The organism is Amycolatopsis sp. NPDC004747 (assembly GCF_053601335.1).
The window spans coordinates 114,511-164,198 of the sequence record NZ_JBSGBQ010000020.1 but is presented as its reverse complement, the minus strand read 5'-3'; the positions used below and the strand labels follow the sequence as shown (position 1 = coordinate 164,198).

Sequence of the window (49,688 nt, the reverse complement as noted above, 5' to 3'; positions counted from 1 at the left end):
CCGGGCGGCGGAGACGCGGATGTGACGCGGGGCCTGGTCGTCGTGGGCGATCTCCCGCGCGACGACCGCGGCGGCTTCCCGGTGGCCGCGGTGCAAGTAAGGCGGGTGGGAACCCGCCTTACCACTCACGACGGGGTCAGAGGCGGCAGGAGCGGATGTCCGACGCCAGGATCGCCTTCGCGCCGACCTCGGCGAGCTCGTCCATGATCCGGTTGACTTCCTTGCGCGGCACCATCGCCCGCACCGCGACCCAGTCTTCGTGGGCGAGCGGCGCGACCGTCGGCGACTCCAGGCCCGGCGTGATCGCGATCGCGCGCTCCACCAGCGTCCGCGGGCAGTCGTAGTCCAGCATCATGTACTGCTGGGCGAACACGACGCCGCGCAGGCGCGCGGCCAGCTGCGACTTCGCCTTGCTTTCCCCGGTCCCGCGGCGCTGCAGCAGCACCGCTTCCGACACGCAGATCGGGTCGCCGAAGGCCACCAAGTTGTTCTGCCGCAGCGACCGGCCCGACTCGACGACGTCCGCGATCGCGTCCGCGACGCCGAGCTGGATCGAGATCTCGACCGCGCCGTCGAGGCGGATCACCTCGGCCTCGACGCCGTGGCGGGCGAGGTCGTCGCGGACCAGCCGCGGGTACGACGTCGCCAGCCGCTTGCCGTGCAGGTCCGCCGGCTTCCAGTCCCGGCCCGCCGGGGCGGCGTAGCGGAACGTCGAACCGCCGAAGCCGAGCGCCTGGACCTCCTCGACCGGGGCGCCGGAGTCGAGCGCGAGATCGCGGCCGGTGATGCCGAGGTCGAGCTCGCCGGAGCCGACGTAGATCGCGATGTCCTTGGGACGCAGGAAGAAGAACTCGACCTCGTTGACGTGGTCGAGCACGGTCAGGTCGCGCTGCTCATGCCGCTTGCGGTAGCCCGCCTCGCCGAGCATCTCCGTCGCCGCGGCGGCGAGGGCTCCCTTGTTCGGCACGGCAACACGCAGCATTTCGCTCTTCTCCTCGATCGCTCGCCCGGTCCAGCACCGGGCGAAATCCCGTCACAGGTAGCGGTAGACGTCCTCGGTCGACAGCCCGCGGCCGAGCATCAGCACCTGCACCCGGTACAACAGCTGCGAGATCTCCTCGGCGAGGCGCTCGTCGGACTCGTGCTCGGCGGCGATCCACACCTCGCCGGCTTCCTCGAGCACCTTCTTGCCCTGGGCGTGCACCCCGGCATCGAGGGCGGCGACGGTGCCGGAGGATTCGGGCCGGGTACGCGCGCGCTCGGCAAGCTCCGCGAACAGCTCATCGAAGGTCTTCACGGTGCGGAATCCTTCCATCCCGCACCGCGCGGCGCCGCCCCGGCCCGCCGGGGGTGCTGCCCATCTCACACTGCCGTGGACGCCTGCTCCCACAGGCTGGGAACCGAGCCGGCCGCGCGGGTGCCCGGCGGCCGGCTGGGGCCGGGCCTCAGAAGAGCGCGCCCTGTTCGAAGTCCAGCAGGTAGCGCTTGCGGTCGAGGCCGCCACCGTAGCCGGTGAGGGAGCCGTTCGAGCCGACCACCCGGTGGCACGGGACGATGATGCCGATCGGGTTCTTGCCGTTGGCGAGCCCGACCGCGCGGGATGCCGCCGGCTTGCCGAGCCGGTCGGCGAGCTGGCCGTAGGAGATCGTCGTGCCGTACGGGATCTTGCGCAGCTCGGCCCAGACCAGCTGCTGGAACGGCGTGCCCGCGAAGGCCAGCGGCACCTCGAACTCCTGCCGCTGCCCGGCGAAGTACTCCTTCAGCTCGGTTTCGGCGCGGTCGAAGACGGCCGCGCCGGGGTCGGGCACGCCGAAGGTCGGCTCGGCCGGGCGGTGGCGCTGGCCGACCATGTAGAGGCCGCAGAGCGCGTCGCCCTCGGCGACCAGCGTCAACGGGCCGAAGAGGCTGTCGACGACGGCGTGGGTGCGCATGCTTCGTTCTCCTGCCGGGATCATGCGGCGGGCATCCGGTTGATCGCGTGGTCACCGGTGGCCCACAGGTGCTGGGTGGCGTAGGCGCGCCAGGGGCGCCAGGCCGCGGACCGGGCGGCGACGGCGGCCTGCCCGCCGAGGCCGAGGGTTTCCGCCGCGTGCTTGATGCCGAGGTCGGTGGGGAGGAAGGCGTCCGGGTCGCCGAGCGCCCGCATCGCGATGCTTTCGACCGTCCACGGCCCGAAGCCGGGCAACGCGCTCAGGGCGGCCCGCGCCGCTTCCCAGTCGCTGCCCGCGCTGAGGTCCAGGCCGTCGGTCAACGCCGTGACCAGCCCGAGCAGCGTGCGACGGCGGGTGCGCGGCATCGCGAGGGTCTCCGGATCCAGCGAAGCCAGCGCCGACGGGGACGGGAACAGGTGCGTCAGGCCGCCTTCGGGGTCCTCGACCGGCTCGCCGTGCGCGACGACGAGCCGCGCCGCGTGGGTCCGCGCCGCCGCCGTCGAGACCTGCTGGCCCAGCACGGCCCGCACGGCGAACTCGGCGCCGTCGACCGTGCGAGGGACCCGGCGGCCGGGTGCGGCCGCGACCAGCGGCGCGAGCAGCGGGTCGGTGGCGAGCTGGTCGTCGACGGCGACCGGGTCGGCGTCGAGGTCCAGCAGGCGGCGGCACCGGCTGGTGGCGGCCGGCAGGTCCCGGAGGTCGGTCAGCGTGAGCCGGCAGGCGATATGACCGTCCTCCGGGCGCAGCGCGACGACGCCGTGGCCGTGCGGCAGCCGCAGCGTCCGGCGGTAGGCGCCGTCCCGCCACTCCTCCACGCCCGGCACCCCGGTCGCCACGAGGTGCCCGAAGAGGTTGTCCGGGCACAGCGGCTTGCGGTAGGGCAGCCGCAGGACGAGCGCCCCGGCCGCCGAAGGCTTGCCCTTCGCGCGCTGCCGCAGTTCGGTCGGCGAGAGGGCGAACACCTCGCGGACGGTGTCGTTGAACGTCCGGATGCTGCCGAACCCGGCGGCCAGGGCCAGCTCGGTCATCGGCAGGGTGGTCGTCTCGATGAGGGTGCGTGCGGTCTGCGCGCGCTGGGCCCGTGCGAGCGCGAGCGGACCGGCGCCGAGTTCGGCGAACACCTGCCGCTCGACCTGCCGGACGCTGTAGCCGAGCCGGGCCGCGAGCCCGCGGACGCCCTCGGTGTCGACGACGCCGTCGGCGATCAGCCGCATCGCCCGCGCCACCAGGTCGGCGCGTTCGTTCCACAGCGGCGAGCCGGGGCTGGCGTCGGGGCGGCAGCGCTTGCAGGCGCGGAACCCGGCCTGCTGGGCGGCCGCCGCGCTCGGGTAGAACGTCATGTTCCGCGGCTTGGGCGGGACCACCGGGCAACTGGGCCGGCAGTAGATCTTCGTCGTCACGACCGCGATGTAGAACCACCCGTCGAAGCGCGCGTCCTTCGCCTGGACGACGCGCAGGCACCGCTCGATGTCCTCATGCACCGGTCCAGCATCGCGGATCCGGAGCACCCGGGCTAGCGGAAAAGCGACATGGTCGTGGTCACCCCAGCAGGGCCGCCAGCGCCGGCACGTCGATGCCCACCAGGGAGTCGCGGAACACCCGCCGGTCCCCCGCCTCGACGTCGACGTCGTGCGGGATCACCAGGACCGTGCAGCCCGCCGCGACCGCGGAGGCGGTGCCCGGCGGCGAGTCTTCGACCGCGACGCACCGCTCGGGCGGGACGCCCAGCAGCTCCGCGGCCTTGAGGTACGGGCGCGGGTGCGGCTTGTTGAGGCCCTCGACCTCGTCGCCGCACACGGTGACGTCGAAGAAGTCCCGGCCGATCGTGTTCAGCGCCAGCTCGGTCAGGACGCGCTCGGTCGAGGTGACCAGCGCCGAGCGCAGGCCCGCTTCCCGCACCGCCGTCAGTGCTTCGCGCGCGCCGGGGCGCCACGGCAGCTCGTCGTCGAACAGCCCGGCCGTGCGGCGGCGGATCTCCTCCCCCGTCGACGCGATCGCCTCCGGCGTCACCGGAAGGCCGACAACTTCGAGCAGGTACGCCGACGTGTCGTCCATGTTGGACCCGACGAGCGTCATCCGCTGCTGCTCGGAAAGCTTGCCGCCCAGCCAGTCCGCCGTCTCGTAGAGGGCGACGTCCCACAGCTTCTCGGAATCGACGAGGGTGCCGTCCATGTCCCACAACACGGCGCCGAGACCGTCCACAGTGGAGTCCTCCAGATCAGGTGTTGAAGTACTTGGCTTCGGGGTGGTGGCAGACGATCGCGTCGGTCGACTGCTCGGGGTGCAGCTGGAACTCCTCGGACAGCTTGACGCCGATCCGGCCCGGTTCGAGGAGGGCGACGATCTTCGCCCGGTCTTCGAGGTCGGGACAGGCGCCATAGCCCAGGGAGAACCTCGCTCCACGGTAGCCGAGCTTGAAGAAGTCCTCGACGTCGTCGGGGTCCTCTGAGGCGACCGCCACACCGCCGGGGAAGGTCAGCTCCTGCCGGATGCGGCGGTGCCAGTACTCGGCCAGCGCTTCGGTGAGCTGGACGCCGAGGCCGTGCACCTCGAGGTAGTCGCGGTAGGCGTCGGCGGCGAACAGCTCGTTCGCGTAGTCGGCGATCGGCTGCCCCATCGTGACCACGGTGAACGGCACGACGTCGACGTCGCCGGACTCGCGGGGCCGGTAGAAGTCGGCCAGGCACAGCCGCCGGTCGCGGCGCTGCCGCGGGAAGGTGAAGCGCACCCGCTCGGGCGCGTCGGGCGAAGGCTCGGTGAGCACGACCAGGTCGTCGCCCTCGGCGACGCACGGGAAGTAGCCGTAGACGACGGCCGCGTGGGCCAGGACGCCGTCGGCGGTCAGCCGGTCGAGCCAGTAGCGCAGCCGCGGCCGGCCTTCGGATTCGACCAGCTCCTCGTACGTCGGCCCGGCGCCGCCGCGGGCGCCCTTGAGCCCCCACTGGCCCATGAAGGTGGCGCGCTCGTCGAGCATCGCGGCGTAGTCGGCGAGCGCGACGCCCTTGACCACGCGCGACCCCCAGAACGGCGGGGTCGGCAGCGGCACGTCGGTGGCGACGTCAGAGCGGGCGGGCAGGGGTCCTTCTTCCTCGACCTTGCGGGCTTTGCGCGCCTCGGCGATCCGCAGCGAGCGTTCGCGGCGTTCCTTGCGCTCCTGGCGCTTCTTTTCCGCGTCCGCGTCGAGCAGCGGGGACTCCCCGCGCTTGGCGGCCATGATCGCGTCCATCAGCCGCAGGCCCTCGAACGCGTCCCGCGCGTAGCGGACGTCGCCGAGGTACAGCTCGGTCAGGTCGTTCTCCACGTAGGACCGGGTGAGCGCGGCCCCGCCCAGGAGCACCGGCCATCGCGCGGAGACACCCCGGGAGTTCATCTCCTGGAGGTTCTCCTTCATGATCACCGTGGACTTGACCAGCAGGCCGGACATCCCGATCGCGTCGGCACCGTGTTCCTCGGCCGCGTCGAGGATGGTCGTGATGGGCTGCTTGATGCCGAGGTTGACCACCTCGTAGCCGTTGTTGGACAGGATGATGTCGACGAGGTTCTTGCCGATGTCGTGCACGTCGCCGCGGACGGTGGCCAGCACGATCCGGCCCTTGCCGGAGTCGTCGCCGGTTTCCATGTGCGGTTCGAGGTGGGCGACGGCGGCCTTCATCACCTCGGCCGACTGGAGCACGAACGGCAGCTGCATCTGCCCGGAGCCGAACAGCTCGCCGACGGTCTTCATGCCGGACAGCAGCGTGTCGTTGATGATCTGCAGGGCCGGGCGCTGCTCGAGGGCGGCGTCGAGGTCTTCGGTGAGGCCGGTGCGCTCGCCGTCGACGATCCGGCGTTCGAGGCGCTCGAACAGGGGCAGCGCGGCCAGCTCTTCGGCCCGCGAAGCCTTGGACGACGCCGCGCTGACGCCCTCGAACAGGGCCATCAGCTCCTGCAGCGGGTCGTAGCCCTCGCGACGGCGGTCGTAGACGAGGTCGAGGGCGACCGCCCGCTGGTCGTCCGGGATGCGGGCCATCGGCAGGATCTTGGACGCGTGCACGATCGCGGTGTCGAGCCCGGCCTGGACGCACTCGTGCAGGAACACCGAGTTCAGCACCTGCCGCGCGGCCGGGTTGAGGCCGAAGGAGATGTTCGACAGGCCCAGGGTGGTCTGCACCTCGGGGTGGCGGCGCTTGATCTCGCGGATGGCCTCGATCGTCTCGATGCCGTCGCGGCGGGACTCCTCCTGGCCGGTGGCGATGGTGAAGGTGAGCGCGTCGACGATGACGTCGGAGGTCCGCAGGCCCCAGTTCCCGGTGATGTCCTCGATGAGCCGGGTCGCGATGTCGGCCTTCTTCTGCGCGGTCCGCGCCTGGCCTTCTTCGTCGATGGTCAGGGCGACGACGGCGGCGCCGTACTCGCTGACCAGTTCCATGACCTGGGTGAACCGGGACTCCGGCCCGTCGCCGTCCTCGTAGTTGACGGAGTTGACCGCGCACCGGCCGCCGAGGCGTTCCAGCCCGGCGCGCAGCACGGCGACCTCGGTGGAGTCGAGCATGATCGGCAGGGTGGACGCCGTGGCCAGGCGCCCGGCCAGCTCGGCCATGTCGGCGGTGCCGTCGCGGCCGACGTAGTCGACGCACAGGTCCAGCAGGTGGGCGCCGTCGCGGGTCTGTTCGCGGGCGATCTCGACGCAGTCGTCCCAGCGGCCTTCGAGCATCGCGGTGCGGAAGGCCTTCGAGCCGTTGGCGTTGGTCCGCTCGCCGATCATCAGCACGCTGGCGTCCTGCTTGAACGGCACCGCCTGGTAGAGCGACGACACGCCCGGCTCGGGCCGCGGCCGCCGGGGCACCGGCGCGGTGCCCGCCACCGCGGCGGCGAGCTGCCGGATGTGCTCGTCGGTCGTCCCGCAGCAGCCGCCGACCAGGCCGACGCCGAACTCCCGGACGAACCCGGTGAGCGCCTCGACCAGGGCTTCCGGGCCGAGCGGGTACACGGCGCCGTCCGGACCGAGCTCCGGCAGGCCGGCGTTCGGCATCACCGACAGCGGCACCCGGGCGTGCTTGGCCAGCTGCCGCAGGTGCTCGCTCATCTCGGCCGGGCCGGTGGCGCAGTTGAGGCCGATGACGTCGATGCCGAGCGGCTCCAGCGCGGCCAGCGCGGCGCCCACCTCGGTGCCGAGCAGCATGGTGCCGGTGGTTTCGACGGTGATCGAAGCGAGGATCGGCACCTGCCTGCCCTCGGCGGCCATCGCCCGCTTCGCGCCGATGATCGACGCCTTCGTCTGCAGGATGTCCTGGGTGGTTTCGACGATCACCGCGTCGGCGCCGCCGGCCAGCAGGCCCCGGACCTCCTCGCGGTAGGCGTCACGCAGCGTGGTGAACGGCGCGTGGCCGAGCGTCGGGAGCTTCGTGCCCGGCCCGACCGAGCCGAGCACGAACCGCGGGCGGTCCGGGGTGGAGAACTCGTCCGCGGTCTCGCGGGCCAGCCGGGCGCCGGCTTCGGCCAGCTCGAAGATCCGCCCGGTGATGCCGTACTCGGCGAAGTTGGCGAAATTGGCCCCGAAAGTGTTGGTCTCGACGGCGTCCGCGCCCGCTTCGAGGTATCCGCGGTGCACCGAGCGGACCACGTCCGGCCTCGTGACGTTGAGTACCTCGTTGCAGCCTTCGAGGCCGCCGAAGTCGTCCAGGCTCAGGTCGTGGGCCTGCAGGGCCGTGCCCATCGCCCCGTCGGCCACCAGGACACGCGTGCGGAGGGCATCGAGGAACGGTGACGACAGGCGGTCGGACATGCTGAACAGGGTAAGGCCGGTGGTCGTAGGCTGGTCCGGTGAGTGAGCCCGTCGACGAGACCCCGCGGCCGCCCCGCGACCGCACCGAACCCACCCGCCCGCTGATGGTCGTCGCCTTCGAAGGCTGGAACGACGCCGGCGACGCGGCCAGCCGCGCGGTGGAGCACCTGCAGCTGAACTGGGACGCCACCCCGCTGGCGGAACTGGAGCCCGACGACTACTACGACTTCCAGGTCAGCCGCCCGACCGTCCGGATGGTGGACGGCGTCACTCGCCGGGTGGACTGGCCCACGACGCGGCTGTCGGTGTGCCGCCCCGACGGCTTCGACCGCGACGTCGTCCTCGTCCAGGGACCCGAGCCCAACATGCGCTGGCGCGCGTTCTGCGCGGAGCTGCTGGAGCACATCCAGCAGCTCGACGTCGCGACCGTGGTGACGCTGGGGGCGTTGCTGGCCGACACCGCGCACACCCGGCCGGTTCCGGTCACCGGAACGGCCTACGACAAGGACACGGCTTCGCTGTACGGCCTCGACCTGAACAACTACCAGGGCCCGACCGGCATCGTCGGCATCCTGCAGGACTACTGCGTGCAGGCGGGCATCCCGGCGGTGTCGATCTGGGCGGCGGTGCCGCACTACGTGTCGCACCCGCCGTCCCCGAAGGCCACGCTGGCGCTGCTGCACAAGCTGGAGGACATCCTCGACGTCGAGATCCCGCTGGGCGCGCTGCCGGAGCAGTCCGAGGAGTGGCAGCGCACGGTCAGCGAGATGGCCGACGAGGACGAAGAGATCAGCGAGTACGTCCGCAGCCTCGAAGAGCGCGGGGACGCCCAGAGCGAGGTCACCGAGCAGGACGTCAGCGGCGACAAGATCGCCGCCGAGTTCGAGCGCTACCTGCGCCGCCGCGGCCGCGGCGGCGGGCAGGAGGGCTTCGGCCTGCGCTGAGTCACCTGCGCCAGCTGGTGGCGAACGCCCGCGCGGGGTTCGCCACCAGCATGGCCGTGACGACGTCGCCGCCGAGCAGCTTGGTCAACCGCGGCGCGAGCGTGGTGAGCAGGTAGGCCGCGCCCGGCTGGTTCCGGGCCGCGGCGGTCGTGGTGTCGCCGCCCAGCAGGATCTGCCCGCCGTGACCGGCCTCGACGAGAGCCTGGAGGCCGTCGAAGAGCCGCAGGTCGGTGGCGTGGTTGGCCCGTGACGGGCCGTCGAAACCGAGGAACACGCCGGTCTCGGCGATCTCCCGGTGCAGCTGCGGGTCCGGGTTCCGGTTGAGGTGCCCGAGGATCACCTTTTCGGGTGGAACATCGAGCTTGCCGCAGAGCAGTTCGACCGTCTCCAGGCCCGCCGTGCCGAGTTCGAGGTGCACGGCGATCGGCGCGCCGGTCTCCTCGTGGGCGACCGCGGCCGCGGTCATCGTCAGCCGGGCGTGCGAATCGATCGTGTGGAACGCGCCGGCCACCTTGACCAGCCCGGCGCGCGGACCGGTCCGCGGCTCGTCGGGCAGGTCGGCGGGCTGGGTCCCCTCGGTCAGGTCGGCGACGAACTCCTTGACCAGATCGTCGAGCACGCGGCCGAGGATCACCGGGGCGTAGTGCTCGGCGCGGTGCAGGCCGGTGGCCGCGACCACGTGCACGCCGATTTCCTCCGCCATCCAGGCGAGCTCGCGGGTACGCCGGGTCAGGCCGTACGGCGTCCACTGGACCAGCGCGTTGCCGCCCCGCCCTGCGAACTCGAGGAGCGTGTGGGCGGCGGCGACCGGATCGTCGAGCTCCTGGCCCGGCAGGAGCTTCGAGGCGAAGAAGAGGTGGTCGTGCGAGTTCGTCACGCCGAGTTCGGCCGGATCGATGTCACCCAGCACCGTGCGGACCTTGGGTTCCCCAGTCACGACGGCGAGTGTAACGCCTCAACCGTTACGATGGCGAGGTGTCCGAAGACTTCCGCCTCGACATGGGCGCCCCCTGGCTGAACCTCCTGGCCACCCGCGGCCGCCACTTCGGCCCCCAGCCGGTCGAGCGGATCCCGACGGCCGAGCGGCTGCGCGACTGGCTCGCCCAGGTCGAGCTGACCCCGCTCGCCCCGGTCACGTACGCCGACGTGCGCGCGGCCCACCAGCTCCGCGAGGCCCTCCGCGAACTCGCCCTCGGCGCGGTCGAAGGGCGCTCGCCTCGGGCCGACCAGGTGAGCCCGCTGGCGCCCTTCCTCAAGGCCCAGCCGCTGCACCTGGCCGCACTCGACCGGCTGCACCGCAGCGCCCCCGCGACCGCCGCCGACGCGCTCGGCCGCTTGGCACACCAGGCCGCGGACTGGCTCACCGGGCCCCTGCGGCACGACCTGCGGGCCTGCCCGGAGCAGGACTGCCGCGGCGTCTTCGCCGATCCCGGCGGGCGGCGGCGCTGGTGCCCGTCCCCCGCCTGCGCCAGCCGCGGGCGGGTGCGCGCGCTCAGGGAGCGGCGGCGCGACGGCTCATGAGGGCCACAGGATCCGGCGCATCGGCACCGCGCCCCGCGCGCGCTTGCGCCACTCGCGCGGGTAACCCAGCGAGACCTCTTCGAACCGGACGCCGTCGGCTTCGGTGCTGCGCGGGATGTGCAGGTGGCCGTAGACGGCGATCTCCGCGCGGTAGCGGACGTGCCAGTCCTCGGTCTTCGTCGTCCCGCACCAGAGCGCGAACTCCGGCCAGTACAGCGGCGCCGTCGGGTGCCGGTGCAGCGGCCAGTGGGACATCAGGATCGTGCCGTGGTCCCCGGGAATCGCGTCGAGGCGCTCGGTGCTGATCTTCAGCCGGTCCTCGCACCACGCCTGGCGGCTGGGGTACGGGTCCGGGTACAGGAAGTACTCGTCGGTGCAGACCACCCCGGCCTCGCGAGCCTGCCGGAGGGCCTCCTCCAGGGACTTGCCCTCGGCTTCCGGCGTCCGCCAGCTGTAGTCGTAGAGCAGGAACAGCGGCGCGATCGTCAGCGGCCGCGAGCCGTACCGCCAAACCGGGAACTCGTCTTCCGGCGTCAGCACGCCGATCTCGCGGCACTGCTCGACCAGGTACTCGTACCGGGCCTGGCCGCGCAGCTGGCAGTCGTCGTTCTTCGTCGTCCACAGCTCGTGGTTGCCCGGCACCCAGACGACCTTCGCGAACCGGCTGCGCAAGGTCTTCAGCGTCCCGATGGTGGCCTCGGCCAGCTCGGCGACGTCGCCGGCCACGAGCAGCCAGTCTTCGGGGGTTTCCGGGACGACCGAGTCGAGGATCGGGCCGTTGCCCTCGTGGGTCACGTGGAGGTCGCTGGTGGCGAAGAGGTGCGGCACCCCTCCACCGTAACCACCGCGGCCGGGGAAACAGTGCGGATCCCGCCTTTCCGGACCAACATCAGGGCACCGGCGAGGACGTAGACCCCGGCTTGGACGTTCAGCAGCACGGCGGGCCCGGTCGTCGCCACCAGCGTCCCCGCCAGCAGCGACCCGGCCGTCGTGCCCAGGGCGATCACGGCGAACGTCGTGCTCAGCACCCGCCCGGCGCGCTCGGGGGCGACCGCGCTCTGGATCTCCGACAGCACCCCGGCGCCGACGACCACGCCCGGCGCCCCGGCCACGACGAACAACCCGACGTAGAGTCCCAGCGCCGTCGTGGCCAGGGACAGGTTCCAGATCAGCGCCGAGACCAGCCCCAGCGCGAGGGAGCCCCAGCCGAGCAGCGCGGCCGGCGCGACCCGCCGGGCCACGGTGGCCAGCGCGAACCCGGCGGCCAGCCCGCCGAGCGCCTGGACGCCCCGCAGCAGGCCGGCGTCGGCTTCGCTGCCGCCGAGCACGTCCAGCACGAAGACGACGAACAGCACCAGGAACATGCCCTGCGCCACCGAGGTGCCCACCAGCGCGAGCCCGGTGCGCCGCAGCCGCCGGTTGTGCGTCAGCTCGCGCAGGCCGTCCAGCCAGGCCCGCAGCACCGGCTCCCGCCCGGGCGGCGCCACCGGCGCGCCGACCCGGCGGAACGGCTTGGCCAGCAGGGCCGCGGCGACCACCAGGACGGCCAGGTAGCCGGTGACGACGCCGGTGAGCCCGCCGAAGCCGAGCAGCGCACCGCCCGCCCAGCCGCCGGCCAGCCGGGCCACGCTGCCGTTCACGCTCATCAGCCCGTTGGCCGCGGTCACCTCCGCCACCCCGACCAGCTCCGGCACGAGTGCGTTGCGGGCGGGTTCGAACACCGACGCCAGCGCCGCCTGGGCGGCCATCACCGCGTACACCACGGTGACGCCGGGTTCGGCCAGCAGCGGGAGCGCCACGACGGCGAGCCCGCAGCAGACGCCGAACAGCACCGCGCGGCGGTTCCACCGGTCGGCGACGACCCCGGCGACCGGGCTGAGCAGCACCGCCGGCAGCAGCCCGAGCACGATGCTCAGCGCCGTCGTCGCCGCGGAGCCGGTGCGCTGGAAGACGTAGACCGGCAGCGCCACCTGCAGCACCCACTCCGCCGTCTCGCCGAAGAACGCGGCCACCCACAGCCGCGCGAACGCCGGAACCCCCAGCAGCTGCTTCATTCCTCCGCCTTCCCCGAGTGGCCGATGCGCGGGAACGCCCGGAGGCCGACGTGGACGCTCCGTGCGTCCGCCGGGGCGTCGGCGCGGATGGCGCCGACGTACGGGCGGAGCAGCGCGTCGATCGCCTCGGTCAGCCGGGTCAACTCCGCCGGGGTGACGCGCAGGGCGTAGGTCGACAGCCCGGTCGCGGCCCGCCAGGCCGGGTCGAGGTCGTCGAGGGAGTCCAGGTAGCGCTGGGTCAGCTCCTGCTCGTGGGTCAGCTGCGCGCCGACCACGCCCAGCTGCGCGGCCCGGTGCGCCGGGTCGTCGGCCAGCTCGCCCATCTCCAGGCCGACCTGCCGGGCACGCCACGGCCGCTCCCGGCCGTCTTCGGCGTCGGCCCGCTCGACCAGGCCGTACTGCGCGAGCTGCCGCAGGTGCCAGCTGCAGTTGGACGCGGTCGAGCCGACGGCCTCGGCGCACTCGCTCGCGGTGCGCGGGCCGACGGCGGTCAGGTGGTTCAGCAACGCCGACCGCAGCGGGTGCGCCAGCGCTCGGAGGAGCTCGACGTCTTCGATCCGCTTGCGCGGGGGCAGCCCAGCCATCGCCCATCCAATCTGAAAGGACTCTTTCGAAAGTGCTCTTTCATACTTGGTGCCGCCTGCGGGTTTGTCAACCGGCTTCGCTATCGTTCGCGGGGCAGTGACTGCACCGAGCAGTGACTGCACCGTCACCCGACCTTGGATGGACGTTGCCCGACCAGCGCGAACTCGCCACCGCCGCCGCCCTCGCCCTCCCCCGCTTCGTGGGGTCGACCGCGCTCTTCCACGCGGCGGTCGCCGAGCGGATGGCCGTCACCCCGACCGAGCTGCACTGCCTGCACCTGCTCCACGGCGGCGTCAGCGATTCGCCCTCCGAACTCGCCCGGCTGCTCGGGATGAGCACGGGCGCGTTCACCCGGCTGCTCGACCGGATGGAACGGCACCGGCTCGCCGAGCGCGCGCCCGACCCGGCGGACCGCCGCCGGCTCGTCGTCCGGCCGCTGCCCGACCGGATGGCCGAGCTCGCCGAGCTGTACGCGCCGATGGCCCGGTTCGTCGGCGAGCGCCTGGCCCGGTTCGACCGCCGTCAGCTGACGGCCCTGCTGGAGTTCCTCACCGACGGCACCGCGGCGGCCGAACGGTCGACCGGCGAGCTACCGGATGTGACCCAGACCATAACCAGTTGACTAACTCTACGGTTGTTGCGTTAACCTGGTTCCACTATGAGGAACTGAACCGCGCCCATCCCGCCTGAGGCGGCACCGGTCGAGCCGACGCTCCCGCGTGCCACGACGCCCGGTGCGGGATCCCGCTTTCTTCCCCCCAGGGCTCGGTGATCGCACATGTCTCCCGTTTTTCCGTTGCAGGCCAAGGACGTCGTCTTCGGCTACGGCACCCGCGTCGTCCTCGACGGCGTTTCCCTCACCGCCTCGGCCGGGCAGCGGCTCGGCCTGGTCGGCGAGAACGGCACCGGCAAGTCCACCCTGCTGCGCCTGCTGGCCGGGCTCGAAGAGCCGAGGTCCGGCGAGGTGCTGCGCGGCCCGGACGTCGGGTTCCTGCTGCAGGAGCTGCCGTTCCCGATGGACGCGACGTTCGCCGACGTGCTCGACGACGCCCTGGCCGAGATCCGGGTCGCCGCGGCCCGGCTCGACGAGCTGACCGCGGCCATGACCGACCGGCCCGACGACACGGGCGTGCTCGAGGAGTACGGCCGGGTGCTGGAGTGGGCCCAGGCCCACGACCTGTGGGACGCCGACCGCCGCGCCAAGCTCGTCTGCGACGGGCTCGGCCTCGGCGGCGTCGAACCGGACCGGCGGCTCGGCACCCTGTCGGGCGGGCAGCGGTCCCGGCTCGGCCTGGCGGCCCTGCTGATCCGGCAGCCCGAGACGCTGTTGCTCGACGAGCCGACCAACCACCTCGACGACACCGCGATGGCCTTCCTGGAACGCCACCTCACCGAGCTGACCGGGATCGTGGTGCTGTCCTCGCACGACCGGGTGTTCCTCGACGCCGTGTGCACCGACATCGTCGACCTGGACCCGGCCGCCGCCGATCGCCAGGCCGGTGGCGCGGTCCGCTACGGCGGCAGCTACACCGACTACCTCGGCCACAAGAAGGCCGAGCGGGCGCGGTGGGAGCAGCGCTACGCCGAAGAGCAGGAGGAGCTGAAGGAGCTGCGGGAAACCGTCGCGGTCACCGCGCGCAACGTCGCCTACGGCCGCGGCCCCCGCGACAACGACAAGTTCATCCACGCGTTCAAGGGCGCCCGCGTCCAGAAGACGATCTCGCGGCGGGTGCGCGACGCCGAGCAGCGGCTGGAACACCTGGAACGCGACCAGGTGCGCAAACCTCCGGCGCCGCTGCGGTTCCGGGCGGAGCTCACCGGCCGGGCGACCGGCGAGGGCCCGGCGATCTCGGTGCGCGCCTTGGAGGTGCCGGGGCGGTTGTCGCTGCCGCGGCTGGACGTCGAGGGTTCGGCGCGGCTGCTCGTCACCGGTGGCAACGGCGCCGGGAAGTCGACGCTGCTGTCGGTGCTGGCCGGCCGGCTCACGCCGCCGGCCGGGACGGTCCACTTCGGACACGGTGTGCGGGTCGGGCTGCTGGCGCAGGACGTCGTGTTCGCCGAGCCGGAACGGACCGCGGCCCGGCTCTACCGGGACGCGCTCGGCGAGGACGCTCCCCCGCTGAGCCGGCTGGGCCTGCTGGCGTCACGGGACCTGCGACAGCCGGTCGGAGCGCTGTCGGTGGGCCAGCGGCGGCGGCTGGCGCTGGCGATCCTGCTCGCCGACCCGCCGGACGTGCTGCTGCTGGACGAGCCGACGAACCACATTTCGCTGACCCTGGCGGAAGAACTGTTCGCGGCTCTGGAAGCGGCGCCGGGCGCGGTCGTCATCGCGTCCCACGACCGGTGGCTGCGCCGGGACTGGGCCGGCGACCACCTGGAGCTGGCCGACGGCCGGCCGGTCGCGGTATAGGGCGTTATACACGCGGGAGGGCCCGGCGCACGGCCGGGCCCTCCCGTCGTGGTCAGAGTTCGATGCCGAGGAGGGCGTCGACGGCGTCGCGGATCAGACCCGGGGCCGTCGGGTCGGTGCCGTCGCGGCGGAGGGCCTCGTTCGCCCACGCGTCGATCGCCGCCAGGGCCTTCGGGGTGTCGAGGTCGTCGGACAGGTGGTCGCGCAGCCGTGTGACGGTGTTCTCCGCCGCCGCCGGGCCGGTCGACAGCGAGACGGCTTCGCGCCAGCGCGCGAGCCGGGCTTCGGCGTCGGCCAGCAGCTGGGCAGTCCACGGCCGGTCTTCCCGGTAGTGGCCGGAGAACAGCGCCAGCCGGATCGCGCCGGGATCGACCTGGTCGGCGCGCAGCCGCGAGACGAACACGAGGTTCCCGCGCGACTTCGACATCTTCTCGCCGTCGAGACCGATCATCCCGGCGTGCACGTAGTGGCGGGCGAACGGGCCGTCCTTCGCGACGGCCTCGGCGTGCGCCGCGCTGTACTCGTGGTGCGGGAAAATGAGGTCCGAACCACCGCCTTGGAGGTCGAAGCCGAGGCCCAGCCGGTTGACCGCGATCGCGCTGCACTCGATGTGCCAGCCCGGACGGCCGGCGCCCAGCTCGGACTCCCACGACGGCTCGCCTTCGCGGGCCACGCGCCACAGCAGCGCGTCCAGCGGGTGGCGCTTGCCGGCGCGGTCGGGGTCGCCGCCGCGCTCGGCGAAGAACTTCCGCATGGTCGGCTCGTCGTAGTTCGACTCGTAGCCGAACTTGCCGGTGGCCGTGTGGTCGAAGTAGACGTCGGGGAACTCCGGGTCGTCCGCGCGGTACGCGGCGCCGTTGGCCAGCAGCTTCGCGATGACCTCGACGATTTCCGGGATGCTCTCGACGGCGCCGACGAACTGCTGCGGCGGGATGACGCGCAGCGCGGTCATGTCTTCGCGGAACAGCGCCGTCTCGCGCATGCCCAGCACGACCCAGTCGTCCTTGTCGCGCTCCGCCCGCTCCAGAAGCGGCTCGTCGATGTCGGTGACGTTCTGCACGTAGTGGACGTCGTGCCCGTTGTCCCGCCAGACGCGGTTCACCAGGTCGAAGGCGAGGTACGTCGCGGCGTGCCCCAGATGCGTCGCGTCGTAGGGCGTGATGCCGCAGACGTACATCCGGGCGGTGGCGCCGGGCGCGGTCGGGCGGATCTGCCCGGTGGCCGTGTCGTGGAGCCGCAGCGGGCGGGGGGTGCCGGGGATGCGGGGCACGTCGACCGATGACCAAGTCTGCATACCTCGACTGTAAGGGCTGGTGGGTCAGGTCTTCCCGAGCGGTGGGACGAGCCTCACGCGGGCGTACGCTTCGATCGCGCGCGCCAGCCACGCCGGGAGGTCGGGATCGGCCCGCTCGGCCAGCGCCCGCTGCCGGGGATCGTTCAGGTACAGCCCGCCCATCGCCGCGTACGCCGGGGCCGTCGGCTGCCAGAAGTGGCTCACGGACTCGTAGTGCTCGGCGACGGCGTCGAGCGCGGCCGGGTCTTCCGGCGCGGCACCGGAGCGCATGACGGCGGCCAGCCGCCGGAACAGCGCGGTGCCCTGCGCGGCGGCGTGCTCGTAGTCCGCGGCGGTGAGGCCCGCCTGGGCGGCCTGGGCGGTGTCGAAGGCCGCCGCGGCCCCCTCGCCGAACGTCCCGCGGTAGCTCTGCCGCATGGCGGCGCCGTCCTTGCGCAGCCCGGCGAAGAACCGGTCCGGGTCCTCGATCCGGGCGTGGCCCAGGTCGCCGATCGTCTCCTCGACGGTGGCGATCACGCGATCGAGGCGGCGCCGCTCCTCTTCGAGCTGGGCCAGGTGCCCGCGCAGCGCGGCCGCCTCGTCGACCTGGCCGCCCAGCACGGCCCCGATTTCGGCCAGGCCGAGCCCGAGGCGCCGCAGCAGGAGGATGCGCTGCAGGCGCAGCAGTTCGGGCCGGCCGTACCAGCGGTAGCCGTTCGCCGCCACCGACGCCGGGGGGAGCAGGCCGATCGCGTCGTAGTGGCGCAGCATCCGCGCCGAGACGCCGGACGCCTTCGCGACCTGGCTGATCGAGTACTGCATCCGTCCAGCTTGGGATTGACCTTCACACCATGTCAACTTTTACCGTGGTGCGGGTGACCACGACCATCACCGGTGCCCGCGTCTTCGACGGCGAGCGCCTCACCGACCACACCGCGATCCGGATCGCGCACGGCCGCATCACCGCGGTCGGCGCCGGCACCCTGCGCCGTCCGGGTGACGAGCACGTCGACGCCCGCGGCGGCACCCTGCTGCCCGGGCTGATCGACGCCCACGTGCACCTGCTGCCGGGCGCGCCCCGGCAGGCGCTCACCTTCGGCGTCACGACCGTGCTCGACATGTTCAGCAAGCCGGACACGGTCCGCGAGGCCCTCGCCGCCGGGCCCGGCACCGCCGACGTGCGCTCCTCCGGCATCGGCGCCACGGCGCCGGGCGGGCACCCGAGCCTGATGTACGCGCCTTTCCCGTACGTCACCGGACCGGAGGACGCGCCGGGATTCGTCGCGGACCGCCTCGCCGAAGGCGCGGCCCACCTCAAGGTCCTGTACGACGACGGCACCGGCGGCGGGCCGATGCCGATGCCGTCGCTGGACGTGCCGACGATCGCCGCGCTGACCGAGGCCGCGCACGCGGCCGGGCTGGTCGTCGCCGCGCACGTGTCGACCGCCCGCGCGGCGCTGGAGCTGCTGCCCACCGGGGTGGACGTGCTCGCCCACGTGCCGTTCGACGCGTTGACGGGCGCCCAGGCCGAGGCGATCGCGGCCGCGGGCGTCGCGGTGATCTCGACGCTCTCGATCGCCGACGGCTTCCCCGGCACCGGCGGCCTGCTGGACTCGCCGGACCTGGTGGCGCGGCTGGGGCCCGCGTGGTGCGCGGTCCTCGAACGGCAGGCACAGCGGTGGCTGCCGCCGCGGCTGCCGGACTTCGGAGCGGCCCGGGCCAACGCCCGGCTGCTGCACGAGGCCGGCGTTCCGGTGCTGGCCGGAACGGACGCGCCCAACCCGGGAACCGTGCACGGCGCGAGCCTGCACCGCGAGCTGGGTCATCTGGTGGCTGCGGGATTCTCGCCGACGGCGGCCCTCACCGCGGCGACGGCCCGGACCGCCGACGTGTTCGGCCTCGCCGACCGCGGCCGGCTCCGGCCCGGGCTGCGAGCGGACCTCGTCCTGGTCCCGGGGCGTCCCGACGTGGACATCACGGCGACGCAGCGGATTGCCGCGGTGTGGCGGCAGGGCGTCCGGGCGGACCTGACGGGGTACGTCGGCTCGGCGGACGAGCAGGCCGGGACGGCCGCCTTGCGCGCGCAGACGGACAAGGTGATCGCGGCGGTCCGCGACCGGCTGGGGATCGGGCTCTGAGGACAGGCGGGCGCGGGGTGCGCGCCCGCCTGTCGTCACCGCCGGGTGCGCAGGTAGTCCCCGACCACCGCCGCGCCGAGGCCGTCCAGGTCCGGGGCGATCACCCGGCCGCCCGAGCGGCGGGCGATCAGGTCCACGAACGAGGTCAGCCGCGGGTCGTCGCCCAGTCGGAACACCGAGATCGACGCGCCCAGCTTGGCCAGGCGGTCCACTTCGGACAGTGTCTTGTGGAGGGTCCGCGGCTGGGGCGGGTAGTCGAAGACCGCCTCGCCGTCGGGTTCCAGGTGGGCCGTCGGCTCGCCGTCGGTGACCATCAGGACCACCGGCTGGGCGTCCGGGTGCCGTCGCAGGTGCTGCCCGGCCAGCAGGAGCCCGTGGTGGGCGTTGGTGCCCTGCTCCCACGCGCCCTCCAGGCCGACCAGCTCCGGCAGCTCCATCGACTGCGCGTAGCGGCCGAAGGTGATCAGCTGCAGGGCGTCGTTGCGGAAGCGGGTGCTGATCAGCTGGTGCAGCGCCAGCGCCGTGCGTTTCATCGGCAGCCAGCGGCCTTCCTGCACCATCGACCACGACGTGTCGACCAGCAGCGCCACCGCCGCCCGCGTCCGGTGCTCGGTCTCGACCACCTCGACGTCCTCGACGTCCAGCCGGACCTGCCGCTCCCCCACCGACACCGACCTCAGGACGGCGTTGCGGATCGTCCGCGGCACGTCCCAGGGCTGCATGTCCCCGAACCGCCACGGCCGCGACGCGCCGGTGGGCTCGCCGGCCGCTCCCGCCGACTCCGTTTCGCGCTCGCCGGTCTTGCCGCGCAGGGCGTTCACGATGTCGGACAGCACCGTTTCGCCGAGCCGCCGCAACGCCTTGGGCGACAGCCGGAGCGAGCCGTCGGCGGCACGTTCGAACAGGCCCTGGCGACGGAGTTCGCGCTCCAGCTCGGCCAGCCGGCGAGCGTCGACGCCCGCGTCCTTGCCCAGCTGGCGCTCGAGCGCCTCCAGGTCGATGTCCTCCAGCCGCGCGCCGGGGTAGGACTGGCCGAGCTGCTCGGCCAGCGCGTCCAGCTCGGCGAGGTCCTGCATGGCCTGGGCGCCTTCACCCATGCCCAGCGGGTTGTTGCCGCGGAAGCGCGCCGAACCCGTCCAGTCCTCGCCCGGCCGCGCCGCGCGCAGCTGACCGTCCAACCGGGACAGCTGCTGCGCCAGGCGCGGGTCGCCGAACGCCTGCTGGGTCAGCTCGGCGAGCTCGGCGCGCTGCTCGGCCGACATCGAGTTCAGCATCCGCTGGGCGGCCGCCGACCGCTCGGCCAGCGCGTCGATCAGTTCCTCGACGGTGCGCGGGTTCTCCGGGAAGAACTCGCCGTGCTTGCCCATGAAGTCTTCGAAGCGCTGCTGGATGTCCTCATCGCCGCGGGCGTGCGCTTCGAGGAGGTCGTTGAGATCGCCCAGCATCTCGTTGATCCGCTCGACGTCCTCGGGCCCGGCGTTCTGCAGCGCCTGCTTCATGCCCTGGAACCGGGACTCCATCAGCTCCTGGCCCAGCAGGTCCCGGATCTTCCGGTAGTTCTCGCGGCCCTGCTCGGACCGCCAGTCGTAGTTCGCCAGCTCGTTGACGGCCGCGGCCGTGCCCGGCGGCAGCGCGTCGAGCTGGGCCTCGCGGAACCGGGCGTCGTCGTCCGGGTCCGGGAACAGCTCGCGGCGTTCGGCGTCGAGGGCCTCCTGCAGCAGGCGCTGGACCTCCTGCAGCGTGCCGTCGAGGTTGTTGCGCCGCTGGATCTGCGAGCGGCGCTGCCACAGGCGCCGGGTCAGCTCGTCGAGGCCCGCGGTGCGGTTCGTGCCGCGCCGCAGCATCTCCTCCAGCGCGGCCCGCGGCGACGCTCCGGCCATGACGTCCTGGCCGATCTCGTCGAGCGCGTCGCGCAGGTCGGCCGGCGGCGCGAGGGGGTCCGGCCCGTCGTGCCACGGGCCGTAGGAGTAGCCGTCGGGAAGCGGGACCGCGGTCATCGGCCGTAGACGGTCGTCGCGTCGTCGGAATCCTTCGCGAGCCTTCGCGAAAGGAACAACATCTCGAGGGCGAGTTCGACGGCGGCCGCGATCCGCCCGGCGGGCTCGTCGGCGGCGACGCCTGCCCGCTGGGCGACCTCGTGCAGCACCGGCAGTTCCGGCAGGGCCGCGAGGACGTCCTTGCCCGGCACGCGCTCGCCGGTGGAGACCAGGTGGCCTTCGCCGACCGCGTCGGCCAGCGGCCGCAGGTCCAGGCCGGCGAACCGGTCGCGCGCGGTTTCCGCGATCGCCATCCGCAGCAGGTGCACGAGGTGCTCGATTTCGCGGCCCTCTTCGCCGGGCTCGAACTCGATCTTGCCGCGCAGCACCGACGGGACGGCGTCCAGGTCGACCGGGCGGGCCACCGCGGGCTCCTCGCCGGTCAGCGCGCTTCGCCGCAGCGCCGCGGCCGCCACGGTTTCCGCCGCGGCGACGGCGAACCGCGCCGAGACGCCGGAGCGCTGGTCGATCACCGTGGATTCCCGGAGGTTCCGGACGAACCGGGCGAGCACCTCCAGCAGCGGCTCGCCCACTTCGGCGACGAGGTTCGCTTCCTGCCGGACGACGGCGACCTCCGCCTCGACGTCGAGGGGGTAGTGCGTGCGGATCTCGGCGCCGAAGCGGTCCTTCAGCGGGGTGATGATCCGGCCGCGGTTGGTGTAGTCCTCGGGGTTCGCGGTGGCCACGAGCAGCACGTCCAGCGGCAGCCGCAGCGTGTAGCCGCGGACCTGGATGTCGCGCTCCTCCATCACGTTCAGCAGCGCGACCTGGATGCGCTCGGCGAGGTCGGGCAGCTCGTTGATGGCCACGATGCCGCGGTGGGCGCGCGGGACGAGGCCGAAGTGGATGGTCTCCGGGTCGCCGAGGCTGCGGCCTTCGGCGACCTTCACCGGGTCGACGTCGCCGATCAGGTCACCGACCGAGGTGTCGGGCGTGGCGAGCTTCTCGGTGTAGCGCTCGGAGCGGTGGCGCCAGCCCACCGGCAGCTCGTCGCCGAGCTCGGCCGCGCGCCGGATCGACGCGGGCGTGATCGGCTGCAGCGGGTGTTCGCCCAGCTCGGAGCCTTCGATGACGGGCGTCCACTCGTCGAGCAGGCCGGCCAGGGTGCGCAGCAGGCGGGTCTTGCCCTGGCCGCGTTCGCCGAGCAGGACGACGTCGTGGCCGGCCAGCAGCGCGCGCTCGAGCTGCGGCAGCACGGTGCGGGAGAACCCGACGATGCCGGGCCAGGCGTCTTCGCCGTTCTTGAGCGCGGTCAGCAGGTTGTCGTGGATCTCTTGCGCGATCGGGCGCGGCTCGTACCCGGCCGCGCGCAGGGCCCCGGCGGTGCGGGGAAGAGCGTCTGGAACAGCGTTCACCTCCTCGACGCTACTGCCGGATCGGCGGTGCGTCGACGTGGAGCGGCTCCAGCGTGGGCGCACTGCTGTGTTGTCCGCGGGCCAGGTAAAATAGGGCGTCGTGTGCCGTCCCAGTGCGACTTTCGCCGTCTGGTCGAGCGCGTGGCTCAACGGGGCCGCCGCGTCCGACGATGTCCTCGATGCCCTGCTCGCGTGGGGTGAGGCCCATGACGTCGTGGCCGCCGACGCGGCCGCGGCCGACAGTTTCGCGCTCCCGCTGGCGTTCAACCGGGCGGCCACGCCGGTGCAGCTGCTGATGGCGCTGCGTTCGCAAGGAGCGAAATCCCTCCAGCTGGTCCTGCCGGTCCCGGGCGACGTCCGCGGCCTCGGCGGCGGTGGCCCCTTCACCGAAGCGGCGCTGCGCGCGGGTGACGCGCTGGTGCTGCCCGACCTCGGGTTCGGCCTGGTGCCGGAGCCGATCGCCGAAGGCCTGGTGCGCTGGACGGTCTACTCGCTGCCGTCGCCGTCGACCCCGGAGTACGTCCCGCTCGGCGAGGCCGAACACGGGCTGACGGACGCGATCCGCGCCAGCGCCGGGGCGTTGCAGTCCCTCGACGTGGCTTCGGACCGGCCGGGCGTGCGCGCGGAGCTGTCGGCCCACCTGCGCTCGCGGCCGGACGTCGACTGGCCGGCCGGCACGCCGGGCCGCGCGCTGCGCGTGCTGCAGCGGTCCGAAGAGATCGCGGCGATCCTGGCCATCGCGTCCTCGGACGACCCGGGCGGCGCGCTGTCGGCCTCGGCTTCTTCGCTGCGTGCGCAGGCGTTGCGGCCCCTGTCGGACGCGGTCCGGACGGCCCGCTGCGCGGCGGTCAACGAAGCGGTGCGGGTGTTCGCGGAGCAGACGGCCCGCGAAGGCTAGCGCGGTGCCGGGCGACACCTGGGCCGCGGTGGCCGGCGATTTCGCCGACGGGGCCTACGCGTCGGCCAAGGGGCGCGTGCGCACCTATGTGATGCACCGGCAGCTGCTGGAGCACCTGCCTACCGCACCGGCCTCCGTGCTGGACGTCGGGGGCGGGGCCGGTCACCAGTCGCTCCCGCTGGTCCGGGCGGGCTACGACGTCACCCTGCTCGACTCGTCGGCGGCGATGCTGGCCAAGGCCCGGCAGCGGCTGCCGGACCGGGTGAGGCTGGTGCAGGCCGACGGCGCGAACGCCTCGGCGGCGGTCGCCGGCCGCCGCTTCGACGCCGTCCTGTGCCACGGCGTGCTCGGCTACCTCGACCAGCCGGACCCCGTGCTCGACCAGCTGTGCCGGTGCGTCGCGCCCGGCGGGCTCGTCTCGATCATGACGGGCAACGCCGACGCCGCGGCGGTCCGCCCCGCCATGGAAGGACGCTGGGAAGACGCCCTGGAAGCGTTCGGCACCCGCACCGAAACCGGGGTGCTGGGCCTGCCGACCCGCGCCGACACCGTGGAAGAACTGAGCGAAGCGCTTCGCCGCCGCGGCGTGGAACCCGTTCAGTGGTACGGGGTCTGGCTGTTCGTCGACTGGCTCGAGCTCAGCGGAGCTCCGCCGGACCCGGCCGAAGCCGAGCGCATCGCGGCCGTCGAGTTCGAGGCCGGCCGGCGGGATCCGTACCGCCGGCTCAGCCGCGTCTTCCACCTCGTGGGGCGCCGGACCTAACGGGCGGGGCGCTTCGCCGGTTCGCAGCAGCCGATCGCGCAGGGCGCGCCGTTGACCGTGCAGCCCGCCGACGGGAACGGCGACAGCTTGCGCGGCGCCACGCCGTGCGTGTGCTCGCGGATCAGCTCCACCACCAGCTCCGCGAACCGCGGGTCGGCCCCCGCCGTCGCCGCGCGGGCGAACTTCATCCCGTGCTCGGCCGCGCGTTCCGCCGCCTCGTTGTCCAGGTCCCAGATCACCTCGAGGTGGTCGGACACGAACCCGATCGGCGACACGACCACGCCCGGAACGCCCTGCTCGTGCAGCGCGTCGAGGTGGTCGACGATGTCCGGCTCCAGCCACGGCACCTGCGGCGGCCCGGACCGCGACTGCCAGACGACGTCGTACTCCGCGATCCCGGCCTCGGCCGCCACCAGGCGTGCCGCCTCCGCGATCTGGCGGGAGTACCGGCGGCCGCCTTCCGCGGGCGGGCCCGAGGCGCGGTCCGCGCTCTCCGGCACCGAATGGGCCGTGAACACCGTGCGGATGCCCGGCTCGTCGCCCAGCGACGCGTGGGCCGCGCGGACCCCGTCGGCGACCGCCGAGACGAACAGCGGGTGGTCGAAGAACTGGCGGATCTTCACCAGTTCGGGGGCTTCGGCACCGACCGCCGCGCGGGCGCGCTCGATGTCCTCGTCGTACTGGCGGCACGCCGAGTAGCCGCCGTACGCGCTCGTGGGGAACACGAGGACCCGCTTCGCGCCCTCCGAGGTCAGCGAGGCCAGGGTCTCCTCGACCATCGGGTGCCAGTTTCGGTTCCCGAAGTGCACCGGCAGGTCCATGCCGGCCGCCGAGAGCTGCTTCTCGACCGCGGCCATCGCGTCGCGGTTCAGCTTGTTGATCGGCGAGACCCCGCCGAAGTGCTGGTAGTGCTCGGCGACCTCCAGGAGCCGCTCGCGCGGCACCCCCCGGCCCCTGGTCACGTTTTCGAGGAACGGCATGACGTCTTCGGGCCCTTCCGGACCGCCGAACGAAAGCCACAGCAACGCGTCGTATCCCACCCCGTCATCTTGCCGTTGTGGCGGGCCGCACGCTGACCCGGTCCCCATTATGAATCGGTCAGTACAAAACCGTGGTAGGGTCTGCCCATGGCCAGGCCACGGGAGTTCGACGAGACCGCCGCCGTCGAGAAGGCGATGCACGCCTTCTGGGAACGCGGCTACGAAGCGACCTCGACCCAGGACCTGTGCGAGGCCACCGGGCTCGGCCGCAGCAGCGTCTACAACACCTTCACCAGCAAGCGGGCCCTGTTCCGGCGCTCGCTGGCGCACTACACGACCACGCAGCTGGACAAGCGCCAGGCGATCCTCGACGGCCCGGGCACCGCGGCCGAACGGATCGCCGCGGTCTTCGACAGCGCGATCGAGGACGATCTCGAAGAGCGCCGCCGCGGCTGCCTGGTGGTCAACACGCTGGCCGAACTGGGCCTGCCCGACGACGAGGTGGGTGCCGCCCTGCAGGCCGACACCGACCGGAACCTCGCCATGTTCGCCGAGTGCGTCCGGGAGGGCGTGCTCGACGGCAGCCTCCGGGACGGCCTGGATCCCGCCGAGGTGGCGGAGTTCCTGCTCAGCACGACGTCGGGCCTGCGGGTGATGGCCCGCCGCGGCACCAGCCGCGAGAGCATGCACGCGGTCGCCGACATCGCCCTTTCCGCGCTCGTCCGCTAGGGACCGCCGCGCCGGTGCTGCGCACGCCCGAGTTTTGGACTGATCAATACACAACAGGAGGAGAAACCATGCCCCTGGCCGTCTTCGTCCTCGGGCTCAGCGTGTTCGCGCTGGGCACGTCCGAGTTCATGATCACCGGCCTGCTCCCCGGCATGGCCGCCGACCTGCACGTGAGCATCCCCGACGCCGGGCTGCTGATCTCGGCGTTCGCGGTCGGCATGGTCGTCGGCGCGCCGCTGCTGGCGATCGGGACGCTGCGGCTCCCCCGCCGCCGCACGCTGCTGGCCCTGCTCGGCGTGTTCGCGGTGACGCACGTCGTCGGTGCGCTCGCCGAGGGCTACGCGCTCCTGTTCGCGACCCGCGTGGTCGCGGCCCTCGCCTGCGCCGGGTTCTGGGCCGTGGCGCTGGCGACGACGATCGCGCTCGTGCCGGTCGAACGGCGCGGGCGCGGGATGGCGGTGCTGGTCGGCGGGCTGACCGTGGCGAACATCGCCGGGGTGCCCGCCGGCACGTTCCTCGGCCAGCACGCGGGCTGGCGGACGGCGTTCTGGGCGGTGGCCGTGGTGACACTGCTCGCGGTGGCCGGCGTGGCCCTGCTGGTGCCGGAGACGACCGGCGGGCCGCTGAGCGTGCGCGGCGAACTGCGGCTCTACCGCCGCGGCCGGGTCTGGCTCGCGCTCGGCGTGATCGCCTTGTGCCAGGCCATGATCTTCGCCGCCTTCAGCTACCTGGCGCCCCTGCTGACCGAGACCGACGGGCTCGCCGAGGGCTGGGTGCCCGGTGTCCTGGCGCTGTTCGGCGTCGGCGCGCTGATCGGGATCAGCGCGGGCGGCCGGCTGGCCGACCGGCGGCCGTTCGCGACGCTCTACGGCTGTCTCGCCCTGGCGCTGGCCGCTCTGCTCGTGCTCGCCCTCACCACCGACGCGCTGGTGGCCGTGGCGGCCGTGCTCGTCTTCGGCGTGGCCGCGTTCGGCGCGAACCCGGCGCTGAACCTGCGCGCGTTCCAGGCCGCCGGCGACGCGCCCACGCTCGTCGGCGCGAGCACGACCTCGGCGTTCAACGTCGGCAACACCGCCGGGCCGTGGCTGGGCGGGGTCGCGATCGACGCCGGGCTGGGCTTCCCGAGCGTGGCGTGGACCGGGATCGCCCTCGGCGTGGCCACGCTGGCCGCGCTCACGGTCGCCGCCGCCGTGCAGCGCAGCGACGACCGTGAGCTCGCGGCCGTGTGAAACTCAGACGCCGAGGAAGTGGACCCCGCCGTCGACCATGATCATCGAGCCGGTGGTGGCGGGGAGCCAGTCCGACAGGACCGCGCAGACGCTCTTGGCCACCGGGTCCGGGTCCGTGCTGTCCCAGCCGAGCGGCGCCCGCTCGCCCCAGCCGTCCTCCAGGTCGACGAAGCCCGGGATGGACTTGGCGGCCATCGTCTTCATCGGGCCCGCGCTGACCAGGTTGACGCGGATGCCCTGCGGCCCCAGCTCCTTGGCGAGGTACCGGTTGACCGACTCGAGGCCGGCCTTCGCGACGCCCATCCAGTTGTAGACCGGCCACGCGACCCGCGCGTCGAAGTCCATGCCGACGTACGACGAACCCCGGCCCAGCAGCGGCAGGCACGCCTTCGCCAGCGACATGTACGAGTACGTCGAGATCTCGATCGCGGTCTTGACGTCTTCGGCGGGCGCGTCCATGAACGGCGCGCCGAGGCAGGTCTGCGGGGCGAAGCCGATCGAGTGCAGCACGCCGTCGAGGCCGTCGACGTGCTCGCGGACCTTGTCCGCGAGGGAGTCCAGGTGCTCCTGGTTGGTGACGTCCAGCTCGATCACCGGTGCCTCTTCGGGCAGCCGCTTCGCGATGCGCTCGACCAGCGACATCCGGCCGAAGCCGGTCAGCACGACCTTGGCGCCCTCCTGCTGCGCGATCTTGGCCGCGTGGAAGGCGAGCGAAGCGTCGGTGATGATGCCGGTGATCAGCAGGCGCTTGCCTTCGAGCAGTCCGGGCACGGGTCCTCCAAGTCTCGGGTTTCGGATGGTGTCAGTGGCCGAGGCCGAGGCCGCCGTCGACGGGCAGCACGGCACCGTTGACGTAGCCGGCCTCGTCGGAAGCCAGGTAGCGCACGGCGGCGGCGATCTCCGACGGCTCGGCGTACCGGCCGGAGGGCACCTGCGCCAGGATTTCCTTCTTGCGCGCCTCGGGCAGCTCGTCGGTCATGTCGGTGTGGACGAACCCGGGCGCGACGACGTTCGAGGTGATGTTGCGCGAGCCGAGCTCCCGGGCCAGCGAGCGGGCGAACCCGACCAGCCCGGCCTTGGACGCGGCGTAGTTGGCCTGCCCGGCCGAGCCGGAGAGACCGACGACGGAGGAGATGAAGACGAACCGGCCCCACTTGCCGCGCAGCATGCCGCGGGAGGCCCGCTTCGCGACCCGGAAGGCGCCGGTGAGGTTCGCGTTCAGGACGCGTTCGAACTGCTCGTCGCTCATCCGCATGAGCAGCGTGTCGTCGGTGAGCCCGGCGTTGGAGACGAGCACCTCGACCGGCCCCTGCTGCTCCTCGACGAGCTTGAAGGCGGCGTCGACCTGCTCGGTGTCGGTGACGTCCGCCTGCACCCCGAACAGCCCCTCCGGCGCACCCGACCCACGGTGCGTGACGGCGACCCGGTGCCCCTGCTCCGCGAGGTCCCGGGCGATCGCCAGACCGATGCCCCGGTTGCCCCCGGTGACCAGAACGGACCGTCCCACTGTGTTCTCCCTCTTCTCCGCCGTGCGCTGCTGTCGGGCACGAGGTTATCGGCAGGGCCGCGGGGTCGCGCACCCGCGCCCGGGGCTCGCCGCGACCGTCCTAAGCGGGTGTTAGGAACTGCCTCCCGACCTTGCTGGTTACCCGCTGGTTGGTCACCGTGAGTCGCAACACAGGAGGTCGACGCAGGGTTCCCCGATCCGCCCGCACCGTTCTCGACGATCTTCGTATCGTCGAGCGCCGCAAGACCGCCGTGGCCCGGTGGTGCCCTGCGCCGCCACGGGAATCCCCGTCGACCTGGCCCGATGCCGCTCCCCCTCGACGACCGGATGCATCGCCTCCGGGTGGCTGTGGATCACCGCCGCCACCTTCCCGCCTCACCGCTACTCGTCCTGACATGTTGATGGCCGGCAGTGCCAATCACGATTCAGCTTGTCAAGACGAGTTGGCAAGGGGAAGGCTCGGGACATGGTCGATCCATCCCCCGGAGTCCCGGCCTTCCGCCAGGTCGCGGCCGATCTTCGCGAGAAGATCGTCTCCGGCCGGTTCGCACCCGGCACGAAGTTGCCCAGCGAACACGACCTTGTCGAGACGTACAGCGTCTCGCGACCGACGGTCCGCGAGGCCGTCGATGTGCTGCGCAGCGAAGGCCTGATCGTCTCGGAGCACGGACGCGGCGTCTTCGTGCGCCCGCGGGCCGGCATTCGGCGAATCGCCCGATCGCGACTTTCCCGCGACGCACGCGAGGGAAACCGCGGCGCGTTCCTCGCCGACGCCGCGACACGCGGGTTCACACCGTCGACGTCCGTCGAGATCCGCTTCGAACCCGCCGACGCACGCGTAGCCGGCCAGCTCGCAATAGCCGAGGGGAAAGAGGTCACCGTGCGCGATCGCTACGAGCTGTCGTACGAGTGGCCCGCGGACTGACCCGTCGCAAGAACGCCGGAGAACATCACCGTCCTAAGCGCGTGTTAGGAACTGCCTCCCCGCCTTGCCGCTCATCCGGCCATTGGTCACCGTGAGTCGCAACACAGGAGGTCGACGATGACAACCCGGATCAGCCCCACGAGCGAGGGGGCCGTCAGCGAAAAGCGCGTGATCGGCAACGTGCTGCGCGGCTCGATCGGCAACTTGGTCGAGTGGTACGACTGGTACGCCTACGCCGCGTTCACCACCTACTTCGCCAAGTCCTTCTTCCCCACGACCGACACCACCGCCGCCTTCCTCGGGTCCGCGGCCGTGTTCGCCGTCGGGTTCCTCATGCGGCCGCTGGGCGGGTGGATGCTCGGGCGGTTCGCCGACCGGTTCGGCCGGCGCAGCGCGCTCGTCCTCTCGGTCACGCTGATGGCCGGCGGGTCGCTGCTCATCGCCGTGACGCCGAGCTACCACACCATCGGGATCGCCGCGCCGATCCTGCTGCTCACCGCGCGGCTGGTCCAGGGGCTCTCCGTCGGTGGCGAGTACTCCACCTCGGCGACCTACCTGTCCGAAGTGGCCACCCCCGGCAAGCGCGGCTTCTACTCGAGCTTCCAGTACGTGACGCTCTACGGCGGCCAGCTGCTCGCGCTCGGTCTCCAGCTGATCCTGCAGGCGCTGCTCACCGAGCAGCAGCTGACCTCGTGGGGCTGGCGGATCGCCTTCGCCGTCGGCACGGTCGCCGCGCTCACCGTCATGTGGCTGCGGCGGGGCATGGACGAGTCCGAGAGCTACCGGCGCACCGCCGAAGACGGCAAGGGCGAACGCGGCACCCTGCGTGCGCTCGTCAAGTACCCCAAGGAGATCGCACTCGTGGTCGGCCTGACCCTCGGCGGCACGGTCGGCTTCTACACCTTCGCCACCTACAGCCAGAAGTTCCTGGAGAACACCGCGCACATCCCGCGGCGGCAGGTCACCATCGTGCTGTTCTGCGCGATCCTGGTCGCGGCGATCCTGCAGCCGGTCGCCGGGCGCCTGTCCGACCGGATCGGCCGCCGCCCGCTGCTGCTGTTCTTCGGCGTCGGCGGCACCCTGCTCACCGTCCCGCTGATGACGGTGATGGGCTCGACCCGCAACCCCGTCGGCGCGTTCTTCCTCGTGCTGGCCGGGCTGGTCATCGTCGCCGGGTACACCTCGATCAACGCGATCGTGAAGGCCGAGCTGTTCCCGACGAAGATCCGCGCGATCGGCGTCGGGCTGCCGTACGCGCTCACTGTGGCCGTCTTCGGCGGCACGGCGGAGCTCATCGCGCAGGCGCTGAAGAGCGCCGGGCACGAGACGGTGTTCTTCTGGTACGTCGCGGGCTGTGTCCTGGTGTCCCTGATCGTCTACGGCACAATGCGGGAAACCTCCAAGACCTCCGAGCTGGAGAAGCGCTGACAAGGGGATGACCGTGCGCGTGCTCCTCGTCGAAGACGACGCGGGTGTGGCCGGCGCGCTCGCCGAGTCGCTGCACGCGCGCGGTCATCCCGTCACCAGCGTCGCCCGCGGGGCCGACGCGCTGCACCACCACCGCGCGGCCGACCTCGTCCTGCTGGACCTGGGCCTGCCCGACCTCGACGGCCTCGACGTCCTCCGCAAGATCCGGGCCGTCTCGCCGGTGCCGGTGATCGTGCTGACCGCGCGCGGCGACGAACGCTCGGTCGTGCGCGGGCTGCGGCTCGGCGCCGACGACTACCTGACGAAACCCGTGCGGCTGGCCGAGCTGCTGGCCCGGATGGACGCCGTCGTGCGGCGGGCGGTGGCCCGCACCACCCCGGCCGGTGACGTCGTGCGCGTCGAGGACGTCGAGATCGACCTCGGCGCCCGCCGCGTCCTGGTCGGAGGGCACGACGTCGGGCTGACCACCAAGGAGTTCGAGATCCTCGCTGTGCTCGCCGCGCGCCCCGGCACCGCGGTCAGCCGCCAGCAGCTGATGGACGAGGTCTGGGGCGACGCCTACCTCGCGGTGTCGCGCTCGCTCGACGTCCACCTCACCGGGCTGCGCGCCAAGCTCGACCGGCCGGGCCTGCTCACCACCATCCGCGGCTTCGGCTACCGGCTCGGCCGGGACTGACCCGTGCGCACCCGGCTGCTGGTGGTCCTGGTCGCCCTCGCCCTCGCGGTGGTCGCCGCGTTCGCCGGGCCGCTGCTGACCGCCACCGCCGAGCAGCGCACCCAGCAGCTGGTCATCGCCCGCACCGCCGACGTCGACCGGTTCGTCGTGCTCGCCCAGCAAGCCGTCGACACCCACGACCCCGCGGCCCTGGCCGCCGACGCCGAGCGCTACGCCCAGCTGTACGGCGAAGGCGTCGTCATCGTCGACGCCCGGCGCCTCCCGCTGGTGCAGGCGGGCGGCCTGACCGCGGGCGACCCGGCGGTGCGCGCGCTGGTGGAGGCGACCATGCGCAACGAACCGGCGCCGCGGGTGGACCGGCTGGACCCGTGGTCGGCCGAACCGGCCTTCTTCGCCCGCCCGGTCGGCACCGGAACGCGGGTGTCCGGGGTGGTCGTGCTGCGCGCGTCGGTGACGGCGGCGGCCACGGACGTCGCCACCCGGTGGGGCACCATCGGGGCCGGCGCGGTGCTGGTCGCGATGGTGTTCGTGCTGCTCGCCGTGGTGCTGGCCCGGTGGATGGTGCGGCCGCTGCACGAGCTCGAAACCGGGGTGCTGGCGGTGGCCGGCGGGCACCGCGCGCACGTCCCGGAACGCACCGGGCCGCGCGAGCTGCGGTCGCTGGCCGCCGAGGTCAACCGGATGTCCGAAGCCGTGCTCGAAGCCGCCGAGCAGCAGCACCGGCTGGTCGCCGACGCCTCGCACCAGCTCCGCAACCCGATGGCCGCGCTGCGCCTGCGCGTCGATTCCCTGGCCGGGCGCGTCCAGGGCGACGACACCACCTACCGGGCGACCGTCGCCGAGGTCGAACGCCTGGAAAAGCTCCTCGACGGCCTGCTGGCGCTGGCACTGGCCGAGAGCACCGCCACCCGGGTCGCGGCCGGCGGCGCGGACGAGGCCTGCGACCTCGCGTCCGTGCTCGCCGAACGCGTCGACGCCTGGCGCCCGGCCGCCGAGGACGCCGGTGCGACGATCGTCCCGCCACCGGGACACGACGAGCCGGTGACCGTGCGCTGCCCGGAAGGCGAGCTCGCGCAGATCCTCGACGTGCTGCTGGACAACGCCGTCCACTACGCCGGCCGCGGCGCGAAGATCACGACCGATTGGGAAAGCGGCGCGGAAACCGCGACCCTCGTCGTCACCGACGACGGGCCCGGACTGTCCGAAGCGGACAGAGCACGGGCGACCGAGCGGTTCTGGCGTGCCGGTGGCGAAGGCGCGCCGCGCGGCACCGGTCTCGGCCTGGCCATCGCCCAGCAGCAGGTGCGCACCCGCGGCGGCGTCCTCGACCTGCGGCAGGCGCTCCCCCACGGCCTCGAAGTCCGCGTCACGCTGCCGCTGCGGGAGGTGCCGGGATGACGCTCACCCGCCGCACGGCCCTGCTCGGCGGCCTCGGCCTCGCGCTGGCCGGGTGTTCGACGGCCGGCTACCACGGCCCGGAACGCCCGCTCACCATCGCCGCCGGCGAGCGCGGCGGGTTCTACCTGGCCTTCGCCGAGCTGCTTTCGGCCGAGCTGAACCGCGCGGAACCGCTGCTGCACGCCACCGCCGTGCCGACCGAAGCGAGCGTGGCCAACGTCGGGCTCGTGCAGCGCGGCCAGGCCGACCTCGGGCTGGTGCTCGCCGACGTCGCCCAGACCGCGCTCGCCGGCGCGCCGCCGTTCGCCGGGAAGGTGCCACTGTTCGCGCTCGGCCGGGTGTACGAGAACTACCTGCAGCTGGTCGTGCGGGCGGACGGGCCGGTGCGGACGCTCGCCGACCTCGCCGGGCGCCCGGTGTCCCTGGGCGCGGGCGGCTCCGGCGCCGCCCAGCTCGGCGAGCGCGTGTTCGCGAACGCGGGCGTGGCGGTGGACGCCCGCCACCTGCTGTTCGACGACGCGGTCCGCGCGCTGGCCGGCCGCCGCATCGACGCGATGCTGTGGTCCGGCGGGGTCCCGACGCCCAAGCTGGCCGAGCTCACCCGCACGACCCCGATCGCGCTGCTGCCGCTGGATTCGGTGGTCCCGGCCCTGCGCGCGGCCTACGGCCCGGTGTACGACCAGGTCCAGGTGCCCGACGGCGCGTACCGCGGGGTGGGCGCGCTGAGCACGATCGGCGTGGCGAACCTCCTGGTGTGCGCGCCTTCGCTGCCGGACGACGTCGCCGCGGCCGTGGTCCGGCTGCTGGTCGAGCGCGCGACGGCGCTGGTCCCGGCCGAGGCCGTCGGGACGCAGTTCCTCGACGTGCGGACGCTGATCGGGACGCAGCCGGTGCCGCTGCAGCCGGGCGCAGCGGCCGCGTACCGGGCTCTCCACGGCTGAACTAGATTGATGCGGTGACCGCACCTCGCCGCCCGATCGCCGAGATGCCGCTGCGCGTGCGCTACCACGAGTGCGACGGCCAGGGCATCGTCTTCAACGCCCACTACCTGGCCTATGTGGACATGTGCTCCTTCGAGGCGGAGAAGGCGCTCTTCGGCTCGCACGAAGAATTCCTCGCGCACGGCACCGACGTGGTGGTCGCGGAGGCGAACGTCAAGTTCCGCTCCCCCGCTCGCCACGACGACGAGCTGGTCGTCTCCCAGTACCTGAACCACCTCGGCACGACGTCGCTGATCTTCGACTTCGAAATCCACCGCGGCGAGACCCCGGTCGCGGCGGCGACCCTCCGGTACGTCTTCATCGACCCTGCCACCCTGCGCCCGCAGGCGCCCCCGGACGCGGTCCGCAAGGTCTACGCGGCCCTGCTCGGGGACTGAGCCCGTGTTCCGCGTTCTCTTCTACCACCCCGAAATCCCGCCCAACACCGGCAACGCGATCCGCCTGGCCGCCAACACCGGCTGCGAACTGCACCTGGTCGAGCCGCTCGGCTTCACCCTGGAGGACAAGCAGCTGCGCCGGGCCGGGCTCGACTACCACGACCTGGCGCGCGTGCACGTCCACGCTTCGCTCGCCGCGGCCTGGGAAGTGTTGCTGCCGGCCAAGGTCTACGCGTTCACCGCCGCCGCGACCCGGCTGTACACCGACATCGCCTACACGCCGGGCGATGTGCTGGTGTTCGGGCCGGAATCCGTGGGCCTGCCCGCCGAGGTGCAGGAGGCACCCGAAGTGACCGAGCGCGTGCGGTTGCCGATGCGGCCGTCCAACCGATCGCTCAACCTCGCCAACACCGCGGCGATCACCGTCTACGAAGCGTGGCGCCAAAACGGCTTCCGGTAGGTTCGCCGGATGCGACAGCAGTTCCTGGGGGCGCTCATCGGCGCCGCGTTCGGCACGGTCTTCGTCCTGGTCAACTCCGGTGACCCGCTCCCCGCGGCGCTCGGCTGGGTGCTGCGCGCCCTCGCCGTGCTCGCCCTGGCGGCGGTGGTGGTTGTCGGCGTCCGCGCCGGCGGACGCCCGACCCTCGACGGCCGGCCGGTGTTCGGCCCGAGCTACCGGGTGATCGTCATCGGCGAAGTGGTGCTGCTCGTCGCCGGGTTCTTCGTGCTGAGCCTGCTGGACGCGCCCGTGCAGGCCAACGTCGCGTGGATCGCCACGATCGTCGGGCTGCACTTCGCCGCACTGGCGTCGGCATGGAAGACGCGCTCGATCCTCGTGGTCGGCGGGGTACTGACCACACTCGGCGTCGTCGGGCTCGCCCTGCTCGGGACCGCCGCGGCGTGGGTGCCCTTCGTCAGCGGCGTGCTCTCCGGGGTGACCCTGCTCGGCGGAAGCCTGTACGGCGTCCGCCGAGCCTGAGTCACGGGAGTCTCTGCCCGAAGAAGAGGCTGGCCGCCGCGCCCAGCATGAGGATCAGCGTGCCCACCACGACCCACGGCTTGCTCGCGTCGGCGTCCTTGAGCTCGTAGCCGATCTGCTCGCCGAGGTCCGCGTAGACCTTCTTCAGCTCTTCCGCGCTGGCCGCCTTGTAGAAGTCGCCGCCGGACAGCCGGGCGATTTCGCGCAGGGACTCGTCGTCCACGCTGACCGGCTGGGCCTTGCCGTCGATGTCGACCGAACCGTGCGTGGTGCCGAAGGAGATCGACGAGATCGGCACCCCGGCCTGCTTCGCCGCCTGCGCCGCGGTGTACCCGCCTCGCGCCGCGTACAGGTCTTCCGGGACGGTCTGCTTCCCGTCGGACATCAGCACGATCCGCGCCGGCGGCGGCCCGTCCGCCCCGCCGACGACGCTGGAGAAGCTCTCCACCGACTGCAGCGCCGCGAAGATGCCCTCGCCGGTCGCCGTCGACTGGGCCAGCTTCAGGTTTTCGATCGCCTTGATCACGCCGTTGCGGTCGGTGGTCGGGTTGACCAGCACGGTGGCCGTGCCGGCGAAGGAGATCAGCCCCAGGTTGATGCCCGGCGTCATGTTGCGCGCGAAGCTGGTCGCGGCTTCCTGAGCCGCCTGCAGCCGCGTCGGCAGGACGTCGGTGGCCTCCATCGACAGCGAAACGTCGATCACCAGCATCACCGTCGCCCGGTTGCGCGGCACCTTCTGCTCGGCGGTCGGCCCGGCCAGCGCCACGGTCAGCAGCAGCAGCGACAGCACGATCAGCACGGCGGGCAGGTGCCGGACCCAGCCCTGGCTCTTCGGCGCGACCTTCTCGAGCAGGTCCAGGTTGGCGAACCGCATGGTCCGCTTCCAGCGGGCGCGCTGGGCGAGCACGTACCCGACGACGACCGCGGCGACCGCGATCAGCAGCAGGAACCACCAGGGCGAGGCGAAGCCCGTCAAGCTCATGCGCGCACCTCCCCGACGCTCGGTGCGGCCTTGGCCGGCAGCGCCGTGCCGAACGGTCCGGTCGCGGGCTCCCTCACGCCACACCCCCCGACCAGCGGCGCTTGCGGGCGACGACGAACCGCACCATGTCGGCGATCCAGTCGGCGTCCGTGCGTAGCGTCAGGTGCGCCGCACCCGCGCGCCGCAGACCGGCCGCCACCTTCTGCCGGTGGGCGTGGGCCGCGGCCCCGAACTCCTTGCGCAGCAAGGCCGAAGCGTGCACTTCGCGCTGTTTCCCTGTCTCCGGGTCGGCCAGCACGACGGTGCCCACCTCGGGCAGGTCGACGTCGCGCGGGTCGAGGACTTCGATCGCGATCAGTTCGTGGCGCCCGCCCAGCGCCCGCAGCGGCCGCTCCCAGGACTCGTCGCCCAGGAAGTCGGAGATCACCACGGCCAGGCCACGCCGGCGCGGCGGACGGCGCAACGCCTCCAGGGCCTGGGCGAAGTCGCCCCGGGTGCCCTCGGCCGCGCGCGGGGTCTCGGCGAGCTTGCGCACCAGCCCGCGGGCGTGCGCCAGGCCGCCGCGCGCCGGGATGCGCGTGGTGTCCGCGCCGGTGGAGATCAACGCGCCGATCCGGTTGCCGCCGCCGCCGGTGAGGTGCGCGACCGCCGCGACCGCGCAGACCACCAGGTCGCGCTTCTCGCACAGCGCGGTGCCGAAGTCGAGGCTGGCCGAGAGGTCGGCGACCACCCACGTCTCCAGCTCGCGATCGGCCACCGTCTCGCGGATGTGCGGGGTCGTGGTGCGGGCGGTGACCGCCCAGTCCATCCGGCGCACGTCGTCGCCGGGCTGGTACGGGCGCGCCTCGCCGGGCTCGGACCCCGGCCCCGGCACCAGGCCGAGGTGGTTGCCCTGCAGCAGCCCGTCGAGCCGGCGGCGGACGTCGAGCTCCAGGGTGCGGAGCCCGGCTTCCATCCGGTCGCCGCGCAGGATCGGCGGCGCCCACGAAGGGCGCTCGCCCTTCTCGTTCTTCGCCATCGCCGGGTTACCTGACCGGCGCGCCCGCCGGGACCGGGCCGGTCCCGCCCTGCGGCCGGGCCGAAACCTGCGGCAGCGGCACCGTCTGCAGCACCCGCGTGATGATGTGGTCGATCGGCACGCCGTCGGCCAGCGCGTCGTAGGACAGCACGAGCCGGTGGCGCAGCACGTCCGGCACGACGTCGACGACGTCCTGCGGCAGCACGTAGTCGCGGCCGCGGACCAGGGCCAGCGCCCGCGCGGCGGCGATGATGCCGAGGCTCGCGCGCGGCGAAGCGCCGTAGGAGACCCAGCCGGCGACGTCGGCGAGGCCGTGCTCGTTCGGTGTCCGGGTGGTCAGCACCAGCCGGACCACGTAGTCGACCAGCGCGTGGTGCACGAACACCTGCGACGCGACGCCCTGCAGCCGGACCAGCTCGCCCGGGCTGAGCACCTCGTGCGGGGTGGGCGGGGTGACGCCCATCCGGTAGATGATCTCGCGCTCCTCCTCGGCGGAGGGGTACTCGACGACGATCTTGAACAGGAACCGGTCGCGCTGCGCCTCGGGCAGCGGGTACACGCCCTCGTTCTCGATCGGGTTCTGCGTGGCGAGCACGAGGAACGGGTCGGGCATCGGGAACGTCTGGCCGCCGATCGAGACGTGCCGCTCGGCCATCACCTCGAGCATCGCCGACTGGACCTTGGCGGGCGCGCGGTTGATCTCGTCGGCGAGCACGAAGTTCGCCACGACCGGGCCGAGCTCGACGTCGAAGCGCTCGGCGCCCTGGCGGTAGATGCGGGTGCCGAGGATGTCGGCGGGCACCAGGTCGGGGGTGAACTGCACGCGGGAGAACGAGCCGCCGACGACCCGGGCGAACGTCTCCACGGCGAGGGTCTTCGCCACGCCGGGCACGCCTTCGAGCAGCAGGTGGCCCTTGGCCAGCAGCCCGACCAGCATCCGCTCGACCAGGCGGTCCTGGCCGACGATGATCCGCTTGACCTCGAACACGGTCCGCTCCAGCAACTGGGCGTCCCGCGCCGGTGTCGCCTGCTGGCCGTTCCCGCCCTCGGCGTAGCCGGGCTCGGTCACTCTGCCTCCTCGAAATCTCGTGCGCCGCCCCCGCGACGGTGATCACGCGGTGCGACCGTACTGCGCCCGCGGCCGCCGGTCGCATCCGGCACGCGGACGCCCCGCACTTCGCCCACGATCAGCCAACACGGTCAGCGGTGTGGCACCTGTGAAGCCCCCTTCGACCCGACCGGGCGGCCGGGCCGAGCGAGGACGACCCGGGTCCGGCTCGCCGAGCCGGTCGCCGGTGACCTCGGCACGGGCCGTCCGATGGAGCGGGTCCGGCGGCTCCCGGTAACGACGATCCGCGAGGTGGCGGCGGTCATCGACCCGGAGACCGCCGAGCTCGCCTGAAGCGCCCCGAGGTGGCCTCTTCGGCGCGCCAGACGCAACCAAGGCGGCCTTCGGTGCGCCTGACGCAACCAAGGCGGTTCGGTGCGCCAGACGCAACCAAGGCCGCCTTGGGGCGCTTGCCGGTGCCTTCGACCCCCGCCGTGGCCGGGGTCAGCGGTGCCGCTCGAGGTCCTCGGGCGTGTCGATGTCGTCCGCTTCGCCCCGTTCCGCCGGGACTTCGGCGACCGCCAGCCCGCCGAGGACCCGGCGCAGGGCCGCGTTCTCCGCGTTCTCCGCCTGCTCCGGGACCGCCGCGCGCAGCGCGGCCAGCCGCCAGGCGCCGAGGAGCCATTGGCGCCTGCCCGCCGCGTCCACGAGCACCGCGCCGTCGCCGTCGCCGATGGCCGCCGTCAGCCTGTCCACTGTGGACCGGCGGACGCCCGGGAGGTCGGCGGCCAGCACCACCACCGCCTCCACTTCGTCGGGCACGAAGAGCAGGCCGGCCGCCAGCGCCGCCACCGGCCCGGTGCCCGGGACCGGTTCGCGGGTCCACACCACGTCGAAGCCCGGACGGCGGGGGCCGACCGCGATCACGCGCTCGGCGCCGTCGAGGGCGTGGATCGCGCGGGCCAGCAACGGTTTCCCGCCCACCGACAGGGCCGGCTTGTCCACACCGGACAGCCGGCGGGCCGCCCCACCGGCCACCACGATCCCCGCGTAGCGCACCGAGGCACCCTAGCGGCCCAGCACGAGGTAGGTGAAGCCCAGCACGCCCCGGTAGTGCCGGACGTACTCGCGCAGCCGCCGGTCGAGCCACTCCCGCACCCGGTCCGCGCGCGGGTCGGCCGGGTGCGCCGCCAGCCAGTCCTCCCACCCGGCGCGCGAGCTCGACTCGAAGTCGTCCCACTCCAGCGGGTCGGCGGTGCTCAGGTGCCGCACGCGCCAGCCGGCCCGGGCCGCGGCGTCGAGCAGCTCCGGCAGGGTCAGCAGGTCCGGGCCGAAGATGCCGAGGGCCGCCGGGCCCGGCGGGGCCGCCCAGAAGCCGTCGCCGTAGAGCAGCCGGCCGGACGGCCGCACCAGCCGGGCGAGTGCTTCCAGCGCCGCCTCGGTCGAGCCGAAGACGTGGGCGGCGCCGATGGAGAACACCCGTTCGGCCGGGAGAGCCCAGGTCGCGGCGTCCGCCTCGGCGAACTCCACCGCCAGGCCCCGCGACGCGGCCGCCGCCCGGCCCCGGTCGAGGCCGGTCACGTCGGTGTCGACGCCGGTCGCGCGCAGGCCCGGCGCCCGGGCCGCCGCCCGCAGCAGCAGCTCGCCCCAGCCGCAGCCGAGGTCGACCAGGTGCCCTTCGGCCAGGGCCATCCGGTCGAGCAGCAGCTCCGCGTGCGGCTCCGACAGGGGCGTGTTCCAGCGCATCCGGGTGCGCCGCAGCGCGTTCAGTTCGTCGTCCACCCGGCCGATCTTCACGGTGCGGCCACCCGGACGTCGAACGGGTTTTCGCGCATACTCGTCCGATGACCTACGTCGTCGAGCCCCGCGTGGACGCCTACATCGACGCCCTGCCCGCGTGGCAGCAGGCGATCTGCCGGGAGGTCCGCGAGCTGGTGCACGCGGCCGACCCCGAGGTCGTCGAGACGATCAAGCGCACCCGGCAGCCGTACTTCGTGCTCGACGGCAACATCTGCGCCCTGCTGGCGGCGAAGGACCACGTCAACGTGTTCGTCTACGACGGCGGCATCGTCCCCGACCCCGAGGGCATCATCACCGCCGGCCACGGCAACAAGACCGCGCGCACGGTCGCCTTCCGCGAGGGGGAGCGGATCAACGCCCCGGCGCTGACGGCGATGTTCCGGCAGATCATCGCGAACAACCGCGCGGGCGGCTGGCGCAGGCTCAAGGCCGCCGGCGGCTAACCCACCAGCCGGGTCGCGTACGGCATGATCCCGCCGTAGCGGACCGGGGCGACCCGGACCCGCAGGCCGGACTGCGGCGCCTCCACCATCTGCCCGCCGCCGAGGTAGAGCGCGACGTGGTGGATGCCGCCCGGGCCGCCCCAGAACAGCAGGTCGCCGCGGCGCATCTGGGACAGCGGCACCTGACGGCCCGCCGAGTACTGGTAGCCGCTGTAGTGCGGCAGCGCGCGGACCCCGGCGAAGGCGTAGATCATCAGGCCGGAGCAGTCGAAGCCGATCTTGTTGTAGTCGCCGTAGCGGTCGGCGACGCCGCCGTCGCGGATGCCGCGGGTCGGCCCGCCCGTGTTGCCGCCGCCCCACGCGTAGGGCATGCCGAGCTTGGACAGCGCCCGCGCGATCACCGCCTCGATCGACGAGCCTGCCGGACCCGACGGCGCCGGGCCGCCCGCGGGACGGCCACCGCCCCCGGCCGCCGCGAGCGCGGCCTGGCGCGCGCGTTCCTCGTCTTCGCGCTGCTTCTCGGCGAGCCAGTCCTGGTAGCGCTGCCGCTGCCCCTGCAGGCCGCTGACCTTGGCCTGGGCGGCGTAGAGCTGCTGCTCGACGTCGGTCTTGTTCTTCTCGAGCTGAGCGTTCTGGGCGGCTTGGCCGTCCTCGGCGCGCTCGGCGGTGGTCTGCGCGGCGTCGGCGCTGGTCTTCGCCCGGCGGGCCGCGTCCTGCTTCTGCTGGGCGAGCTCGGCGGCCTTGCGGGCGGCGGCGTCCTTGTTGGACTTCTCGGTCTGGGCCTGCTGCAGCCGGTCGAGGGCGTTGAGCCGGTCGCCACCGACGGAGTCGAGCAGCTGGGCGCGGGCCAGCATGTCCTTGGGGCTGTCCGCGCTCAGGTACGCCGAGAGCGAGCCGACCGTGCTGCCCTGCTGGAAGCTCGCGGCGGCGAACGTCCGGAGGTCCGCCCGGGCCTTCTCGATGGCCGCCGAGGCCGCGTCCGCCTCGGTGCGCGCGGCCTTCGCGTCGTTCTCCGCCTGCGCCGCGTCGTCCTGCGCGGCCTGCAGGTCGACCAGGGCCTTGTTGGCCTGCTCCTGCTTGAGTTCGACGTCGTCCTGCAGCTGCGTGAGCTTCTGCTCGGCCTGGGCCAGCTGGTTGGTCAGCCGGCCGACCTCGCCGGCCTTCGCGTTGGCGTCGGCCTGGCCGGCCCGGATCTCCGAATCACTGGGGTTGGGCGGCGGCGGGGGCGCCGCGAGGCCCGTGCCGCCGGCGCCGAACAAGATCACCAGCGTGAGCGTGCTCACGCTGAGTCCCCGGCGGACGCGCGGCACTCCCGGCTCCCCGCACCGTCCTAACAAGACCGCCACCTCCGCTCACCAGCGCACACCGCGCGTCACTGCAGTCACACCACTATCACAAGCATCAGCGGAAACTTACACAACGTAGGCACCAATTCCCCTCATTGAGGGACCCCGGCGGGGCCGGTTGCCCGGATGGCGCAGCCCACACCGCGTGTCGTCTTGTCCGTTAAACAGGACACGCGTACTGTTTGAAGGACCGCGAGGTGTGCCATCCCGCATCCGGTCCTACGGTGGGGGTGCGCAAGACTCGCCCCACCGAACCGACCGAACTGACCCGGGACTTCCCTGCCGCACCGGCGCGGCGTCCCCGCCACTGGAGTTAGACGTGACCTCACCCGCCAGCAAGGACAGCTTCGGCGCCAAAGACACGCTGAAGGTCGGTGACGCCTCGTACGAGGTGTTCCGCCTGAACAAGGTCGAGGGCGCCGAGCGCCTGCCGTACAGCCTGAAGATCCTGCTCGAGAACCTGCTGCGCACCGAGGACGGCGCGAACATCACCGCCGACCACATCCGTGCGCTCGGCTCGTGGGACCCGAACGCCGACCCGTCGATCGAAATCCAGTTCACGCCGGCCCGCGTGATCATGCAGGACTTCACCGGCGTGCCGTGCGTCGTCGACCTGGCCACCATGCGCGAGGCGGTCACCGACCTCGGCGGCGACCCCGACAAGGTCAACCCGCTCGCCCCGGCCGAGCTGGTCATCGACCACTCGGTGATCATCGACGTCTTCGGCCGCGCCGACGCCTTCGAGCGCAACGTCGAGATCGAGTACGAGCGCAACCGCGAGCGCTACCAGTTCCTGCGCTGGGGCCAGGGCGCCTTCGACGAGTTCAAGGTCGTCCCGCCGGGCACCGGCATCGTGCACCAGGTCAACATCGAGCACCTCGCGCGCACGGTGATGAGCCGCAACGGGCAGGCCTACCCCGACTCCTGCGTCGGCACCGACTCGCACACCACCATGGTCAACGGCCTGGGCGTGCTGGGCTGGGGCGTCGGCGGCATCGAGGCCGAGGCGGCCATGCTGGGCCAGCCGGTGTCGATGCTCATCCCGCGCGTCGTCGGCTTCAAGCTGACCGGCGAGATCCCGGCCGGCGTCACGGCCACCGACGTCGTGCTGACCATCACCGAGATGCTGCGCAAGCACGGCGTGGTCGGCAAGTTCGTCGAGTTCTACGGCGAGAGCGTCGCCGAGGTGCCGCTGGCCAACCGCGCCACCATCGGCAACATGAGCCCGGAGTTCGGCTCCACCGCGGCGATCTTCCCGATCGACGACGAGACCGTCCGCTACCTCAAGCTGACCGGCCGCTCGGCCGAGCAGGTCGCGCTGGTCGAGGCCTACGCCAAGGAGCAGGGCCTCTGGCACGACCCGTCGCGCGAGGCGGCCTACTCCGAGTACCTCGAGCTGGACCTCTCGACGGTCGTCCCGTCGATCGCCGGCCCGAAGCGCCCGCAGGACCGCATCGAGCTGTCCGACGCGAAGTCGTCGTTCCGCAAGTCGATCCACGACTACGTCAACGGTGAGCAGGAGACCCCGCACACCAAGGTCGACGAGGCCGTCGAGGAGTCGTTCCCGGCGTCCGACCCGGCCGCGCTGTCGTTCAAGGACGAGGACGCGGTGGACCTCCAGTCGGCGGCCAACGGCGGCAGCGGCCGCCCGTCCAAGCCGGTCAAGGTGTCTTCGGCCGACCGCGGCGAGTTCATCCTCGACCACGGCGCCGTGGTGATCGCCTCGATCACCTCCTGCACCAACACCTCGAACCCGTCGGTCATGCTCGGCGCCGCGCTGCTCGCCCGCAACGCGGTCGAGAAGGGCCTCGCGGTGAAGCCGTGGGTCAAGACGTCGATGGCGCCGGGCTCGCAGGTCGTCACCGACTACTACACCAAGGCCAACCTGTGGCCGTACCTGGAGAAGCTGGGCTACCACCTGGTCGGCTACGGCTGCACCACCTGCATCGGCAACTCCGGCCCGCTCTCGGACGAGATCTCCGCGGCGATCCAGGAGAACGACCTCACCGCGGTCTCGGTGCTCTCGGGCAACCGGAACTTCGAAGGCCGGATCAACCCCGACGTGAAGATGAACTACCTCGCGTCGCCGCCGCTGGTCATCGCCTACGCGCTGGCCGGCACGATGGACTTCGACTTCGCGAACCAGCCCCTGGGCCAGGACACGGACGGCAACGACGTCTTCCTCAAGGACATCTGGCCGACGGCCAAGGAGATCCAGGAGACCATCGACCACGCGATCACGCAGGAGATGTTCACCAAGGACTACGCCGACGTCTTCGACGGCGGCGAGCGCTGGAAGTCGCTGCCCACCCCGGAGGGCAAGACCTTCGAGTGGGACCTGGAGTCCACCTACGTGCGGAAGCCCCCGTACTTCGAGGGCATGACGCCGGAGCCGGCCCCGGTCACCGACATCACCGGCGCGCGCGTGCTGGCGAAGCTGGGCGACTCGGTCACCACCGACCACATCTCCCCCGCCGGCGCGATCAAGCCGGGCACCCCGGCCGCGCAGTACCTGACCGAGCACGGCGTGGAGAAGAAGGACTTCAACTCCTACGGCTCCCGGCGCGGCAACCACGAGGTGATGATCCGCGGCACCTTCGCGAACATCCGGCTGCGCAACCAGCTGCTGGACGACGTGCAGGGCGGCTACACCCGCGACTTCACCGTCGAGGGCGCCCCGCAGGCGTTCATCTACGACGCGGCCCAGAACTACGCGAAGCAGGGCACGCCGCTGGTCGTGCTGGGCGGCAAGGAGTACGGCTCCGGTTCGTCGCGCGACTGGGCGGCCAAGGGCACCTCGCTGCTGGGCGTGCGCGCGGTGATCACCGAGTCGTTCGAGCGCATCCACCGCTCGAACCTGATCGGCATGGGCGTCATCCCGCTGCAGTTCCCGCAGGGCGAGTCGGCCTCCTCGCTCGGCCTCGACGGCACCGAGACCTTCGACATCTCGGGCATCGCGAAGCTGAACGACGGCGAGACCCCGCGCACGGTGCACGTCACCGCCACCAAGGAAGACGGTTCCAAGGTGGAGTTCGAGGCGGACGTCCGCATCGACACCCCGGGTGAGGCGGACTACTACCGCAACGGCGGCATCCTGCAGTACGTGCTGCGGAAGATGACACAGGCGTAAGGGTTTCCGCGTCAAGGAGGGCCTCCCCGCTCGGCCGAGCGGGGAGGCCCTCCGCGTTATGCGGGCACCGCCTCCCAGCGGACGCTCGAGACCGACGGTTCCAGCGAAAGCCGCGAAACCGCGGCCTCCATCTGGGCGTCGTCGCGCTGGTCGCCGACCAGTTCCGCCCGGACCTCGACCGTGCGGTCGTCGCGGTCGGTGCTGAGCACCGAGAGCAGGCGGAAATCCGTGCGGGTCAGCGACTGCACGAGCAACGCCCGCACGTGGGCTTCCGTCGCGTCGCGGGTGACGGCCTGGAACGCATACCGCGTCGGCGTCTCGTCGCCCGCTTCCGGGCGGCGGTCGACGACGCGGCCGAGCGGGCGCAGCACCACGTTCACCCCGACCACGACGGCGGTCCCGGCCGCCGCGACGACGTACAGGCCGGCCCCGGCGAGCGCCCCGACCGCGGCCGAGCACCACAGCGTCGCGGCCGTGTTCAGCCCGCGGACGTTGAGGCCGTCGCGCAGGATGACCCCGGCGCCGAGGAAGCCGATGCCCGAGACGATCTGGGCGGCCACCCGGGTCGGGTCCGCGTCGCCGCTCGAGGCCAGGCCGCCGAAGCCGTGGGCCGACAGCAGCACGAACAGCGTCGCGCCGACCGCGACCAGTGCGTTGGTGCGCAGCCCGGCCATCCGGGCGCGGAACTGGCGCTCGATCCCGATGACGGCACCGAGGCCGACGCCGGCGCCGACGCGCAGCAGCATTTCGAAGATGGTCATTTCCGGCTCTTTTCCGGCGTGCGCGCACTGCCGGACAGGGGACGGTGCGGACTCAGCCCCGCCGGAAACCCCCGGTGAGCGCGCGCCCGGCCGTCCGATGACTGTCCGTCGGCATGTGCCGCTCACCTCGCTTCCCTGGTTCGATGATCAACGTCGCCAGGGTAGCCGGTCCCGCGGCCCGGGGAAGGGCCGCGGGACCGGGCTCACACTCAGAACGGCTGGACGTTGGGCTGGAACACCTGCCCGTTCGCCGGCACCTTCAGGTCGGTCAGGTAGTCGGCCACGGCCTGGTCGACGCCGAGGGCGTCACCCAGGATGCAGTGCCCGAACGCGTCGACCGACAGCAGCCGCGTGTTGCCGAGCTCGGCCGCCATCCGCTGGGCGAACTTGTACTGCGTCGCCGGGTCGTAGTAGTTGCCGACCACGATCACCGGGACGTCGGTCTTGGCCCGCCACGGGCCGCGGTAGGCGTCCGGGTTCCTGGCCGGCCACACCGGGCAGGCTGCGGTGTCGGAGAACACCTGGTAGCGGCCGAAGGTCCGCGATTCGCGTTCCCACTTCGCGGCGATCTCGGGCACCTGCTCCTGCCTGATCCGGAACGGCTTGTCCGCGCAGTTGACGGCGAAGTAGGAGTCGTCACTGGTGTACGGGCTGTCCGGCTTCTGGTCGGCGAGCCCCTGCTTGCCCGAGTTGAGCACGCTCAGCTGCGCCGCCTGCAGCGCCTGTGCCTGCGCCCCCGCCGGGTGGATGGCGGTGTAGAGCTTCTGCAGGTCGGCAGCCAGTGACGCGAACCGCGCCGGCGAGTACAGCGCGCTGGACACCCCGCCGGTGAACCGGCTGATGTCCAGCGGAGCGGCGCCCGGGAGCGTGATCGGCTGCTTGCGCAGGTACTCGCGCAGCTCGTCGAACTTCGCGCGCGGGTTGCCGTCGCTGAACGCGCACCGCTCGCCCACCTGGTCACAGCGCTTCAGGAAGCCGTCCAGCGCGATTTCGAAGCCCTGGGCGCGTTCGCGGTCGTACTGCACGCCGTCGCTGGTGCGCAGCGCCGGGTCGACGTTGCCGTCGATCACGATCGCCCGCGACTGCTTCGGGAACATCGCCGTGTACGTCGAGCCGATCAGCGTCCCGTACGAGAAGCCGACGTAGTTCAGCTTCCGGTCGCCGACCGCCGCGCGCAGCGTGTCGAGGTCGCGGACGACGTCCTTGGTGGACATGTGGTTCAGCAGCGCACCGGCGTTGTTCTTGCAGAACCGGCCGTAGTCGCGGTAACTGGCGAGGGTGCCCGAGATTTCGGCGCGCGAAATCGGCACGCCGATCTGGGCGGCGAAGACCTCGTCCGCGTCCTCCTGGGTGGTGAAGCAGCGCAGCGGGTTGCTGTCGCCGACCCCGCGCGGGTCGAAGCCGATGAGATCGAAGCGGTCGAGCACCTGCGGCCGGAAGATCGCCTCACCGGCGATCGGCAGGGTCAGGCCCGGGCCGCCGGGGCCGCCGGGGTTGAGGAACAGCGACCCGACGCGCTTGTCGGGCGTGCGGGCGGCCCGCTTGAGCAGCGCGATGTCGATGGTGCCCAGCGACGCGTTGTCGTGGTCGATCGGCACGCGGTAGCGCGCGCAGCTGTACAGCTCGAGCTGGTCGGCGGGGACACCGGCGAGGACCTCGCTCCCGCAGGCGCCCCAGGCGACCGCCGGGGTCGCGCCGACGGCGGCGGGCTTGACCGCCGCGTCTTCGGCCGCGGCGGCGGTCCCGGCCGGCGCGGCCAGCACGGCACCGGCCACGAGCGTCCCCACCAGCGCGAACGACCGCACCCGGCTCTGTGTGGATCTCGGCAAGACGTTCCCTCCCTAGGTCACGCACCTCGCCGCGAGAGCAGGTCGTCACGGCGCGCTACCCGGGAGAGACTGGCACAAAGCGGTGAATCCCGGCACCGGCCGAACGGATGGTCGGAACCTATCGGGCCACCCGCGTGAGGACGAAAACCGGCAACGGCCGCGCGGCCTCGCGTTGCTCCATCGCGTACCCCGGCCAGAACGCGAGCAGTTCGCGCCACATCCGCTCGTACTCCGCTCCGTGCAGTTCCCGCGCGACGACCTCGACCGGGTTTCCGGCCAGCGCCACCTCGCACTTCGGGTTCGCCCGCAGGTTGAGCGCCCACGCCGGATCGTGCGGACGGCCCCAGTTGGAGGCCGTCAGCACGAAGCCTTCGCCGCGCGGGTAGTAGAGCAGGTTGGTGGCGCGGGGCAGCCCGCTCTTGCGGCCGGTCGTGGTCAGCCGCAGCGACGGCAGCCCGGCGAGCGCCACGAGGCTCACCCGGCCGCCGAACGCCTGGTGCAGTTTCTTGTCCGCCCAGACGACGAACCGGGCGGTGCGCATCAGCCACGGTTTCGTGCCGGCGGCCCGGGCCAGGGCCCGGAGAGGATTAGCCACGCACGGATTTTGCCAGGCTCACCCCGAACCGCTGCTGGGAGTCGGTCCACCAGTGCTCGAGGGCGAACCCGGCCGCGGCGAGCTCGGCCTCGACCCCGCTCGGGCGGAACTTGGCCGAGATCTCCGTCCGGACGTGCTCACCGGCGGCGAAGCTCACCGTCAGGTCCGCGCCCGGGATCTCGACGGTCAGCTCCCGGCGGGCGCGCAGCCGCATCTCGATCCACTCGTTCTCCGCGTCCCAGTAGGAGATGTGCTCGAACTCGTCGACGTCGAAGTTCGCGCCGAGGCGGGCGTTGATCACCCGCAGCACGTTCTTGTTGAACTCGGCGGTGACACCGGCGGCGTCGTCGTAGGCGCGTTCGAGGATCCCGGCGTCCTTGACCAGGTCGGTGCCGAGCAGCAGCCACTCCCCCTCGTCGAGGACCTCGCGGACCGAGCGGAGGAACACCGCGCGCTCGGCGGGCAGGAAGTTGCCGATCGTGCCGCCGAGGAAGGCGACCACCCGCGGCTGGCCGTCGGGCAGCAGGTCCAGGTGCTGGGTGAAATCGCCGACCACCCCGCGGACGGCGAGGCCCGGGTAGTCCTTCGAAATCGCTTCGGCGGCCTCGGCCAGCGCGGATTCGGACACGTCCAGCGGGACGAACGCCTCCAGGGTGCCGTGACCGGTGAGGGCGTCGAGCAGGAGCCGGGTCTTCTCGCTCGATCCCGAGCCGAGCTCGACGAGCGTGTGCGCGCCGGTCAGCTTCGCTACGTCGCCGGCGTGCGCGGCCAGCACCTCGCGCTCGCTGCGGGTCGGGTAGTACTCCGGCAGCTGGGTGATCTTCTCGAACAGCTCGCTGCCGTCGGCGTCGTAGAACCACTTGGGCGGCAGCCACTTCCGCGCCGCGGTGAGCCCGGCGACGACGTCCGCGCGCAGTTCCGCGGTGACGGCGTCGCCGGAGCGGTGGTGGTCGAGGTCGACTTCGGTCATGACAGCTCCTGGGTCGTCAGGGGAAGCAGGTCGACGCCGGCCGCGGTGGCGCGCACGGCGTGGTGCTCGGGGACGGGCCGCCAGCGCGGGTCACCGTCGAGGGGTTCGGACGCCAGCCACACCCCGGCCGGGGTCTCCAGCACGGACAGCGCGTGCGTCCAGGTCGTGCCGATCAGCGTTTCGCCGTCGGTGAGCAGGAAGTTGAGCCGGGAGCCGGGCGCGGCCGCCTCGACGGCCGCGGTCAGGCCCGCCACCGCCCGCAGCGGGTCCTCGCCCGTGGCCAGCCGGGCCCGCAGCAGGGCCCAGAGCACCACCGAATCCGTCGGCGCCTCCAGCGTCAGCAGTTCGGTGACCGGCAGGGTCTTGGCCAGTTCGGCCAGCGAGTCCGGGTAGCCGCGGACGACGCCGTTGTGGCTGAACAGCCGGCGCCCGTCGGTGAACGGCGCCGCGGCCGCCTCGGTCACCGGCAGGCCGGTGGTGCCGTTGCGGACCGCGGCGACGAACGCGCCCGAAGTCACCGCCGCGGCCAGCGGCGGCAGCGTCTCGTCCGTCCACAGTGGAGTCGAACGCCGGTGGCGCAGCGGCGGCGAGCCCGGGCCGGGGTACCAGCCCAGCCCGAACCCGTCGGCGTTGACCGAGCCGCCGCCGCGCATGTCCGCCGGCGCGTAGGACTGCACCAGCAGCGAATGCGGGGCGCGGAAGAGCGCCTCGGCGGGCGAGACCGGCTCGCCGAGGTAGCCGATGTGGCGGCACATGCGCCTACCCCACCTCGCCGGGGGCCGCGTCGCGGGCGGTGCGGAAGCCGGCGAAGATCTGCCGCCGGATCGGGTAGTCCCAGTTGCGGAACGTGCCCCGGATCGCCGCG

47 protein-coding genes and 1 pseudogene (1 of these 48 running past the window's edge) are annotated in these 49,688 nt (G+C 72.6%); 19 read left to right on the top strand and 29 right to left on the bottom strand.

The window, feature by feature from the left end:
* Positions 1-136: 136 nt before the first annotated feature.
* The 6 genes from hisG to metH form a co-directional block, all read right to left on the bottom strand.
* Complete coding sequence (hisG, locus tag ACWEGE_RS29985) at positions 137-982, bottom strand: ATP phosphoribosyltransferase (protein WP_449663787.1); 846 nt, start codon at positions 980-982, stop codon at positions 137-139.
* 51 nt (positions 983-1,033) lie between these two features.
* Positions 1,034-1,297, bottom strand: coding sequence for a phosphoribosyl-ATP diphosphatase (locus ACWEGE_RS29980; RefSeq protein ID WP_410574699.1), 264 nt, complete (start codon positions 1,295-1,297; stop codon positions 1,034-1,036).
* 148 nt (positions 1,298-1,445) lie between these two features.
* Positions 1,446-1,931, bottom strand: a complete 486-nt coding sequence (locus ACWEGE_RS29975; RefSeq protein WP_449663786.1) for a methylated-DNA--[protein]-cysteine S-methyltransferase — start codon at positions 1,929-1,931, stop codon at positions 1,446-1,448.
* A gap of 20 nt (positions 1,932-1,951) precedes the next feature.
* Positions 1,952-3,412, bottom strand: a complete 1,461-nt coding sequence (locus ACWEGE_RS29970; RefSeq protein ID WP_449663785.1) for an AlkA N-terminal domain-containing protein — start codon at positions 3,410-3,412, stop codon at positions 1,952-1,954.
* Positions 3,413-3,470: 58 nt separating this feature from the next.
* Entirely contained in the window at positions 3,471-4,133 is a 663-nt protein-coding gene (locus tag ACWEGE_RS29965) for an HAD family hydrolase (protein WP_449663784.1), read from the bottom strand.
* Between the two features lie 16 nt (positions 4,134-4,149).
* Positions 4,150-7,695 carry a methionine synthase gene (metH, locus tag ACWEGE_RS29960; RefSeq protein WP_449663783.1) on the bottom strand — a complete coding sequence of 1,182 codons (3,546 nt, stop codon included), beginning with the start codon at positions 7,693-7,695 and terminating at the stop codon, positions 4,150-4,152.
* A gap of 38 nt (positions 7,696-7,733) precedes the next feature.
* Here metH and ACWEGE_RS29955 point away from each other — a divergent pair, with 38 nt between their 5' ends.
* Positions 7,734-8,639 (top strand): PAC2 family protein, encoded by a 906-nt coding sequence (locus ACWEGE_RS29955; protein WP_449663782.1) that lies wholly within the window; start codon positions 7,734-7,736, stop codon positions 8,637-8,639.
* A gap of 1 nt (position 8,640) precedes the next feature.
* Here ACWEGE_RS29955 and ACWEGE_RS29950 read toward each other — a convergent pair whose 3' ends face one another.
* On the bottom strand, positions 8,641-9,576 hold the full coding sequence (locus ACWEGE_RS29950) for a phosphotriesterase family protein (RefSeq protein ID WP_449663781.1): 936 nt from the start codon (positions 9,574-9,576) through the stop codon (positions 8,641-8,643).
* Between the two features lie 38 nt (positions 9,577-9,614).
* Here ACWEGE_RS29950 and ACWEGE_RS29945 point away from each other — a divergent pair, with 38 nt between their 5' ends.
* On the top strand, positions 9,615-10,160 hold the full coding sequence (locus ACWEGE_RS29945; protein ID WP_449663780.1) for a CGNR zinc finger domain-containing protein: 546 nt from the start codon (positions 9,615-9,617) through the stop codon (positions 10,158-10,160).
* Here ACWEGE_RS29945 and ACWEGE_RS29940 read toward each other — a convergent pair.
* The 3 genes from ACWEGE_RS29940 to ACWEGE_RS29930 are packed head-to-tail and all read right to left on the bottom strand — an operon-like array spanning position 10,155 to position 12,798.
* Entirely contained in the window at positions 10,155-10,988 is an 834-nt protein-coding gene (locus ACWEGE_RS29940) for a metallophosphoesterase family protein (RefSeq protein ID WP_449663779.1), read from the bottom strand. The two genes, ACWEGE_RS29945 and ACWEGE_RS29940, sit on opposite strands and share 6 nt — an antisense overlap.
* Complete coding sequence (locus tag ACWEGE_RS29935) at positions 10,952-12,214, bottom strand: MFS transporter (protein WP_449663778.1); 1,263 nt, start codon at positions 12,212-12,214, stop codon at positions 10,952-10,954. The genes ACWEGE_RS29940 and ACWEGE_RS29935 overlap by 37 nt, the downstream gene beginning before the upstream one ends.
* Positions 12,211-12,798 carry an ArsR/SmtB family transcription factor gene (locus ACWEGE_RS29930; RefSeq protein WP_449663777.1) on the bottom strand — a complete coding sequence of 196 codons (588 nt, stop codon included), beginning with the start codon at positions 12,796-12,798 and terminating at the stop codon, positions 12,211-12,213. The genes ACWEGE_RS29935 and ACWEGE_RS29930 overlap by 4 nt, the downstream gene beginning before the upstream one ends.
* A 146-nt stretch (positions 12,799-12,944) precedes the next feature.
* Between ACWEGE_RS29930 and ACWEGE_RS29925 the strand changes: the two genes are divergently transcribed.
* Positions 12,945-13,421: a MarR family winged helix-turn-helix transcriptional regulator gene (locus tag ACWEGE_RS29925; RefSeq protein ID WP_449663776.1), complete on the top strand. Its 477-nt coding sequence runs from the start codon at positions 12,945-12,947 to the stop codon at positions 13,419-13,421.
* 156 nt (positions 13,422-13,577) lie between these two features.
* A complete protein-coding gene (locus ACWEGE_RS29920; RefSeq protein ID WP_449663775.1) occupies positions 13,578-15,209 on the top strand; it encodes an ABC-F family ATP-binding cassette domain-containing protein in 1,632 nt (543 codons plus the stop codon).
* 52 nt (positions 15,210-15,261) lie between these two features.
* Here ACWEGE_RS29920 and mshC read toward each other — a convergent pair whose 3' ends face one another.
* Positions 15,262-16,503 carry a cysteine--1-D-myo-inosityl 2-amino-2-deoxy-alpha-D-glucopyranoside ligase gene (gene mshC / locus ACWEGE_RS29915; RefSeq protein ID WP_449663774.1) on the bottom strand — a complete coding sequence of 414 codons (1,242 nt, stop codon included), beginning with the start codon at positions 16,501-16,503 and terminating at the stop codon, positions 15,262-15,264.
* 24 nt (positions 16,504-16,527) lie between these two features.
* Positions 16,528-17,304, bottom strand: a complete 777-nt coding sequence (locus tag ACWEGE_RS29910; RefSeq protein WP_449663773.1) for a MerR family transcriptional regulator — start codon at positions 17,302-17,304, stop codon at positions 16,528-16,530.
* 53 nt (positions 17,305-17,357) lie between these two features.
* On the opposite strand from ACWEGE_RS29910, the gene ACWEGE_RS29905 reads away from it, so the two are divergent.
* Positions 17,358-18,620, top strand: a complete 1,263-nt coding sequence (locus ACWEGE_RS29905) for an amidohydrolase family protein (RefSeq protein ID WP_449663772.1) — start codon at positions 17,358-17,360, stop codon at positions 18,618-18,620.
* A 35-nt stretch (positions 18,621-18,655) separates the two neighbouring features.
* Here the strand turns inward: ACWEGE_RS29905 and ACWEGE_RS29900 are convergent, their stop codons facing one another.
* Positions 18,656-20,617, bottom strand: coding sequence for a hypothetical protein (locus ACWEGE_RS29900; RefSeq protein ID WP_449663771.1), 1,962 nt, complete (start codon positions 20,615-20,617; stop codon positions 18,656-18,658).
* Positions 20,614-22,011 carry an ATP-binding protein gene (locus tag ACWEGE_RS29895; protein WP_449663770.1) on the bottom strand — a complete coding sequence of 466 codons (1,398 nt, stop codon included), beginning with the start codon at positions 22,009-22,011 and terminating at the stop codon, positions 20,614-20,616. Before ACWEGE_RS29895 ends, ACWEGE_RS29900 begins: the two co-directional genes overlap by 4 nt.
* A gap of 100 nt (positions 22,012-22,111) precedes the next feature.
* On the opposite strand from ACWEGE_RS29895, the gene ACWEGE_RS29890 reads away from it, so the two are divergent.
* Positions 22,112-22,909 (top strand): hypothetical protein, encoded by a 798-nt coding sequence (locus ACWEGE_RS29890; RefSeq protein ID WP_449663769.1) that lies wholly within the window; start codon positions 22,112-22,114, stop codon positions 22,907-22,909.
* 4 nt (positions 22,910-22,913) lie between these two features.
* Positions 22,914-23,672, top strand: a complete 759-nt coding sequence (locus tag ACWEGE_RS29885) for a class I SAM-dependent methyltransferase (protein ID WP_449663768.1) — start codon at positions 22,914-22,916, stop codon at positions 23,670-23,672.
* Here ACWEGE_RS29885 and ACWEGE_RS29880 read toward each other — a convergent pair.
* Positions 23,669-24,712 (bottom strand): ferrochelatase, encoded by a 1,044-nt coding sequence (locus tag ACWEGE_RS29880; RefSeq protein WP_449663767.1) that lies wholly within the window; start codon positions 24,710-24,712, stop codon positions 23,669-23,671. The two genes, ACWEGE_RS29885 and ACWEGE_RS29880, sit on opposite strands and share 4 nt — an antisense overlap.
* An 87-nt stretch (positions 24,713-24,799) precedes the next feature.
* On the opposite strand from ACWEGE_RS29880, the gene ACWEGE_RS29875 reads away from it, so the two are divergent.
* Together ACWEGE_RS29875 and ACWEGE_RS29870 are read left to right on the top strand one after the other, a co-directional pair.
* Complete coding sequence (locus ACWEGE_RS29875) at positions 24,800-25,381, top strand: TetR/AcrR family transcriptional regulator (RefSeq protein WP_449663766.1); 582 nt, start codon at positions 24,800-24,802, stop codon at positions 25,379-25,381.
* Positions 25,382-25,449: 68 nt separating this feature from the next.
* Positions 25,450-26,610: a Cmx/CmrA family chloramphenicol efflux MFS transporter gene (locus ACWEGE_RS29870; RefSeq protein WP_449663765.1), complete on the top strand. Its 1,161-nt coding sequence runs from the start codon at positions 25,450-25,452 to the stop codon at positions 26,608-26,610.
* A gap of 3 nt (positions 26,611-26,613) precedes the next feature.
* Here ACWEGE_RS29870 and fabI read toward each other — a convergent pair whose 3' ends face one another.
* Both fabI and fabG read right to left on the bottom strand, forming a co-directional pair.
* Positions 26,614-27,381 carry an enoyl-ACP reductase FabI gene (gene fabI, locus ACWEGE_RS29865; protein WP_449663764.1) on the bottom strand — a complete coding sequence of 256 codons (768 nt, stop codon included), beginning with the start codon at positions 27,379-27,381 and terminating at the stop codon, positions 26,614-26,616.
* 31 nt (positions 27,382-27,412) lie between these two features.
* Positions 27,413-28,117: a 3-oxoacyl-ACP reductase FabG gene (gene fabG / locus ACWEGE_RS29860; RefSeq protein ID WP_449663763.1), complete on the bottom strand. Its 705-nt coding sequence runs from the start codon at positions 28,115-28,117 to the stop codon at positions 27,413-27,415.
* Positions 28,118-28,583: 466 nt separating this feature from the next.
* Between fabG and ACWEGE_RS29855 the strand changes: the two are divergent.
* The 8 genes and pseudogenes from ACWEGE_RS29855 to ACWEGE_RS29820 all read left to right on the top strand — a co-directional run.
* A pseudogene (locus tag ACWEGE_RS29855) lies at positions 28,584-29,009 on the top strand (GntR family transcriptional regulator); the annotation flags it as partial.
* Between the two features lie 150 nt (positions 29,010-29,159).
* Entirely contained in the window at positions 29,160-30,470 is a 1,311-nt protein-coding gene (locus ACWEGE_RS29850; protein ID WP_449663762.1) for an MFS transporter, read from the top strand.
* A gap of 7 nt (positions 30,471-30,477) precedes the next feature.
* Positions 30,478-31,146, top strand: coding sequence for a response regulator transcription factor (locus ACWEGE_RS29845; RefSeq protein WP_449663761.1), 669 nt, complete (start codon positions 30,478-30,480; stop codon positions 31,144-31,146).
* A 3-nt stretch (positions 31,147-31,149) separates the two neighbouring features.
* On the top strand, positions 31,150-32,544 hold the full coding sequence (locus ACWEGE_RS29840; protein WP_449663760.1) for a sensor histidine kinase: 1,395 nt from the start codon (positions 31,150-31,152) through the stop codon (positions 32,542-32,544).
* Positions 32,541-33,485 carry a TAXI family TRAP transporter solute-binding subunit gene (locus ACWEGE_RS29835; protein ID WP_449663759.1) on the top strand — a complete coding sequence of 315 codons (945 nt, stop codon included), beginning with the start codon at positions 32,541-32,543 and terminating at the stop codon, positions 33,483-33,485. The genes ACWEGE_RS29840 and ACWEGE_RS29835 overlap by 4 nt, the downstream gene beginning before the upstream one ends.
* A 14-nt stretch (positions 33,486-33,499) precedes the next feature.
* Entirely contained in the window at positions 33,500-33,922 is a 423-nt protein-coding gene (locus ACWEGE_RS29830) for an acyl-CoA thioesterase (RefSeq protein ID WP_449663758.1), read from the top strand.
* 4 nt (positions 33,923-33,926) lie between these two features.
* Positions 33,927-34,382, top strand: coding sequence for a tRNA (cytidine(34)-2'-O)-methyltransferase (locus ACWEGE_RS29825; protein ID WP_449663757.1), 456 nt, complete (start codon positions 33,927-33,929; stop codon positions 34,380-34,382).
* Positions 34,383-34,391: 9 nt separating this feature from the next.
* The gene (locus ACWEGE_RS29820) at positions 34,392-34,901 is read left to right on the top strand and encodes a hypothetical protein (RefSeq protein ID WP_449663756.1); all 510 of its coding nucleotides are present in this window, start codon (positions 34,392-34,394) and stop codon (positions 34,899-34,901) included.
* Position 34,902: 1 nt separating this feature from the next.
* Here ACWEGE_RS29820 and ACWEGE_RS29815 read toward each other — a convergent pair whose 3' ends face one another.
* The 5 genes from ACWEGE_RS29815 to ACWEGE_RS29795 all read right to left on the bottom strand — a co-directional run bounded on the left by ACWEGE_RS29815 (position 34,903) and on the right by ACWEGE_RS29795 (position 39,731).
* Positions 34,903-35,883, bottom strand: coding sequence for a VWA domain-containing protein (locus ACWEGE_RS29815; RefSeq protein WP_449663755.1), 981 nt, complete (start codon positions 35,881-35,883; stop codon positions 34,903-34,905).
* A gap of 73 nt (positions 35,884-35,956) precedes the next feature.
* A complete protein-coding gene (locus ACWEGE_RS29810; protein ID WP_449663754.1) occupies positions 35,957-36,901 on the bottom strand; it encodes a DUF58 domain-containing protein in 945 nt (314 codons plus the stop codon).
* Between the two features lie 7 nt (positions 36,902-36,908).
* Positions 36,909-37,970, bottom strand: coding sequence for an AAA family ATPase (locus ACWEGE_RS29805; protein WP_449663753.1), 1,062 nt, complete (start codon positions 37,968-37,970; stop codon positions 36,909-36,911).
* 483 nt (positions 37,971-38,453) lie between these two features.
* Entirely contained in the window at positions 38,454-39,008 is a 555-nt protein-coding gene (gene mobA / locus ACWEGE_RS29800) for a molybdenum cofactor guanylyltransferase (RefSeq protein WP_449663752.1), read from the bottom strand.
* 9 nt (positions 39,009-39,017) lie between these two features.
* Positions 39,018-39,731 (bottom strand): SAM-dependent methyltransferase, encoded by a 714-nt coding sequence (locus tag ACWEGE_RS29795; RefSeq protein WP_449663751.1) that lies wholly within the window; start codon positions 39,729-39,731, stop codon positions 39,018-39,020.
* A 62-nt stretch (positions 39,732-39,793) separates the two neighbouring features.
* On the opposite strand from ACWEGE_RS29795, the gene ACWEGE_RS29790 reads away from it, so the two are divergent.
* Entirely contained in the window at positions 39,794-40,192 is a 399-nt protein-coding gene (locus ACWEGE_RS29790) for a DUF1801 domain-containing protein (RefSeq protein ID WP_449663750.1), read from the top strand.
* On the opposite strand, the gene ACWEGE_RS29785 is transcribed toward ACWEGE_RS29790, so the two are convergent.
* Positions 40,189-41,502 carry an NlpC/P60 family protein gene (locus ACWEGE_RS29785; RefSeq protein WP_449663749.1) on the bottom strand — a complete coding sequence of 438 codons (1,314 nt, stop codon included), beginning with the start codon at positions 41,500-41,502 and terminating at the stop codon, positions 40,189-40,191. The genes ACWEGE_RS29790 and ACWEGE_RS29785 overlap by 4 nt on opposite strands.
* Positions 41,503-41,857: 355 nt before the next feature.
* On the opposite strand from ACWEGE_RS29785, the gene acnA reads away from it, so the two are divergent.
* On the top strand, positions 41,858-44,668 hold the full coding sequence (acnA, locus tag ACWEGE_RS29780; protein WP_449663748.1) for an aconitate hydratase AcnA: 2,811 nt from the start codon (positions 41,858-41,860) through the stop codon (positions 44,666-44,668).
* 56 nt (positions 44,669-44,724) lie between these two features.
* Here acnA and ACWEGE_RS29775 read toward each other — a convergent pair whose 3' ends face one another.
* The 6 genes from ACWEGE_RS29775 to egtB form a co-directional block, all read right to left on the bottom strand.
* Complete coding sequence (locus ACWEGE_RS29775; RefSeq protein WP_449663747.1) at positions 44,725-45,429, bottom strand: MgtC/SapB family protein; 705 nt, start codon at positions 45,427-45,429, stop codon at positions 44,725-44,727.
* A 209-nt stretch (positions 45,430-45,638) separates the two neighbouring features.
* Positions 45,639-47,234 carry an alpha/beta hydrolase gene (locus ACWEGE_RS29770; RefSeq protein WP_449663794.1) on the bottom strand — a complete coding sequence of 532 codons (1,596 nt, stop codon included), beginning with the start codon at positions 47,232-47,234 and terminating at the stop codon, positions 45,639-45,641.
* A 142-nt stretch (positions 47,235-47,376) separates the two neighbouring features.
* Entirely contained in the window at positions 47,377-47,799 is a 423-nt protein-coding gene (locus tag ACWEGE_RS29765) for a nitroreductase family deazaflavin-dependent oxidoreductase (protein WP_449663793.1), read from the bottom strand.
* A gap of 46 nt (positions 47,800-47,845) precedes the next feature.
* Positions 47,846-48,823: an L-histidine N(alpha)-methyltransferase gene (egtD, locus tag ACWEGE_RS29760; protein ID WP_449663746.1), complete on the bottom strand. Its 978-nt coding sequence runs from the start codon at positions 48,821-48,823 to the stop codon at positions 47,846-47,848.
* Positions 48,820-49,578: an ergothioneine biosynthesis protein EgtC gene (egtC, locus tag ACWEGE_RS29755; protein WP_449663745.1), complete on the bottom strand. Its 759-nt coding sequence runs from the start codon at positions 49,576-49,578 to the stop codon at positions 48,820-48,822. Before egtC ends, egtD begins: the two co-directional genes overlap by 4 nt.
* Positions 49,579-49,582: 4 nt before the next feature.
* On the bottom strand, positions 49,583-49,688 hold the end of the coding sequence (egtB, locus tag ACWEGE_RS29750) for an ergothioneine biosynthesis protein EgtB (protein ID WP_449663744.1). The gene runs 1,232 nt beyond the window's last position; 106 of the gene's 1,338 nt are visible here — the last part of the coding sequence; its start codon lies off the right edge, out of view; the stop codon is at positions 49,583-49,585.

Bases quoted from the DNA above. Each gene is read 5' to 3' on its own strand.
- egtC (WP_449663745.1), bottom strand. From the start codon at position 49,578: ATGTGCCGCCACATCGGCTACCTCGGCGAGCCGGTCTCGCCCGCCGAG.
- metH (WP_449663783.1), bottom strand. From the start codon at position 7,695: ATGTCCGACCGCCTGTCGTCACCGTTCCTCGATGCCCTCCGCACGCGT.
- ACWEGE_RS29775 (WP_449663747.1), bottom strand. From the start codon at position 45,429: ATGACCATCTTCGAAATGCTGCTGCGCGTCGGCGCCGGCGTCGGCCTC.
- ACWEGE_RS29820 (WP_449663756.1), top strand. From the start codon at position 34,392: ATGCGACAGCAGTTCCTGGGGGCGCTCATCGGCGCCGCGTTCGGCACG.
- ACWEGE_RS29815 (WP_449663755.1), bottom strand. From the start codon at position 35,883: ATGAGCTTGACGGGCTTCGCCTCGCCCTGGTGGTTCCTGCTGCTGATC.
- ACWEGE_RS29790 (WP_449663750.1), top strand. From the start codon at position 39,794: ATGACCTACGTCGTCGAGCCCCGCGTGGACGCCTACATCGACGCCCTG.
- ACWEGE_RS29920 (WP_449663775.1), top strand. From the start codon at position 13,578: ATGTCTCCCGTTTTTCCGTTGCAGGCCAAGGACGTCGTCTTCGGCTAC.
- mshC (WP_449663774.1), bottom strand. From the start codon at position 16,503: ATGCAGACTTGGTCATCGGTCGACGTGCCCCGCATCCCCGGCACCCCC.
- ACWEGE_RS29850 (WP_449663762.1), top strand. From the start codon at position 29,160: ATGACAACCCGGATCAGCCCCACGAGCGAGGGGGCCGTCAGCGAAAAG.
- ACWEGE_RS29810 (WP_449663754.1), bottom strand. From the start codon at position 36,901: ATGGCGAAGAACGAGAAGGGCGAGCGCCCTTCGTGGGCGCCGCCGATC.
- ACWEGE_RS29835 (WP_449663759.1), top strand. From the start codon at position 32,541: ATGACGCTCACCCGCCGCACGGCCCTGCTCGGCGGCCTCGGCCTCGCG.
- ACWEGE_RS29845 (WP_449663761.1), top strand. From the start codon at position 30,478: ATGACCGTGCGCGTGCTCCTCGTCGAAGACGACGCGGGTGTGGCCGGC.
- ACWEGE_RS29975 (WP_449663786.1), bottom strand. From the start codon at position 1,931: ATGCGCACCCACGCCGTCGTCGACAGCCTCTTCGGCCCGTTGACGCTG.
- hisG (WP_449663787.1), bottom strand. From the start codon at position 982: ATGCTGCGTGTTGCCGTGCCGAACAAGGGAGCCCTCGCCGCCGCGGCG.
- ACWEGE_RS29870 (WP_449663765.1), top strand. From the start codon at position 25,450: ATGCCCCTGGCCGTCTTCGTCCTCGGGCTCAGCGTGTTCGCGCTGGGC.
- egtD (WP_449663746.1), bottom strand. From the start codon at position 48,823: ATGACCGAAGTCGACCTCGACCACCACCGCTCCGGCGACGCCGTCACC.
- ACWEGE_RS29935 (WP_449663778.1), bottom strand. From the start codon at position 12,214: ATGAAGCAGCTGCTGGGGGTTCCGGCGTTCGCGCGGCTGTGGGTGGCC.
- ACWEGE_RS29765 (WP_449663793.1), bottom strand. From the start codon at position 47,799: ATGCGCACCGCCCGGTTCGTCGTCTGGGCGGACAAGAAACTGCACCAG.
- ACWEGE_RS29910 (WP_449663773.1), bottom strand. From the start codon at position 17,304: ATGCAGTACTCGATCAGCCAGGTCGCGAAGGCGTCCGGCGTCTCGGCG.
- ACWEGE_RS29900 (WP_449663771.1), bottom strand. From the start codon at position 20,617: ATGACCGCGGTCCCGCTTCCCGACGGCTACTCCTACGGCCCGTGGCAC.
- ACWEGE_RS29930 (WP_449663777.1), bottom strand. From the start codon at position 12,798: ATGGCTGGGCTGCCCCCGCGCAAGCGGATCGAAGACGTCGAGCTCCTC.
- ACWEGE_RS29875 (WP_449663766.1), top strand. From the start codon at position 24,800: ATGGCCAGGCCACGGGAGTTCGACGAGACCGCCGCCGTCGAGAAGGCG.